The organism is Ravibacter arvi, assembly GCF_039540405.1.
In the GTDB taxonomy this organism is placed as follows: Bacteria; Bacteroidota; Bacteroidia; order Cytophagales; family Spirosomataceae; genus Ravibacter; species Ravibacter arvi.
On sequence record NZ_BAABEY010000018.1, the window covers coordinates 227,868 to 284,518 of the forward strand.

Annotated in this window: 55 protein-coding genes (2 of these 55 cut by a window edge); 18 read left to right on the forward strand and 37 right to left on the reverse strand. The window is 51.9% G+C overall.

The window, feature by feature from the left end:
* A protein-coding gene (locus ABD852_RS09450) for a biotin--[acetyl-CoA-carboxylase] ligase (RefSeq protein WP_345028141.1) crosses the window boundary here: on the forward strand, positions 1-533 show its 3' portion. 196 nt of this gene lie to the left of the window's left edge; the window shows 533 of its 729 coding nt (coding positions 197-729); its start codon lies beyond the left edge, outside the window; it ends in the stop codon at positions 531-533.
* 13 nt (positions 534-546) lie between these two features.
* Here ABD852_RS09450 and ABD852_RS09455 read toward each other — a convergent pair whose 3' ends face one another.
* The gene (locus ABD852_RS09455; protein ID WP_345028143.1) at positions 547-897 is read right to left on the reverse strand and encodes a transmembrane 220 family protein; all 351 of its coding nucleotides are present in this window, start codon (positions 895-897) and stop codon (positions 547-549) included.
* A gap of 27 nt (positions 898-924) precedes the next feature.
* Complete coding sequence (locus ABD852_RS09460; RefSeq protein ID WP_345028146.1) at positions 925-1,647, reverse strand: tetratricopeptide repeat protein; 723 nt, start codon at positions 1,645-1,647, stop codon at positions 925-927.
* Between the two features lie 271 nt (positions 1,648-1,918).
* On the opposite strand from ABD852_RS09460, the gene fsa reads away from it, so the two are divergent.
* Positions 1,919-2,575: a fructose-6-phosphate aldolase gene (gene fsa, locus ABD852_RS09465; RefSeq protein WP_345028148.1), complete on the forward strand. Its 657-nt coding sequence runs from the start codon at positions 1,919-1,921 to the stop codon at positions 2,573-2,575.
* A gap of 43 nt (positions 2,576-2,618) precedes the next feature.
* The gene (locus ABD852_RS09470; RefSeq protein ID WP_345028150.1) at positions 2,619-3,314 is read left to right on the forward strand and encodes a cell division ATP-binding protein FtsE; all 696 of its coding nucleotides are present in this window, start codon (positions 2,619-2,621) and stop codon (positions 3,312-3,314) included.
* A 139-nt stretch (positions 3,315-3,453) separates the two neighbouring features.
* Here ABD852_RS09470 and trxA read toward each other — a convergent pair whose 3' ends face one another.
* On the reverse strand, positions 3,454-3,774 hold the full coding sequence (gene trxA / locus ABD852_RS09475; RefSeq protein ID WP_345028151.1) for a thioredoxin: 321 nt from the start codon (positions 3,772-3,774) through the stop codon (positions 3,454-3,456).
* Between the two features lie 276 nt (positions 3,775-4,050).
* Here trxA and ABD852_RS09480 point away from each other — a divergent pair, with 276 nt between their 5' ends.
* Complete coding sequence (locus ABD852_RS09480) at positions 4,051-6,765, forward strand: M14 family metallopeptidase (RefSeq protein ID WP_345028152.1); 2,715 nt, start codon at positions 4,051-4,053, stop codon at positions 6,763-6,765.
* Positions 6,766-6,786: 21 nt separating this feature from the next.
* On the opposite strand, the gene ABD852_RS09485 is transcribed toward ABD852_RS09480, so the two are convergent.
* Together ABD852_RS09485 and ABD852_RS09490 are read right to left on the reverse strand one after the other, a co-directional pair.
* A complete protein-coding gene (locus tag ABD852_RS09485) occupies positions 6,787-7,752 on the reverse strand; it encodes an NAD(P)-dependent alcohol dehydrogenase (RefSeq protein ID WP_345028153.1) in 966 nt (321 codons plus the stop codon).
* A 117-nt stretch (positions 7,753-7,869) separates the two neighbouring features.
* The gene (locus ABD852_RS09490) at positions 7,870-8,943 is read right to left on the reverse strand and encodes an agmatine deiminase family protein (protein WP_345028155.1); all 1,074 of its coding nucleotides are present in this window, start codon (positions 8,941-8,943) and stop codon (positions 7,870-7,872) included.
* A gap of 229 nt (positions 8,944-9,172) precedes the next feature.
* Between ABD852_RS09490 and ABD852_RS09495 the strand changes: the two genes are divergently transcribed.
* Complete coding sequence (locus ABD852_RS09495; protein WP_345028156.1) at positions 9,173-10,075, forward strand: sterol desaturase family protein; 903 nt, start codon at positions 9,173-9,175, stop codon at positions 10,073-10,075.
* Positions 10,076-10,133: 58 nt separating this feature from the next.
* On the opposite strand, the gene ABD852_RS09500 is transcribed toward ABD852_RS09495, so the two are convergent.
* Positions 10,134-10,766 carry a YceI family protein gene (locus tag ABD852_RS09500; RefSeq protein ID WP_345028157.1) on the reverse strand — a complete coding sequence of 211 codons (633 nt, stop codon included), beginning with the start codon at positions 10,764-10,766 and terminating at the stop codon, positions 10,134-10,136.
* A gap of 138 nt (positions 10,767-10,904) precedes the next feature.
* Complete coding sequence (locus ABD852_RS09505; protein ID WP_345028158.1) at positions 10,905-11,729, reverse strand: mechanosensitive ion channel family protein; 825 nt, start codon at positions 11,727-11,729, stop codon at positions 10,905-10,907.
* A gap of 175 nt (positions 11,730-11,904) precedes the next feature.
* On the opposite strand from ABD852_RS09505, the gene ABD852_RS09510 reads away from it, so the two are divergent.
* Complete coding sequence (locus tag ABD852_RS09510; RefSeq protein WP_345028159.1) at positions 11,905-12,324, forward strand: secondary thiamine-phosphate synthase enzyme YjbQ; 420 nt, start codon at positions 11,905-11,907, stop codon at positions 12,322-12,324.
* Positions 12,325-12,358: 34 nt separating this feature from the next.
* Here ABD852_RS09510 and ABD852_RS09515 read toward each other — a convergent pair whose 3' ends face one another.
* Together ABD852_RS09515 and ABD852_RS09520 are read right to left on the reverse strand one after the other, a co-directional pair.
* A complete protein-coding gene (locus tag ABD852_RS09515) occupies positions 12,359-14,767 on the reverse strand; it encodes an endonuclease MutS2 (RefSeq protein WP_345028160.1) in 2,409 nt (802 codons plus the stop codon).
* A 26-nt stretch (positions 14,768-14,793) separates the two neighbouring features.
* Positions 14,794-15,312, reverse strand: a complete 519-nt coding sequence (locus tag ABD852_RS09520) for a DUF7935 family protein (protein WP_345028162.1) — start codon at positions 15,310-15,312, stop codon at positions 14,794-14,796.
* A gap of 6 nt (positions 15,313-15,318) precedes the next feature.
* On the opposite strand from ABD852_RS09520, the gene ABD852_RS09525 reads away from it, so the two are divergent.
* Positions 15,319-15,663, forward strand: a complete 345-nt coding sequence (locus ABD852_RS09525; RefSeq protein ID WP_345028163.1) for a HesB/IscA family protein — start codon at positions 15,319-15,321, stop codon at positions 15,661-15,663.
* Positions 15,664-15,688: 25 nt separating this feature from the next.
* Here the strand turns inward: ABD852_RS09525 and ABD852_RS09530 are convergent, their stop codons facing one another.
* The 4 genes from ABD852_RS09530 to prmC form a co-directional block, all read right to left on the reverse strand.
* The gene (locus ABD852_RS09530) at positions 15,689-16,258 is read right to left on the reverse strand and encodes an NUMOD4 domain-containing protein (protein ID WP_345028164.1); all 570 of its coding nucleotides are present in this window, start codon (positions 16,256-16,258) and stop codon (positions 15,689-15,691) included.
* 90 nt (positions 16,259-16,348) lie between these two features.
* Positions 16,349-17,176: a prolipoprotein diacylglyceryl transferase gene (gene lgt, locus ABD852_RS09535; RefSeq protein ID WP_345028165.1), complete on the reverse strand. Its 828-nt coding sequence runs from the start codon at positions 17,174-17,176 to the stop codon at positions 16,349-16,351.
* Positions 17,177-17,291: 115 nt separating this feature from the next.
* The gene (locus tag ABD852_RS09540; protein WP_345028166.1) at positions 17,292-18,245 is read right to left on the reverse strand and encodes an AAA family ATPase; all 954 of its coding nucleotides are present in this window, start codon (positions 18,243-18,245) and stop codon (positions 17,292-17,294) included.
* Between the two features lie 52 nt (positions 18,246-18,297).
* Positions 18,298-19,158 carry a peptide chain release factor N(5)-glutamine methyltransferase gene (gene prmC, locus ABD852_RS09545; RefSeq protein ID WP_345028168.1) on the reverse strand — a complete coding sequence of 287 codons (861 nt, stop codon included), beginning with the start codon at positions 19,156-19,158 and terminating at the stop codon, positions 18,298-18,300.
* Between the two features lie 60 nt (positions 19,159-19,218).
* On the opposite strand from prmC, the gene ribD reads away from it, so the two are divergent.
* Positions 19,219-20,343 carry a bifunctional diaminohydroxyphosphoribosylaminopyrimidine deaminase/5-amino-6-(5-phosphoribosylamino)uracil reductase RibD gene (gene ribD, locus ABD852_RS09550; protein ID WP_345028170.1) on the forward strand — a complete coding sequence of 375 codons (1,125 nt, stop codon included), beginning with the start codon at positions 19,219-19,221 and terminating at the stop codon, positions 20,341-20,343.
* Here the strand turns inward: ribD and ABD852_RS09555 are convergent.
* The 4 genes from ABD852_RS09555 to ABD852_RS09570 are packed head-to-tail and all read right to left on the reverse strand — an operon-like array spanning position 20,322 to position 25,739.
* A complete protein-coding gene (locus ABD852_RS09555; RefSeq protein ID WP_345028173.1) occupies positions 20,322-22,601 on the reverse strand; it encodes a DUF4838 domain-containing protein in 2,280 nt (759 codons plus the stop codon). The two genes, ribD and ABD852_RS09555, sit on opposite strands and share 22 nt — an antisense overlap.
* 31 nt (positions 22,602-22,632) lie before the next feature.
* Complete coding sequence (locus ABD852_RS09560) at positions 22,633-23,406, reverse strand: shikimate dehydrogenase family protein (protein WP_345028176.1); 774 nt, start codon at positions 23,404-23,406, stop codon at positions 22,633-22,635.
* A gap of 35 nt (positions 23,407-23,441) precedes the next feature.
* Complete coding sequence (locus ABD852_RS09565; RefSeq protein ID WP_345028179.1) at positions 23,442-24,512, reverse strand: GHMP family kinase ATP-binding protein; 1,071 nt, start codon at positions 24,510-24,512, stop codon at positions 23,442-23,444.
* Between the two features lie 3 nt (positions 24,513-24,515).
* Positions 24,516-25,739 carry a sugar MFS transporter gene (locus ABD852_RS09570; RefSeq protein ID WP_345028180.1) on the reverse strand — a complete coding sequence of 408 codons (1,224 nt, stop codon included), beginning with the start codon at positions 25,737-25,739 and terminating at the stop codon, positions 24,516-24,518.
* Between the two features lie 343 nt (positions 25,740-26,082).
* On the opposite strand from ABD852_RS09570, the gene ABD852_RS09575 reads away from it, so the two are divergent.
* Positions 26,083-26,499: a 6-pyruvoyl trahydropterin synthase family protein gene (locus tag ABD852_RS09575; protein ID WP_345028181.1), complete on the forward strand. Its 417-nt coding sequence runs from the start codon at positions 26,083-26,085 to the stop codon at positions 26,497-26,499.
* Positions 26,462-27,145: a GTP cyclohydrolase I FolE gene (gene folE / locus ABD852_RS09580; protein WP_345028182.1), complete on the forward strand. Its 684-nt coding sequence runs from the start codon at positions 26,462-26,464 to the stop codon at positions 27,143-27,145. Before ABD852_RS09575 ends, folE begins: the two co-directional genes overlap by 38 nt.
* A 2-nt stretch (positions 27,146-27,147) precedes the next feature.
* Here the strand turns inward: folE and ABD852_RS09585 are convergent, their stop codons facing one another.
* Together ABD852_RS09585 and ABD852_RS09590 are read right to left on the reverse strand one after the other, a co-directional pair.
* Positions 27,148-28,503, reverse strand: coding sequence for a leucine-rich repeat domain-containing protein (locus ABD852_RS09585; RefSeq protein ID WP_345028183.1), 1,356 nt, complete (start codon positions 28,501-28,503; stop codon positions 27,148-27,150).
* 99 nt (positions 28,504-28,602) lie between these two features.
* Complete coding sequence (locus tag ABD852_RS09590) at positions 28,603-29,634, reverse strand: LacI family DNA-binding transcriptional regulator (protein WP_345028184.1); 1,032 nt, start codon at positions 29,632-29,634, stop codon at positions 28,603-28,605.
* 205 nt (positions 29,635-29,839) lie between these two features.
* On the opposite strand from ABD852_RS09590, the gene ABD852_RS09595 reads away from it, so the two are divergent.
* Entirely contained in the window at positions 29,840-31,816 is a 1,977-nt protein-coding gene (locus tag ABD852_RS09595; protein WP_345028186.1) for a sialate O-acetylesterase, read from the forward strand.
* A 257-nt stretch (positions 31,817-32,073) separates the two neighbouring features.
* Positions 32,074-33,366, forward strand: coding sequence for a hypothetical protein (locus ABD852_RS09600; protein WP_345028189.1), 1,293 nt, complete (start codon positions 32,074-32,076; stop codon positions 33,364-33,366).
* Positions 33,367-33,461: 95 nt separating this feature from the next.
* Here the strand turns inward: ABD852_RS09600 and ABD852_RS09605 are convergent, their stop codons facing one another.
* The 7 genes from ABD852_RS09605 to uvrC form a co-directional block, all read right to left on the reverse strand.
* Entirely contained in the window at positions 33,462-33,596 is a 135-nt protein-coding gene (locus tag ABD852_RS09605) for a hypothetical protein (RefSeq protein ID WP_345028190.1), read from the reverse strand.
* A complete protein-coding gene (locus ABD852_RS09610; protein WP_345028192.1) occupies positions 33,590-33,736 on the reverse strand; it encodes a hypothetical protein in 147 nt (48 codons plus the stop codon). Before ABD852_RS09610 ends, ABD852_RS09605 begins: the two co-directional genes overlap by 7 nt.
* Entirely contained in the window at positions 33,717-33,977 is a 261-nt protein-coding gene (locus ABD852_RS09615; RefSeq protein WP_345028193.1) for a hypothetical protein, read from the reverse strand. The genes ABD852_RS09610 and ABD852_RS09615 overlap by 20 nt, the downstream gene beginning before the upstream one ends.
* Positions 33,978-34,063: 86 nt before the next feature.
* Entirely contained in the window at positions 34,064-35,647 is a 1,584-nt protein-coding gene (locus tag ABD852_RS09620) for a glycerophosphodiester phosphodiesterase family protein (protein WP_345028194.1), read from the reverse strand.
* Positions 35,647-36,996 carry an amidohydrolase gene (locus ABD852_RS09625; RefSeq protein WP_345028197.1) on the reverse strand — a complete coding sequence of 450 codons (1,350 nt, stop codon included), beginning with the start codon at positions 36,994-36,996 and terminating at the stop codon, positions 35,647-35,649. The genes ABD852_RS09620 and ABD852_RS09625 overlap by 1 nt, the downstream gene beginning before the upstream one ends.
* A 250-nt stretch (positions 36,997-37,246) precedes the next feature.
* Positions 37,247-39,148: an AAA domain-containing protein gene (locus ABD852_RS09630; RefSeq protein ID WP_345028198.1), complete on the reverse strand. Its 1,902-nt coding sequence runs from the start codon at positions 39,146-39,148 to the stop codon at positions 37,247-37,249.
* Between the two features lie 42 nt (positions 39,149-39,190).
* Positions 39,191-40,999: an excinuclease ABC subunit UvrC gene (uvrC, locus tag ABD852_RS09635; protein ID WP_345028199.1), complete on the reverse strand. Its 1,809-nt coding sequence runs from the start codon at positions 40,997-40,999 to the stop codon at positions 39,191-39,193.
* 350 nt (positions 41,000-41,349) lie between these two features.
* Here uvrC and ABD852_RS09640 point away from each other — a divergent pair, with 350 nt between their 5' ends.
* From ABD852_RS09640 to ABD852_RS09665, 6 genes are read left to right on the forward strand one after another with little or no spacing between them, the layout of a single operon-like run.
* Positions 41,350-41,940 (forward strand): MarC family protein, encoded by a 591-nt coding sequence (locus ABD852_RS09640; RefSeq protein ID WP_345028200.1) that lies wholly within the window; start codon positions 41,350-41,352, stop codon positions 41,938-41,940.
* 43 nt (positions 41,941-41,983) lie between these two features.
* Positions 41,984-42,451 (forward strand): pyrophosphohydrolase domain-containing protein, encoded by a 468-nt coding sequence (locus ABD852_RS09645; RefSeq protein WP_345028203.1) that lies wholly within the window; start codon positions 41,984-41,986, stop codon positions 42,449-42,451.
* Positions 42,452-42,495: 44 nt separating this feature from the next.
* Positions 42,496-43,740, forward strand: a complete 1,245-nt coding sequence (gene pepT, locus ABD852_RS09650) for a peptidase T (protein ID WP_345028205.1) — start codon at positions 42,496-42,498, stop codon at positions 43,738-43,740.
* Between the two features lie 27 nt (positions 43,741-43,767).
* A complete protein-coding gene (locus tag ABD852_RS09655; protein WP_425568797.1) occupies positions 43,768-44,499 on the forward strand; it encodes a tRNA1(Val) (adenine(37)-N6)-methyltransferase in 732 nt (243 codons plus the stop codon).
* A gap of 46 nt (positions 44,500-44,545) precedes the next feature.
* A complete protein-coding gene (locus tag ABD852_RS09660; protein ID WP_345028208.1) occupies positions 44,546-45,538 on the forward strand; it encodes a glycosyltransferase family 2 protein in 993 nt (330 codons plus the stop codon).
* A 35-nt stretch (positions 45,539-45,573) separates the two neighbouring features.
* The gene (locus ABD852_RS09665) at positions 45,574-46,185 is read left to right on the forward strand and encodes an inorganic pyrophosphatase (RefSeq protein ID WP_345028209.1); all 612 of its coding nucleotides are present in this window, start codon (positions 45,574-45,576) and stop codon (positions 46,183-46,185) included.
* Between the two features lie 262 nt (positions 46,186-46,447).
* On the opposite strand, the gene ABD852_RS09670 is transcribed toward ABD852_RS09665, so the two are convergent.
* From ABD852_RS09670 to dgoD, 11 genes are all read right to left on the reverse strand, one after another.
* On the reverse strand, positions 46,448-47,149 hold the full coding sequence (locus tag ABD852_RS09670) for a GNAT family N-acetyltransferase (protein ID WP_345028210.1): 702 nt from the start codon (positions 47,147-47,149) through the stop codon (positions 46,448-46,450).
* A 61-nt stretch (positions 47,150-47,210) separates the two neighbouring features.
* Positions 47,211-47,699: a GNAT family N-acetyltransferase gene (locus ABD852_RS09675; protein WP_345028212.1), complete on the reverse strand. Its 489-nt coding sequence runs from the start codon at positions 47,697-47,699 to the stop codon at positions 47,211-47,213.
* 26 nt (positions 47,700-47,725) lie between these two features.
* Positions 47,726-48,052 (reverse strand): DMT family transporter, encoded by a 327-nt coding sequence (locus ABD852_RS09680; protein WP_345028214.1) that lies wholly within the window; start codon positions 48,050-48,052, stop codon positions 47,726-47,728.
* Between the two features lie 87 nt (positions 48,053-48,139).
* The gene (locus tag ABD852_RS09685) at positions 48,140-48,709 is read right to left on the reverse strand and encodes a Crp/Fnr family transcriptional regulator (protein ID WP_345028217.1); all 570 of its coding nucleotides are present in this window, start codon (positions 48,707-48,709) and stop codon (positions 48,140-48,142) included.
* Positions 48,706-49,659 (reverse strand): homoserine O-acetyltransferase MetA, encoded by a 954-nt coding sequence (gene metA / locus ABD852_RS09690; protein WP_345028221.1) that lies wholly within the window; start codon positions 49,657-49,659, stop codon positions 48,706-48,708. Before metA ends, ABD852_RS09685 begins: the two co-directional genes overlap by 4 nt.
* A 66-nt stretch (positions 49,660-49,725) precedes the next feature.
* On the reverse strand, positions 49,726-50,364 hold the full coding sequence (locus ABD852_RS09695; protein WP_345028225.1) for an ankyrin repeat domain-containing protein: 639 nt from the start codon (positions 50,362-50,364) through the stop codon (positions 49,726-49,728).
* A gap of 30 nt (positions 50,365-50,394) precedes the next feature.
* Complete coding sequence (locus tag ABD852_RS09700; RefSeq protein ID WP_345028228.1) at positions 50,395-51,807, reverse strand: Gfo/Idh/MocA family protein; 1,413 nt, start codon at positions 51,805-51,807, stop codon at positions 50,395-50,397.
* A 77-nt stretch (positions 51,808-51,884) separates the two neighbouring features.
* Positions 51,885-53,456, reverse strand: a complete 1,572-nt coding sequence (locus tag ABD852_RS09705; protein WP_345028230.1) for an SLC5 family protein — start codon at positions 53,454-53,456, stop codon at positions 51,885-51,887.
* Positions 53,456-54,844: a neutral/alkaline non-lysosomal ceramidase N-terminal domain-containing protein gene (locus ABD852_RS09710; protein ID WP_345028231.1), complete on the reverse strand. Its 1,389-nt coding sequence runs from the start codon at positions 54,842-54,844 to the stop codon at positions 53,456-53,458. Before ABD852_RS09710 ends, ABD852_RS09705 begins: the two co-directional genes overlap by 1 nt.
* A gap of 97 nt (positions 54,845-54,941) precedes the next feature.
* Positions 54,942-55,724 carry an SDR family NAD(P)-dependent oxidoreductase gene (locus ABD852_RS09715; protein ID WP_345028232.1) on the reverse strand — a complete coding sequence of 261 codons (783 nt, stop codon included), beginning with the start codon at positions 55,722-55,724 and terminating at the stop codon, positions 54,942-54,944.
* An 87-nt stretch (positions 55,725-55,811) separates the two neighbouring features.
* Positions 55,812-56,651 carry the 3' portion of a galactonate dehydratase gene (dgoD, locus tag ABD852_RS09720; RefSeq protein ID WP_345028233.1) on the reverse strand. 339 nt of this gene lie beyond the right edge of the window, so the window shows 840 of its 1,179 coding nt (coding positions 340-1,179); its start codon lies beyond the right edge, outside the window; it ends in the stop codon at positions 55,812-55,814.

Genomic DNA, 56,651 nt, shown 5'->3' on the forward strand with positions numbered 1-56,651 from the left:
AAAACCTGCGTGTTGCCGATCAGTTCAGGCTTTCCCAATGTATTGCGTTGGGTGTCGCCGGTTTTGTCGCTTCTGTCGCCGGTCCGGGGGTGTCGGTGAAATGGCCGAATGACGTGTTGATCGGGAAGCAGAAGGTTGCCGGAATCCTGATTGAAAATACGATCCGGGGGCAGATGATCGCGTTTTCAGTGGTGGGGATCGGTTTGAACGTGAATGAAACAGCTTTCGATAATCCGCGCACAACTTCCCTGTCGGCTGTTACCGGCCGGGCTTTCGACCTGGAGGAGCAGATGGGGAGCCTGCTTTGCTTTCTTGAAGAAAGTCTCGCCATTCTTCCGGCGGGAGACTGGCAGGTACTGGATGACCGGTATCTCAACCAGCTTTTCGGGCTGAATGAAACCCGGGAGTTTATAGCCGACGGACAGGTTTTCAGCGGAGTACCCTCGGGCATTACGCCCGAAGGCAGGCTGATCATTTTTACAGGTTCCGGCACGCGCATCTTTGACATCAAGGAGGTTTCCTGGGTGCTTTGAAGGCAGTCGGCAGCTACTTTTTTTCGGTTCTACGGGTGCTGAGGCCCAGCACCAGCATGGCCACGGCTACGATGCCCATGCCAAAAGATTCCCTTGCCAGTTCAATATTGAGGCTGCGCATGGTTTTTACCTCACCGAAGAGAAAGCCTTCAAATTCCGGCGGCCACTGCAGGATGGCAATTGTCAGGTAAACAGCTGCCAGTACAAAGTATACAAGTGAGGGCAGTTTTTTCCGGAGGAAAATAAGAGAAGCAATTGCCGGTACGGAATAGAGCGCGATCCAGGTGAGAGGGTCAGGGTCGTTCAGCTGGACGAATGCGCTGAGTATGAAACAAAGCGCAAAGACAATAGCAAGGTAACGCATATCAGGGGTTGGTAAAACGATTCGGTACTAATTTGAGGGATGTGCGGAAGATGATTCTCCGCAATGCAGGGCGAGTGCCTGGGTGGCATCCTGCCAGCCAAGCCGCTGGGCCTCTTTAAGGGAAAGGCAGCCCACTTCTTTTTCTCCTTTCATATACTGGGCCATTCCCAGACCGTAATAGGCCTTGCCGAAACGGGGGTCAAGCTGGGTAGCGCGCTTGAAAGAGGAAATCGCACGTTCATAATTCTGCTGCCTGTAATGGGCGTTGCCGAGGTTGTACCAGGCCAGTACGTTGTTGTCCTGGAGCTTTACCGCCTTATCGAAATCCTTTGTCGCCGCCGGGATGCTGTCCATGAAGGAAAGCACCTGGCCCCGGTTGAGCAGGATATCCGAGGTATCCGGCGCAATATCAAGGGCCTTGTTGTAGTCGGTCAGTGCTTTGTCGAGCTGGTTCCTGGAGGTGTAGAGAAGCGCGCGGTTAAAATAGGGCCGGTAAGCCGTGGGTTCCAGCTCTATGGCGCGGTTGTAGTCGAGCAGCGCATTGTCGAATTCTTTCATTTCGAAATAAATCACGCCGCGCATATTAAATGCTTCTGAATTCTGGTCGTCCGAATTGATCGCCTTGTTGGTGAATTCCAGGGCTTCCTTGGTTTTTCCTTCCCGCATGAGTGCTTTTCCTTTCTCCAGGTAGGCGGTAGAGGAGCTGGTACAGGAAATAAGCATTGCGAGCGCAAAAACTAAGTGCTTCATCAGGAGTGAATTAGGTTTGTTCATGACTATTTATTCAAAAGAATTGCAAAAATACATAATTGCGAATAGAGATTTTCGTATTTTTGCAACGGCAAATCAGAACTACCAGCTCCTACTGAATCCCCCAGGTCCTGACCGAAGCAAGGGTAGGTAGTTGTAGCGGTGAGATTCTTGATTTGCCTTTTTTTGTTTCAGGACGTTACTTTCTCTACTTTTGTCTGGAGATCCTTAAGGATATTTTTTCTTCTACAACCAATTCATTTCAGAATCCATGAAATTTTTTATTGACACCGCCAACCTCAACGAAATCAGGGAAGCGCAGGCTTTGGGCGTTTTGGATGGGGTTACTACCAATCCGTCGTTAATGGCCAAGGAAGGTATTGCCGGGAAAAACAATATATTGGCTCACTACAAAACCATTTGTGAAATTGTAGGCGGCGATGTGAGTGCTGAGGTGATTTCAACTGATTACGAGGGTATTATCAAAGAGGGGGAAGAGTTGGCTGAGATAGATGAGCACATTGTGGTGAAAGTGCCGATGATTAAGGACGGGGTAAAAGCGCTGCGCTATTTCTCGAACAAGGGAATCCGGACCAACTGTACCCTGATTTTTTCTGCGGGCCAGGCGTTGCTGGCTGCCAAGGCGGGCGCCACTTACGTTTCTCCTTTTATCGGAAGGCTGGATGATATTTCTTTCAACGGTGTGGATCTGATCGAACAAATTGTCGCCATTTACCGGAACTACGATTTTGATACCCAGGTGCTGGCCGCATCGATCCGGAATCCTATTCATATCCTCCAATGCGCCGAGATCGGGGCTGACGTTATGACAGGTCCTTTGAGCGCTATCCTGGCGCTGCTGAAGCATCCGCTTACCGACTCGGGACTCGAGAAATTCCTCGCCGATTATAAGAAAGTAAACGGGTAAGCAGCTGACGCCTTTATAACGACACAAAGATTTAGCGGTTCCTATGAATATGTTACAAGATCCTGTTGTAGTTGTGGAGGGCGCGGATATCTACCAGGGCGACAAACCCGTTTTGAATGACGTGAACTTTAAGGTTTTCCCGGGGGAATGGGTCTTCCTGATCGGTCGTACCGGGAGCGGGAAAAGTTCACTGTTAAAAACGCTGTATGCCGATTTATGGCTTGAAACAGGCTCTGCGGTAGTATCCGGCTATGAACTGCACAAAATCAAACATGACGATATCCCGTTCCTGAGACGGAAGATCGGTATTGTTTTCCAGGATTTTCAATTGTTGACAGACAGAACCGTCGAAGAAAATCTCGCTTTTGTTCTGAAGGCTACAGGCTGGCGGGATCCCTTCGCGATAGCCGACCGGATTACGGAGGTGCTCAAGCTGGTTGGTCTGGGAATCGTGCATAAAAAGATGCCGCACCAGTTGTCGGGCGGCGAGCAGCAACGCGTGGTAATTGCCCGTGCCATGCTCAATGAACCCAAGATCCTGATGTGTGACGAGCCGACGGGAAACCTGGATCCGGCAGTAGGGGAGCAGATCATGCACGTTTTTAAGACGATCAACAGGAGCGGTACCGCCGTACTGATGGCAACGCATAACTATGACTTCCTCAAAAACTACCCGGCGCGCGTACTCAGGTGCGAGCACGGCGAAGTAAAAGACGGGAGCACGCTGGATATAATTTAGGAGGGGTGAGCTGTGAGGCGTAAGCCGCCACCGGGATCGCACCTCAAACCTCATCCCTCAAACCTCACAGCTGGCATATAATTAAAAAGGCCGGGCGCATCATTGATGCGCCCGGCCTTTTTAATTATATGCCAGTGAGCTACACGTGTGCATTCAGCTTGTCTTCCAGGACAGCTTTGGGTACTGCGCCCACTACTTTGTCTACTAATTCTCCGTTCTTGAAAATCATGAGGGTCGGAATACTCCTGATGCCGAACTGGGCAGGAATCTGGGCGTTCATGTCCACATCCATTTTCGCAACTACAGCTTTCCCCTCATATTCGTGAGCCAATTGTTCCACAACAGGTCCGATCATTTTACATGGTCCGCACCATTCTGCCCAAAAATCCACCAATACGGGCTTGTCGCCGCTTACCAGCTCACTGAAATTACTGTCGTTTACTTCTATTGCTTTTCCCATGATTTTTAATTCAATATAATGAAACATGAATGATGATACCCATCTACCTTCTAATCCGAGAAACCCTTAAAAAAGTTCCCGGCAGGCTGCTTACTCCAGGTAAAAATGCATGCCATAACCGAAAATAGCCAAATTGGCAGTTGGTGGTGATCTGGCGATATCCGGGTCCCTTTTTTGACGGGACCGATTTGTAAGCCATTGAAAAAATACTTAAATCGGGCTGAACCTGTAGCTTTGCGGCGCTGCCGGTAGGTACTCCGAATTAACCCCGTTTCGATGAAAAGACGATTTCCTGTTCTGATTTTATATTTTTTTGCCGGAATTCCGGCCCTTTTCGGGCAGGCGCTCCCGTCGCCCGGAGAACATTTTGGTTTTGAAATCGGCGACGACTATCAATTGGCCACCTATGCGCAGACGGAAGCTTACTTCAGGAAGCTGGCGGCCGTTTCAGACCGGGTGAAGCTGGTTAACATCGGCAAAACCGAGGAAGGCCGCGACCAGCCGATGCTGATTGTGACGTCTCCGGAAAATCATAAGAACCTGGAGCGCCTGCGCGAGATTTCAGTCCGCATGGCCAGGGCTGAAGACCTGACCGACGAGTTGGCCGAACAGCTTTCAAACGAGGGGAAAGCCGTGGTATGGATCGACGGCGGACTTCATGCTACCGAAACGGTCGGATCGCATCAGCTGATTGAAACCCTATGGCAGCTGGTAAGCAGGAAAGACAAGGAAACGCAACGCATATTGGACCAGGTCGTGACGCTCTTTGTACACGCGAATCCTGACGGGCACGAGCTGGTCACCAATTGGTACATGCGTCACGCAGATCCCCGGAAAAGATCGCTTTTGCATTTGCCGGTGCTGTACCAGAAATACGCCGGTCACGACAATAACCGGGACTTCTATATGTTCAACCTCAAAGAGTCGCAAAACATAGGCCGTCAGTTATTTGTCGACTGGATCCCGCAGATTATGTATAACCACCACCAGCGCGGGCCCGCCGGCACCGTTCTGGCCGGTCCGCCGTACCGGGATCCTTTCAATTACCTGTTTGATCCGATGGTTATTACCGGGATCGATGCTGTTGGAGCGGCTATGTACAACCGTTTGAATGCGGAAAACAAGCCCGGTTTTACGCGCCTGGGCGGATCGGTTTTCTCGACCTGGTACAATGGTGGCCTCAGGACGAGTACCTACTTCCATAACATGATCGGCCTTTTGACGGAGCTGGCCGGAGGGCCTACGCCCGAAAACATAGCCCTCGTACCGGATCGCCTTCTTCCCGACAACAATACGCCGAATCCGGTCGGGCCGCAAAAGTGGCATTTCAGGCAGAGTATAGACTATTCCGTTTCTCTGAATTATGCCGTACTCGATTTTGCAGCGCGGCACCGTGACGAGCTGCTTATGAATATTTACAGGATGGGCAAAAACTCCATTCAACGGGGCAGCGCCGATTTCTGGACACCTTATCCCAGGCGTATCAGTGAAGTAAAGGATGCACATGTAAAGACGCTGCCGAAAGGAGGAACACTAGCTTACAGAGCCCCGGTTCCGGATGCCCTGTATGATTCGGTCATGCGAAAAAAGGCCGAAAGGGACCCGCGAGGTTTTATCATCCCTTCGGCACAGGCCGATTTCCCTACCGCAGTGAAGTTTGTCAATACGTTGATCAGAAGTGGTATTCGCGTAGAAAAGGCCACTGCTGATTTCCAGGCCGGAGGAAAGAACTTTCCTGCCGGTTCCTTCATCGTGAAGACGAACCAGGCATTTCGCCCGCATGTATTGGATATGTTCGAACCGCAGAACTACCCGAATGATTTCGCCTTCCCCGGCGGCCCGCCGGTTGCGCCTTATGACGCTGCCGGCTGGACGCTCGCTTTCCAAATGGGGGTGAGGTTTGACCGGCTTACAGACGATTTCGAGGGACCTTTTGAGCGCATCCCTTACGGAGAGGTACAAAAGGCAGGCGCAGTAGCCGCCCCCGCGAAAGGCGGATACTTTTTGCCCGCCTCGGTCAACGACAGTTTCCTGGCAGTCAATTCATTGATCAAGCGGGGCATAACGGTGTACCGGGTTAAAAATGGTCCTGCGGGAGATGCAGTCGGTTCTTTTTATATCCCGGAGTCACGGGCGAGCCGTGCCGCTATTGATAGTATCCGGCAGGTATGGGGCGTGTCGCCGGAGCGTAAAGTGCTGGGCAGGAACGGGTATGAGCTGCAGGAGCTGAAGCAGCCGCTGCGGTTGGGCCTTCTCGATATTTATGGCGGATCTATGCCGTCGGGGTGGATTCGCTGGCTTCTCGAACAATTCCGGTTTGACTTTAACGTGGTCTATCCCAAAGAAATAGATGCCGGCAAGCTGATTGAACGTTATGATGTGCTCATTCTGCCGTCCCGTTCAATCCCGCCGGTCGGAGCAACCATTTCGCAGCGTATTAAGGAAGAAGATGTTCCGGAGGAAGATCGCTTCAGACTTGGCGCGGTAGGAGAGAAGCAGTCGATTCCCGGCATCAGGGAGTTTCTTGGAGCCGGAGGGCGGGTAGTAGCGCTAGGCACCGGCGCCAATCTCGCCTATCACCTGGGAGTGCCCGTCCAGAATATGCTGACCGAAGTTACCCCCGAAGGCGGCCGGCGGGAGCTGCCGGCTGAAAAATTTTATATTCCCGGGAGCATTCTGAAAGTTCGCGTCGACACCTCCCTGTCGGCCAATGCGGGCTTCGGTGCCTCCGCCGACGTTTATTTTGAGAAAAGCCCGGTTTTTGCCATTTCGACCGACGCTTTGGCAGGCGGGCAGGTGAGGCCCCTGGCATGGTACGAAACGGCTCCGCTGCGTAGCGGGTGGGCGTGGGGACAGGCGTACCTGGAAAACGGCGTGGCTGCTTTCGAAGCCAATGTGGGTAAAGGGAAATTGCTGGTGTTCGGCCCTGAAATTACTTTCAGGGCGCAATCGCATGGTACGTTCAGGTGGTTGTTCAACCAGTTGTATTAACGTTCACAACCCAACGGGCAGCTACTTTCCCGGCAAGAGCAGCACATTGCCTGTCTTCTGGCCGGTTTCTACGTAACGGTAGGCTTCAACTATTTCGCTGAGCGGGTACGTACGGTCTACCAGGGGTTTAAAAATACCCTTTCCGGCCAGCTCTCCCAGCCAGGCGATGTCCTCTTTTTTTACCTGGGGTATGGGGAACAATACGCGCTTTCCCGAAGAAAATTTATGTGCAATGGCGAGGAAAATATTCTCGCCGTTTTTACCGGGCTCGGTGGAGATATAGCGCCCTGTAGGCTTCAGAATTTTCCTGCATTCGCCGAAAGAGCTTTTGCCCACGGCATCAAAAATAAAATCATACCGCTTTTCCGTATCAGTGAAGTTGCCCGACAGGTAGTCTCTTACCTCTTCCGCACCAAGCGACCTGACCAGCGAGATACGATCAGGATGACAAACCGCCGTGACCTGCGTATTCAAATGCCTGAGCAACTGCACAGCCGCGGAACCGATTGCACCCGTTGCCCCGTAAACCATCACGGTTTGTCCCGGTTTTACCCCGGCGGCCCTGATGTTGCACAACGCGTAATGAGCGCCTTCGGTGAGTGGCGCCGCTTCCATGTACGACAGGTTGTCAGGGACGAGATCAAGGGCGTCGGTTTCCCTTGCGACGAGGTATTCCGCGTGCGCTCCGAAAGAGGTATCGTTGTATCCGAACACGCGGTCCCCGACGCGGTAAGCGCGGACTAAAGCGCCGGTTTCTACTATCTCGCCAGAGAATTCGTTGCCCAGAACCGGTATCCGGGGTTTTAAGAGACCGCTGAAAAGGCGGCTGACGACGTATTCTGCGCTCCTGAACCCGCAATCGGTACGGTTTACCGTAGCTACGTGGACTTTGACAAGGAATTCGTGTGGTTTTATTTTCGGAGTTTCAATTTCTTCTACATGTACAACCTCAGGCGGGCCATACGATTGATAGATTGCAGCTTTCATGGCATGATTGGGTTAGGTGCTTACCTTTCAGGTATGGCAAAACTAATCAATCCGACCGTTGAAGTGCGTTTTTATACAGCAGTGGATTTCCTGCCTTACAAATGGCCGGAACAGCAGTTAAATTTCCGGCTCCTGCTGCGAAAGGCAATGAAAGCTGCCCTGGCCCCATATGATTTCGTCTGCCGGAAGTGGTATTACTTTTCGATCGGGGAACGCCTGTTCGAGGATACCGATTGCGCGGTCGTCATTGGGGTTGTTGAAAACCGGTACAATCACTCCCGCGTTGCAAATCAGGAAATTGGCATAGGAACCGGGTGCTCTGAAGCCGTCAATATCAATTGCGGCGGGCATAGGAAGCTCGATGATATTGAGCTGCTTCCCGTTCAGCAGCCGCATATCGCGGAGTTGTTTCAGGTTGGTTTGCAGCACTTCGTAGTTATCGTCACCGGGTTCTTCTTCAATGCAGGCGACAACGGTATCTTCATTTACAAAGCGGGTAGTATCGTCGATATGTCCGTCGGTATCGTCGCCCGCAATGCCGGCTTCTACCCATAGTACCTGGTCCACACCGTAGAAATTCATAAGGTAGAGCTCAATTTCTTCCTGGCTGAGATGCGGGTTCCGGTTCTGGTTCAGCAGGCATGACCGGCTGGTGAGCAGGCTTCCCGCGCCATTGAACTCAACTGCACCGCCTTCCATCACGATGCCCGGCTTTACAGACAGCAAATCCAGGTATTGTGCAATTGCCTGCGGAGTCTGGTTGTCCTGGTCAAAGGGAGGGTACTTCCCGCCCCAGGCATTGTATTCCCAATCCACAATCATTTTTTTGCCGGTAGCCGGATTGATCAGGAAAGCAGGGCCATGGTCGCGGCACCAGGCGTCGTTGGTTGGTTTTATTACGAATTCAATCCGGGAGAGGTCAACGCCGATCCGGTCCAGCTCTTCACGTATATATTCCCGCAGGGAAATGTCATTTGTAAGAATGCCGACCTGTTCCCCCTGACTGATCGCCTTGATAAACTGAAGGTATTGCGGCCGCATCCTGTCAAGCTTCTCACCTTGCCAGGAGGCTTCGGAGTGCGGGAAAGTGAGCCAGGTCGCGCGGTGCTTGTGCCATTCGGCAGGGAAGAGAAACCCCAGTTGTTTGGGAGTAAGCGATTCGTATCGGTTGGAGGAAAGATTTCCGGTCATTGCGTAAGCTGTGTAACAATTCGGTATTGAAATACTAATTTCCGGTTTTTAGCCGGAATGATGATCAAATTCGTGGTTTATCTTATTTTTGTTATAGCAAAGGGAGGTAAAGTTAAACAGGTGTGAGCCGTGAGCCATAAGCCGTGAGCCCAATACCTCACCCCTCGCCCCTCACACCTCAAACCTCATACCTCATACCTCATACCTCTCACCTCATACCTCTCACCCCATGAAAGATATCGTGATCTATGCCATACCGGTGTTTATCCTTTCGCTGACGATGGAAGTGCTGTATTACCGAAAGATAGGCGGGCACCATGACCACTACGGTGCGAAAGACACTGCCGGGAGCCTTACCATGGGAATCGGGAATGTTATTACCGGCTTTTTCTCAAAGGCAATCGTGCTGGCCGCGTTGGTGGGTGCCTACCAGTTCCGGTTGTTTGAGCCTGACCGGTCTTCCTGGATTTACTGGGTGTCGATTTTCTTTGCCGACGATTTCAGCTACTATTGGTTTCATCGCTCCAGTCATAAAGTCCGGTATTTCTGGGCTTCGCACGTGGTGCATCATTCGTCGGTTTTTTACAACCTCGGTACGGCGCTGCGGCAAACCTGGACGGGGAATTTTACGGGCAGTTTCCTGTTTTACCTTTGGATGCCGCTGGTGGGTTTTCACCCGCTCGATGTCGTCCTGATGCAGTCCGTCAGTCTTTTGTACCAGTACTGGATCCATACGGAGGTGATCCGGAGGATGCCGGCATGGTTCGAGTTTATCTTTAATACGCCTTCCCACCACCGGGTACATCACGGTTCTGACGTCAAATACCTGGATAAAAATCATGGTGGGATCCTCATTATCTGGGACCGCATGTTCGGCACGTTTAAGAGCGAGGAGGAGCGGCCGAACTACGGACTGACCACCAACCTGGAAAGCTATAACCCGCTGGTGATTGCGTTTCATGAATGGCGGGAGATAGCCCGGGACGTGGCCAGGGCGCCCACGCTGAAAGCAGCTGCCGGTTACATATTCGGTCCGCCCGGATGGAGCCATGACGGCAGTCGTAAAACGGCGCGGCAATTGCAGGATGAAGCTGATCATAAAGCAGGTAGCGCCAGCGATCCGACGGTTTAACGGCGCAAAAAAAACCGGTACCACATTGATACCGGCTTTTCTTTCGAAACTGCTCTGCTTAGATAGCCGCAGCCTCAAGGTTTATTTTGAAGTTGATTTGCTTGCTGATCAAATCATCCGGTTTGCCCGCAAATGAAACATTCCAGTCTTCGCGCTCGATGTTGAAATCGGCGTTAGCTTTCACCGCGCTGTCGCTTGCTTCGGCAACGTTGGCATCGAAAGTAATATTTTTCGTGATTCCGCGAATGGTCAGGTTTGCAGAAACAACTGCAGTACCCGGAGTAGCGCCGTCTTTCACGTCAGTGATTTCCAATACAGCCTCAGGATGAGTGGCTACGTCGAAGAAATCGCCACTTTTCAGGTGCGTTTCCAATTTTCCTTTGTACTCGCCTTCGAGGTCTTTGACATTGATCGTGTTAAGGTCAAGGACGATCTTTCCGCCGACGATTTTACCGTCTTTTACTTTAATGCTACCGTCTTTGATCTGCACGTCACCGGTGTGTTCTCCTGTAACTTTTTTGCCGGTCCACGTTACGCTTGAAGTGGTAGGGCTAACGGTCAAATCAGCACCTTCCGACGCGGTGGCGGTTTCAACTGCTTCTGTAGTCTCTGCTTTGTTTCCATCCGGGTTGCTTACGCAGGCGGCAAATAGAAACGTGCTCATTCCGGCTAATACTAATACTCTTTTCATACAGTTTGGTTAAATTAATTGTAGTTACATATAACGGCTATAACACAATAATAATCAATCGTGTTCAATGTTCTTCGTAAAAAATTAAAAATTACTTAGAGACACCTGCATGACGCATTATTCCCGCCTGTGCGGTTGTTAGCTGCTTTTTTCACCAGGCGTAACAATATGGATTTCATTTTGAGGAGGAGGAGCCATCACGTTGTTTGCATTCAGATCGTCGCGGATAGCCTCCTGGTTTTCGTAAAACGCCATGGAATAATCGGCTTTGGCAGTCCAGTATTGCACCAGCAGGTTCACCGCTCCGGGTGTGAGTTCGCTGAGAAGCACCTGCGGCGCAGGTGTTTCCAGTACCCTGGAGTCGCGGTTAAGAAGGTTCAGTATAAGATTCCGAACGCGCTTGACGTCTTCCTTGCTTGAGATCGCAATTTTGTATTCTATTCTCCTGGATTGTATGTCGGAAAAATTGGTGATAATGGAGTTGGCCAGTGTGCCATTCGGTGAGAAAACTGCCACTCCGTCGGCAGTCCGCAGGGTGGTGTACAGGATGTCTATTTTTTCGACAACACCGTTGGCGCCGGCCGCCGTCTGAATGCTGTCGCCGACCCGGAAAGGCTTGAACAGTAAAATAAGCACGCCCCCGGCGAAGTTGGAGAGGCTTCCCTGTAAAGAAAGACCGATGGCCAGGCTGGCTGCGCTCAATACGGCCAAAAACGAAGTAGTCTTAAACCCCATGGTGCTGGCCACTGAAATAACCAGCATGGTGTAAAGAATAAACCGCAGCACGCTGGCTACAAATTCGCGTAGCGAGGGGTCGACATCCCGCTTTTCAAACCGGTTGTGCAGAATTTTGTTGATCAGCCGGATCAGGTAGATACCGACAAAAAGTATCAGAAACCCAAATATAACCGACGGTATACGCTCGGCAACTGCCTCAATTATCTTTTCAATACTGACATGCATATAGATTCTCGTTTTTCATTACAAACCTGGTCGGTTTGCTCATCCGTTAGTGGGCCAGGCCGTCTGGATGTGTGGGAAAAATATTCAAAAATAGACAAATATGAAGCCGGCGGGGTGTTTCTCCAGGTTTTTAATATTTTTGCCGGAGCAGCACTTCGAAAACCCGGCGTTGGCCATGTTTGTACAATCTCAACTGGATATTCCGGCCCTGCGGCGGGGATTTCACCTCATTACTCCCCTGGTAATTGAAAGGATACCCGGGATCATGTCCTGGAAAGCAGGAATGTGCCAGGTATTTATTCAACACACGTCGGCGTCACTAACTATTAACGAAAACGCCGATCCTACGGTACGGAAAGACTTCGAAACGTTTTTTAACAAAGCTGTGCCCGAAAACGATCCGGATTACCTGCACGACTACGAAGGTGCTGACGACATGCCGGCTCACCTCAAGTCTTCTTTGCTGGGTGCGTCGGTGCTGATCCCGATCCGGAACGGCCGCCTGGCGCTCGGAACCTGGCAGGGGATTTATCTTTGTGAGCACCGGGATGACGGTGGCCGCAGGTCGGTAGTGATCACGGCCTGGGGCGAATAGGGACCGGCGCTATCGGGCGGTTTTGTCCGGTGGGTCAGCTCAGCGCTACAATGGTTACGCCGGCACCGCCGCGGTCTGCATGCTCGTCTGTCATCCGGGATACTTCTTTATAGCCTTTCAGGTGGTTGCGCACCAGCGTCCGGAGAATACCGTCGCCTTTTCCGTGCACCACGCGCAGTTCGTTATAACCGAGCATAAGTGCATTGTTCATGAATTGATCCAGCTGCACCATGGCTTCTTCTCCGCGCATGCCCCTGATGTCGAGGTTGAAGCTGAATTGCATCATTTTCTCGTTCAGGTTCATGGTCTGGCGGTTGTTTTCAGTCAACGCTTCATTGGTTGCCGCCTTGTAAGCCTTTGCGGAAATTTTCTCCAGGCGATTCAGTTTAATCGTCGACTTGAGCGCCCCGATGCGTACCTCGGCTTCTTTGCCCTTCAGGGAAAGCACCTGCCCCATGGCGCTCTGGTCTTTCAGGCGTACATAACTGCCTTCGGTAATGGCTCCGGCTTCCAGCTCTATCACCACTTTCGGGTCGGGCTGTTCTATAACCTGTTCCGTTTTGAGCTGTTTGGCCGAGAATTTTTCAAGTTCTGCCCTGATCGCTTTGGTACTGGTTTTTTCGGCCTTTTTCTCCTTTATTTCCCGGATCGTTTTTTCAATCATCTGGTTGGCCGACGCGACCAGTGCCTGTGCTTCCTGCTTGGCCTGGTTCCGGATTTTTTTCTGATCGTTATCGAGCGAGGTTTTTAGTGCCGTATATTCGGCAAGCTGCTGTGCGAGCTTTCGTTCTTTTATACCCAGTTCCAGGTTCTTTTCTGAAAAAACCGATTTTTCAATATCGAGCTCTTTGATCAGCTTTTCGAAGTTTACCTGTTGCCTGCCCAGCTTTTGTTTGGCTTTTTCTACCACGGACCTGGGCAGCCCTATCTTGGATGCGATTTCGAAGGCAAACGAGCTGCCCGGTTTTCCCATTTCCAGCTCGTACAATGGCTGCATGTTTTGTCCGTCGAAGCGCATGGCGCCGTTGATGAGCCCCGGGGTTTTATTGGCAAAAAGCTTCAGGTTGGTATAATGCGTATTAATGACGCCGAATGCCCCGGTTCCGGTCAATTCTTCCAGGATGGATTCGGCGATGGCCCCGCCTAAACCGGGTTCGGTACCGGTACCAAATTCGTCGATGAGGAACAGCGTATGCTTGTTGGCCCGCGTCAGGAACACCTTCATATTGGTGAGGTGCGAGCTATAGGTACTAAGGTCGTTTTCAAGCGATTGTTCATCGCCGATGTCGATCAGTATATTTTTAAACAACCCGATGCTGGAGCCTTCCATCAGCGGGACCAGGAGCCCGCATTGGTACATGTACTGCACCAGTCCGACGGTCTTCAGGGCTACCGATTTACCGCCGGCATTCGGACCGGAAATAATGAGGATCCGGTTTTCCCGGGACAATGAGATCTGGAGCGGCGTTACTTTTTTTCCCTGTTTCTGGAATGAAAGGGTAAGAATGGGGTGCCGGGCCGAGCGCCAGTCCATAAGCTGGGCGTCTTCGAACTTCGGGTTGATGGCGTCTATGGATTGGGCAAAACGGGCTTTGGCACGCAGAAAATCCATTAGACCCAGGAAACGGCAGGCTCGCAGAAGATCGTCCACATGTGGGCGTACCACGTCGGTGAGCACTACCAGAATCCGGTTGATTTCCCGCCGTTCTTCGTATTCCAGCTCACGGATTTCGTTGTTTGATTCAAAAATTTCAGCAGGTTCAATAAAAACGGTCTGTCCGGTCGATGACGCGTCGTGGACAAACCCCTTCATTTTCCTTTTGTATTCTGCCGCGACGGGGATGACCATGCGCCCGTTGCGTATGGTGAGTGAAACGTCGTCACTCACCCAGCCGTTGGCTTTGGCCGTCCTGAAAATTGAATCCAGCCGTGATCTGACCGTAGCCTGTTCCGCCAGCAGCCGTTTCCTGATCCGGGCCAGCTCCGGCGATGCATGATCGCGGACGTGCCCGCGTTCATCTATGACCCGGTCGATTTCGCGTATTACTTTTGCGTCAATTGTAATGTTTTGCGCGAACTCTTTCAATAGCGGGAAGTCGTCGGATGATTCAGCGCGCAGGGTATCCAGGCAAAGCTGAATGGTAGACAGGCAGAGTTTGATGTCGAAGAAAACCTCGGCGGAAAGAAGCATGCCCTCTATCCTGGCTTTTTCGAGGTAGGGCGCGATGTCAATGTAATTCTGGGAAGGGAAGCCGGTGCCCTGCTCTAGAATTCGCTTCATCTCTTCTGTCTGCCTGACCAGCTTGTCGATCAGCGCGTAGCTTTCGGAGAATCTTATTTTATCGACGAACTCCCGTCCCAGGGAGCTGATACAGTGTTCACGGAGTACTTCCTTGATCCGGTCAAATCCTAATTTTTGTTCTATATTAGGCGGGTAAAGCATATTTTTTGTAAATGGGGGTAGTGCCGTCAGAACAACGTTTGCGCCTCCTTTTTGAGAAGATCAAGCGCTGTTAAAACGGCAAGGCGTTCTTCTTCTATGACGCGTTTCATAATCTGGCGCGCCAGGTCATTTGCAGGGGCTTCCTGCGGGATCTCGCGTGCGGAAAGATTGACGATCGTCACCACTTCTTCTTTGGCATTCCTGATAATTTCCCACGTGTCGGTTCCGATATAAATCTGCTGCGCCAGGTTATGGTTGAACTCTTCGCGGATGTCGCGAAGCAGCAGCTGGTGCAGTTCTGCTGCGGTAGTGGCAGAGCCTGAAACTCTGATAATCAGGTTGTTCGGGGAAACCCTCTCCAGGAAAAGGCACATCCGTTCATAGGCCTGCAACCGAAGCGGCGTGATCATCTGGTGGTGCGCCAGCCTCTGTTCCCAGGCCTTTTTATCGGTGAAGCTTTTCGTGAGCGCCGAGATGCTCATATAAGTGCCGGTGGTAACAATCAGTACACAGAGAATTACGGTCAGCAATGAATTTAATTCCATCTTTACGTGTTAAAAAACACAAATATCGCGATTCTTACGAATATGGACATAGTTGATCAGCCGGTATCTATTACAGACCGGGCCCGGGAGGAAATATTGGATACGCTATCGTCCAACAAGATTCCCGATAGCTACGGGGTGCGGGTCGGAATCAGGGGCGGCAGCTGCAGCGGCACTTTTGTCCTTGGTTTTGATACAATGGGGGAACATGATCGTGTGTACCAGGTAAACGCGATCAAAGTTTTTATAGACAAGAGGCATTTGTTATACGTACTGGGCACGGAAGTAGACTTCGATGCCGTGGAAGGAGGTTACACCATTCAGAAAACTTCCTCTGCACCGGGCTCCTGACCGGCTCGCCGACGTCGCCGGCAGATCAGTCGTCTATCGTAACGTGCTTCCAGTTTTCTCCCGACCTGATACGGTTCAATTGGGTGTGCGTGATTCCAAATTGCTTCGCGATCATCCTCAACCTGTTTTTGTCATTCTTAAGCAACTTTTTTATCATTTTTACCTTGGATTCGGTAAGCTTGTAGTTGCTTGTCCTTTTCGGAATCGTCCGGTTCAGCACCATAGGATTGCTGCGGTTGTGTTCCGTCATTTCATCCTTGGTAACCCACTTGAGGTTCTCGAAGTGGTTGTTCTGCTTTTCATAGTCAAGGTGGATTACGAACTTGTGCTCCAGGCTTTTGCGGGGAACAAAGTTATCTGCCACCAGTTTATGAACGTAATGGTTGATGGTTTTTCCACCACCTGCGCGAATGTTCAGGGAACGATAGCCCTGTATGACGGAACCTTTGATTACGGCGCCGTTTTTAGGATCGGTTTGAAAACTTTTTAGTCTTCCGAAGTTTGATACCTCGTAGTGAGGTGGATTTTCTACGTCGTCAAAATGAATTTTTACCCACTCCTCGTTCCAATTGTTTTTGTTTTTGGCGTCTGTCATTTCTGAAGCTTAGTTTTAGTGTGATCAATTTTTCAGGCTCACCTTTTAATACGCACCCCCCTCATCCGGGGGAGGGTTATTACTTATACGTTAAGAAATATACTTTTGTTGTCTGAGAGATCTTGAAATAAACCAAACTCCCAGAGCAATAGCGGGAAGGCTCAGGTACTGGCCCATATTCAGCGCGAGATTGTCTTCGAATGCGACTTGATTTTCTTTAAAAAATTCAATAATAAACCGGGCCGTAAACACCCAGACCATGAACAGTCCGACCAGCAGGCCCGACGGAGTTTTGGCCTTGAATCTGTTCCATATCCAGCACATCACGAAGAAAAGAATGAGATAGGCGAGTGCCTCGTAAATTCCGGTCGGGTGCCGCGGAACGTGCGAAAATTCGTTGTTTTGAACGAAAATGAAGCCCCAGGGCATGGACGTTTCCTTGCCGAAAATTTCGGAGTTCATCAGGTTGCCCAGCCGGATAAATACCCCGCCCAAAGCAACTGTAATCGCTATACGGTCTGCTACCCAAAAAAAGTTCTGCCCCGATTTTACCCGGCTTCGGGAATAAAGCCAGAGTCCCACCAGAATGCCGATGGCGGCACCATGGCTGGCAAGCCCTGCAAACGGCGGCGTGATGATTTCTAAGGGATTTTTAATCAGCACCGATGGTTCATAGAAGAGGAAATGCCCTATCCTCGCCCCGATTACGGTAGAAAACAACATGTAAAGTGTGAGCGTATCAATATCGGCCATGGGCTTTCCCTCTTCCCTGAAAATATGCATCATGATCCGCTGACCGATGACAAAACCGAGTGCGAAGAGGAGACCGTACCAACGCACGGGAATCGGGCCTATGCCCCCGATTTGGGGAATCGTAAAAATTTCCGGGGAGACATTCCAGGTGATAAATGAAAGCATATCAATTTTTTTTACCTTATGCTGTAGTTTTTTTGCTCAGGTCACCCGCTTATACGTTGCGATTGCTTTGCAAATTTACAATTTTTTTAAAAATACAACCGGGTGTTGTTTACGATCAGCCGATCGCAATTTTACTCAGGATGGAATCGATAATGTGGGAAGTCCTGATATCGTCGGCCTCGGCTTCGTAATTGAGTAAAATCCGGTGATTCATAATATCGGGAACTACTTCTTTTATGTCTTCCGGCAGCACGTAGTTCCTGCCTTCCATATAGGCCAGGGCTTTGGCGGCCAGGTTCAGGTGAATGGTCGCCCGCGGCGACACCCCGAACTGGATGTAGCGCGCCTCTTCTTTGAAGTTGTATTCCATGGGGCGCCTTGTGGCGAAAACCAGCTCAATGATATAGCGCTCGAGCGTTTCGGAAATATTTACTTTGTTGACTTCCTCCCGGATCTTGAAGATGTCCTCTTTGGATAATAACGGCTGCGGCACGTATTTGAAATTGAGGTCGGCCATGCGGCGCATCACCTCCAGTTCTTCGGCCCGGTTAAGGTAGTCGAGGTGAACCTTCATCATAAAGCGGTCGAGCTGGGCCTCCGGAAGCGGGTAGGTACCTTCCTGTTCTACGGGGTTCTGGGTGGCCAGTACCAGGAAGGGTTTGTCGAGCTTATAAGTAGTATCGCCGATAGTTACCTGCTTTTCCTGCATCGCCTCCAGAAGCGCCGATTGTACTTTGGCGGGAGAGCGGTTTACTTCGTCAGCCAGGATAATGTTGGCAAAAATAGGCCCTTTCTTTACCTCGTAGTCGCCGACCTTGGGTTTGTAGATCATGGTACCGATCAAATCTGACGGCAACAGGTCGGAAGTAAATTGTATCCGCCGGAAATCCAGCTGAAGAACCTGGGATATGGTGTTGATAGATAGTGTCTTAGCGAGACCAGGCACGCCCTCCAGCAGGATATGACCGCCTGTGAAAAGCCCGATCAGGATCCGGTTGATCAAACTCTCCTGTCCGACCACCACTTTACCGATTTCCGCTAAAACTTCCTTTATTTTTTGTTGGTACATGAAACTTGGATTGACTGAAAAAATCTGACGGGATTTTTAAATCTTCGTCAGTCTAACTGATACTGGCGCGAACAAACCTGTTTTTCCCGTGAATATCCTTCAGAAGGGAGACCTGCCCGTACCCGTGCTTCACAAAAACTTCGGTGGTTTCGGGGCCGAAATGTTCATTGATTTCCACATAGCACCGCCCCCCCGGCTTCAGCGTCTTTTTCCCGAATAAGGCAATGGCCAGGTAAAAGAGTAGCGGGCTCTGATCTTCCACGAACAGGGCTTCGTGCGGTTCGAAGCGCAAAACGTTGGGGTTCATATGCTCTGCCTCCGAATAAGTCACATAGGGCGGGTTGCTTACGATGCAATCGAAGTATCCGGCCGGAACGGCATCATTCGTGCCCGGATCAAGAATGTCTTTCTTGTCGAAAGTAACATTGGCCATCAGCCTGAAGGCATTTTCCTGTGCTACTTTCAAGGCATTTTCCGAAACGTCCCACCCGTGGACTTCTGCGTTCGGCAGGAAGCGGGAAAGTACAATGGCAATACAGCCGCTGCCCGTTCCTATGTCGAGAATAGTGACTTTCTCTTCGGCTTCCGCGTAGTCCCTGGTGATTAACCTCACCAGCTCTTCGGTTTCCGGCCGCGGAATCAGAACCGACGGCGAAACGGTAAATTTCAAACCGCAAAATTCTTCGGACCCGATGATGTGCTGAACCGGCTCGTTCCGGTTAAGCCGCTCGATTACGTCTTCCCAGTCGGGTTGCAGGTTGTCTGCCGCGATCGGCCGGTCGACGAGGACATCCACGTTGCTGATTCTTAAAAAGTGATTCAACAGCATGTGCACGATGGCCTGCTTTTCCTTCAACGGGTAATTGGTAATGCGAGTTGTAAGGTAATCAAACAGTTGCCGGGCAGATGTCATCGGTTACTTCTTTTGTGAACTGGAAAGTTAAAAAAAAATACTTAGGTTGGCATTAGATTAGTGTCAAGAAACCAAAAAGGGGGACCGATCTCCCAGTTTCAATTGGAAGTACAGGAACAATATATGCAACGGGCCCTCCAGCTCGCCGGTTTGGGGAGGGGAACGGTGAGTCCCAATCCCATGGTGGGGTGCGTCATAGTAGCCAATAACCGGATAATAGGTGAAGGCTGGCACCGCAATTACGGCAAAGCCCATGCTGAAGTGGAGGCCGTCCGGAATGCGATGGCGAGGGGGTATTCGGAAGAGCTTGCCGGGGCCACGGCTTATGTGACGCTCGAACCCTGCAGCCACTACGGGAAAACGCCTCCCTGTGCAGATTTACTTATTTCGAAGCGTGTGGGCGCCGTGGTAGTGGCAAATGAAGATCCGAACCCGCTGGTAAGCGGACGCGGAATGGCCCGGCTTCGCGACGCCGGGATCGAAGTGGTGTCGGGCGTAAGGGCGGAAGAGGGAGCTTTACTGAACCGCCGGTTCTTTTCCGGCATCGAAAGAGCGCGCCCCTATGTTATTCTGAAATGGGCGCAAACCCGGGATGGCTATCTGGCCCTGCCCGGGGAAAGGACGAAAATCAGTAATCCGTCGGTAGATGTGATCGTTCATAAATGGCGCGCGGAAGAAGATGCCATCCTGGTAGGCCGGCAAACCGTGCAGACAGACAACCCCAGGCTGAACCTGCGTCATTGGGCCGGGGTGAACCCGGTACGGATTGTGCTGGACACAAACCTGACGACGGCCCGACCGGGCTGTTTTGTGTTTGACGGCTCGCAACCGACTTTTTTTGTGAACCGGGGGCGTGAGTCACTCCCTGAAGGCGTATTCAACCGTTACGCTGAACGCCCCGAAACAGGATTCCCGGTTTTTTATCTTTCCTGCGCAGACGGCACCAGGAGCCTTGCCGATGTGCTGGGCAAATTTTATCACCTGGGTGTTGCTTCCATACTTGTCGAGGGCGGGGGCGGGGTGCTGGCATCGTTCCTGGAAGAAGGGTTGTGGGACGAAATCAGGATGATCCAGTGCGATAAAATACTGGGCCGCGGCGTTAAAGCACCGCTGCCGGAAGGCACCATGACCCACTATGAACAGGTGCAGGACAATACAATTTTTTACTTCATTTCGCCGAAATAAAAGCCCCAGCCTCTTTCAAGCTGGTCCACTTTTACGAGGATATGGTTGTCGCCCCCGTTTAAAGTCACGGTGAAAACGTCCTGGTTGGGCTCCGCTTTGCGTGAAACCGGGCGGTCCAGCATGAGCCGGCCGTTTATCCAAACCCTGACGCCGTCATTGCTGCCGACACCGAATGTGGCTTTTCGCGACTCGGAAGAGCGGTAATTGTGGTAGGCATAGGCAACCGAGAAATCAGGGTTACTGAACAGCTTCGTAAAATCAACGTAAGCCGAGGTTTGCCCGCTGTAGGGCTGCCACTTTACAGAAGAGCCGGTCTTGTCTTTGAAAAGCTGTTCAGCAGACATAGCCGAGGTTTCAGGGGCGAAGACACGGGCCAGGCCCTTTTTATCGGTGTTGTCAAAAGGCCCGGTTACCTGCCAGTCGCTTACAAAAGCCGGTGTTGTCCTGACCCGCTGAAGAAATGCCCCGATGTTGCCGTAGGTTTCGGGGATGTCGCCCATAGCACTGATACCATGTTTTTTGATGACGCTTTCAAACCTGGCAAGGACCGCCGGCATCCGCTCGGGTTTCAGGTAGGCATTTCCGCCAATTGCGTAAAAATAAAGTTGCGTGTAGTCAATGGGCAGTGCAGCCAGCTTTATTCTCTCCTGCAACGCGCTGTCTCCGGAGGCGGCATTAAGCGCCAGCCTGAAAAGACTGTCGGCCTTGTTAATCATCTCCGGCCTCAGGTAGTTCAGCTCTATCGGCTGTGCCCAGATACTGAAATGTGCGCTGTCTGCCTGTACATCGGCGTGCATCATATCGATATAGCGCTGAACATAGGGAGCGGCGTCTCCGTAAACGTTGGTAACAAACTCCCGGATCAGGGCGTCGCCGTTTTGATTGGGGTTCCACATCAATTGCGCGAATACCCAGGAACGCAGTGCGGAAAATTCGCCGCCTCCATTTTTCGGAACGTTGTTTCCCTGGGCGAAAAGCCCTACTGCACCCTTTTCCGCATACCATTTCACATTGCGCGTAACCGATGCAAAGTTAGGGTAGGGCATCAGGTACTGGGCAAAATCGGTGAAGTAATCCCAGACAGAAATCCGGCGCGCGATTTTTTTCCAGGCCTCATAACGCTCCCTGAAAGGTTTGCTGTGCTCACATTGGTCTATCCCGTGTGCGGAACAATACCCGTACCTGCACAAACGGATGGTGACATTGGGGTTGGGTTTCAGGTGTTTGGGGGGCGCTTCGGTATAGGCGTAGGCAAAGGTCTGAATTTTCAGGTCGGGATAAACTTTGCCGACCGTATCCGACACGTAGTTGACGAAGTCTATGAGTGACCCGCTCGGACCGCCTTCTCTTTCGTCTATCGCTTTGCAGTCAGGGCATTCGCAAAAACCGTAGCCGTCATTCTGATCGACGGAAAAAACATTTACTTCCGGACGTTCTTTGATCCAGCCGAAGACGGTCTGAACGGCTTCTTTCCGCATCGCCCGGTTGGTGAGACAGAGTTGTGCGTGCTCGCGTTGCCGTTTCCCGTTCACCATTGCGAAATACTCCGAGTGGCTTGAGAAATGTTTTTCGGGTGGAACCAGGCTATAAAACGTATGTGCAAACGGGTAGGTAATATAGCTTCCGCCCAATGAGTCGGGTATGGGTACAATGCTCGGATTGAGTCGATTGAATAAGGCCCAGCGGGTGTCGTACGCCTCCTGGTACCAGGCTTCCCGGTATTCGAAAGCGGGTTGCTGCTGCTCGTCGAACTCGTTCAGCGCGATGGTGGTCAGGTTCGGGATTTTATGAACGTCTCTTGTGTACCAACGGCAGCCGATGTGATCGGCGAGATAACCGATAACTCCGTACATCGTGCCGCGGCTTCCGCCTCCGGCGATCAGCAGCGAGGTGCCGTCGGAGCGAAGTACATAGCGTTCGTTGGGAAATGATTCGGGCGAAAGGCCGGCTGTCAGCGAAGCAGGTGCGCCCCGGAACCCGACGTAAATAGTTTGCGGGTGGGGCTCGTGCGTGACAGGGAGCAGGGCGCCGCTTACCTTCAGTAAATGCTGCTGCAGCTCGTGTGCCGCCTGCTTTTCCGGTTCCGGCGCGTCTTCCGCTATAAAAATCCTGTAGTTGCTCGTTCCGTCCTGGACCAGGTAGGTTTCAGACCGGCATGACCACTGCAGTTGCGCAAGCACAAGGAGTATTGAAAACCTGATGCAAAACAGGAAAAGGCCCGGTGAGCAAAACGGACCGGACTGATAGGAGACTTTCATGGGTTCAGGATAAAGGAGTGAGCGGTAGGGGTTACATCATGAGCATTTCGTCGTTCCAGATGCTCCAGGATTTTTCTGCCTGCAGGTACAACATTTTGAGGCCGTTGAGGGTGGCAGCACCCTGTTCCTCGCCTTTTTTCAGGAAAAGCGTTTTCTCCGGGTTGTAAACCAGGTCATACAGATAATGACGTGAGGTCAGCGCGTCATAGGGAAGGGCTGGGGCCGAGTCAATATTGGGGCTCATGCCCAGCGGCGTGGTATTGACGATCAGCAGGTGTTCGGCCAGTACCTCGGCGGTGACCTCTTCGTAAGAGATGGCATGATCGCCGGACTGCCTGGAGACCAGTTGGTAAGGCGTTTGGAGGTCATCGAGCGCCGTCATCACCGCTTTGGATGCGCCGCCGTTTCCGAGGACGAGCGCTTTCAGATCAGCCGGATTGTCGCCACGGTGGTCCATCCACTCTTCGAGCGAATACCGGAAGCCGTAGTAATCGGTATTAAAACCTTTGGTTGAGCCGTCCGGATATACGGATATGGTATTGACCGCCCCGATCCGGCCGGCGGTCCTTTCGTCCAGCTCGTCCAGGAAGGGAATTACTTCCACTTTATAGGGAATCGTGACATTAAGCCCGATGAGCCCCTTGGTTTTCAGCAGATCTTTGACCTGCCCGATCTTTTCCAGCGGGAAGAGGTCATAGGAGCAATCTGAAATCTGCTCCCGGATAAACTTATCGCCGAAGTATTTCTTCGAAAACGAATGCGTCAAAGGGTATCCGATCAGGCCGTATTTTTTATGAGATGTCATGGGAAGATCCTTTTTTGGGAAAGTCGTCCGGTCTCCTATTGCCATTCTATGCCATTGGCGACCTGGATGATATGGCTTTTTCCGCCTGCTTTTTCTATTGCCTCGGCTACCGTTTCAGCATTTTCAGGCGCATACACAAACATGCACCCGCCGCCACCCGAGCCGTTTATTTTACCGCCGAGCGCCCCGACCGAGAGGGCGGCATCCATCATTCTCTCTATTTTCGGGGTTGAGGTTTGCTTGAAATCCCGGAGGTTCCGGTGGTGTTTGTAAAGCAGTGACCCTAATTCGCGGTCCAAGCCGGCGGAATCCGTTGCGGATTGCAGCAGTGCTTTGCCCTTTTTTAACAATTCCCGGTCTTCCAGGTTGGCACGGAGCAAGGCAAGCTCGTCGGTGCTGAGTAATGACCGGTAGTCGTCGACGGCGGATTCCTCAGTAGTAAAAATGCTGAAGGCAGGATCCTTTTCAGTCACTTTCTTAACAATGGCTTCCATTCCATAGCGGCAGCGGGCCAGGATGCCGATGGTGTCTTTGGGCTCGAGGGAGTCGCCCAGAACAAAGCTGCCCAGCTGCGGCGTGAGCGCTTCCACCTGTATTGCCGGAACGGATTCCAGGTAAATGACATTCCCGATAGCGGTTGAATAGTGATCCATCATACCGCCGGGTTCGCCAAATTCGGGAACTTCGGCCAGGTAGGCGATTTCCCCGATTTCCTTAGGGGAATATCCCACAGGCTGGTCGCTCATCCGGTCGAGGAACCCCGCCCATGAGACAATCAGCGCCGAAGAGCTGGATGTGCCTGAATTAATGGGGATATTTCCGCGTACCACACAGTCAAATCCCCTCGAAAAGCCGGCGCCTTTTCGCCGGAGCACGTTGATGGTGCTTTTGTAATAATCCCGTTCCTGCGTGTAGGGAAAAGTATGATCAATAGAAAACTCAATTTTCTGATTGAGGTCCGGGAGATCAATAACTACTTTTTTGTCGTCCCGGTAGGTCCCGGATACCTGGATTCTCCTGGAAATTGCGGCGGCCACCACCGGCAGGCCAAGGTAATCCTGGTGCTCTCCAAACAGGCAGATTCTGCCCGGCGTACTAACCAACATAAACTACCAGGATCTTTTTTTGTGTCCAACCAAAGCATAAAACAGGATGTACCCGTATAGCGGCAGTAGCAGCCAGTAGGCCTGTTGCGTGCTGCCGATGCTGTCAGCAATAGCGCCGTAAACCATAGGCAGTACGGCACCACCGGAGATCCCCATAATCAGGAGCGCCGAGGCTGTCTTTGTGAATTTTCCGAGCCCGTCGAGTGCGAGCGGCCAAAGTGCCGGCCACACCAGCGCATGGGCAAAGCCCAGCAGGGCAATACAGTAAACCGAGGTAATACCGGCAGTGAAAATAGCGAACAATGAAAACGCGATTCCCATAAAGCCCGAGGCAATGAGGTAGGTGGTCTGCGAAATGAATTTCGGGATCAGAACTACCCCTAACAGATAACCGATGGTCATTCCCCAAAGTGTAAAGAGACCGAATTTGCTGGCCTGTTCTTCCGGGAAACCGAGGGAAATACCATAGCTGATAACCGTGTCGGCAGCGATTACTTCAACGCCTACGTAACAGAAAATAGCCACGATGCCGAGGATCAGGTTGGGAAATTGCCAGATGCTGTTTTTTTGCACGGACGATTTGGAATCGGCAACTGTCTCTTCTTCGGCTTCCAGTTCCGGAAGTCCTTTCGTCGTGCGCACCACCAGGGCGAGAAGCACAAGAACGCCCGTAAGGATCATGTAGGGAACTTCCACCTTTTTCAGCTCTTCCTGTGCGGAAACGGCTACCGCCCCACCGCCGAGAAGGATGCCGGCGAAGATCATCTGGCTGAAGACCCCGGCCATTTTGTTGGCGATCCCCATGAAGCTGATACGTTGTGCGGCGCTTTCCTTAGGACCAAGAATGGTTACGTAGGGATTTGATGCGGTTTGCAGCAGGGTTAAACCGATACCGATGGTGAATAAGCCGGCGAGGAACATGGGGTAGGAGGCGATTTGAGCCGCCGGGATGAAAATAAGGGTACCCACAGCCATAACGAGCAGGCCGAGTGCCATCCCGTTTTTGAACCCGATCTTGTTGATTACCATCGACGAAGGCAGGGCCATGATGGTGTATGAGATAAAGAAAGCGAAGGTTACCAGGTAGGAACCCGCGTTATCCAGATTGAATGCTTTTTTAAAGAAGGAAATCAGGGTTGCGTTGACCCAGGTGACAAAACCGAACACAAAGAACAGAACGCCAATGATGATCAGAGGGCCTAAGTATTTATTTTTTTGGGTACTCATCAGTTATGTGATTGGGTAAGTTATAGATTCTCTTGCTTCGGTTGCGAACTTTTATAGATGCGGGCTTGTTGTACCCTCGGATGGGTTCGGCACCGCGAATGTACTAAAGAAAGTGTTTTCCGTGCTAATTGTGGGTCAAACTAGTTAAAAATAGGGACCGATTGCCCGGGGTGTCGTTATTTTTGCGACCTTCGACGCTGCTGAACCGAAGTTTGATTTTCGTTTTTTGACGAAAATGCCAGTTGAAAAGTCTTTGGAATGCTTCGCCTCGTTCCGAACCTTGGAATGTGTTGTACACAAACTTTGTAACGACATTGTAAGGAATTATTTATAGTCAGTAAATATGTCCGAAAAGATAGTTTCTGTTTTTCGAAAGGAAGGCTTTAACGCTGCGCATCGCCTGCATAACCCTGCCTGGTCGGATGCGAAGAACCAGGCCGTGTTCGGGAAATGTAATAACCCCAATTTTCACGGGCATAACTACGATGTCATTGTACAGGTGACGGGGCCGGTTGATCCGGAAACCGGCTATGTAATGGACATGAAACTGCTCAGCGACCTGATGCAGGTTCATGTGGTAGAGAAATTTGACCACCGTAACCTGAATATTGAGGTAGCGGAATTTCAGACTGTGATGCCCTCGGCAGAGAATATAGCCATCGTGATACACGATTTGCTCCGGCCGCACATTGACCCGAATTTGAATTTGAAAATCAGATTGTATGAAACAGAACGGAACTTCGTCGAGTATCCTGCTTGATGACCAGGTCGAAGAAAAAGGCGACCAGCATCATTTTGCATCTTTGGAAACACCGATGCGGGAAGACGCTTTTCGTTTGGACGACGAGCTTAAAATTGAGCTGATCGGCGAGCATTTCAAGAGTATTATGGAGATTCTGGGGCTTGATCTGAATGACGACAGCCTGAAGGGAACTCCGGCGCGGGTGGCAAAAATGTACGTGAAAGAAGTGTTCAGCGGGTTAAACCCGGTGAATAAACCCGCAGTCACCCTGTTCGATAATAAATACAGGTATAACCAGATGCTGGTGGAGAAAGACATTACCGTTTTTTCAAACTGCGAGCATCATTTTGTTCCCATTTTTGGCAGGGCGCACGTCGCCTATATTTCCAGCGGGAAGGTGATCGGACTTTCCAAGCTCAACCGGATTGTACAGTATTTCTCCAAGCGGCCGCAGGTGCAGGAGCGCCTGACGGTTCAGATCGCCAACGAGCTCAGGCAGGTGCTTGATACCGAAGATATAGCAGTACTTATTGATGCCAGGCACATGTGCGTATGTATGCGCGGTGTGGAAGATCATGCGAGCACTACCATTACCTCCTATTATGGCGGGAAGTTTCAGAAAGAAGAAACCCGTAGTGAATTTCTCAGGTACCTGAACCTGTAGCTTCAGTAGAAGATTTCCCCGTTGCGTTGTTCGACAGTTTCAATCTGTCGGTTAAACTGTACGTCTCTTTCTTTTTGCAGGAAAGGGTTGCCGCGCAAAAAGATCCTGTCCAGGTTCATGAGCTCGGTCAGCGCCGGGGGAAAGGCCGGTAGCTTGTTGCCCGAAAGATCGAGCTCTTTCAGGTTTTTTAAATGGTTTACGGGTAGGGGATAGCTGTAAAACCAGTTGTAGCCTATGTCCAGTACGCCCAGGCTGTCGAGTGCGCCTATACTCTCAGGCAGTTTGCTCAGCCGGTTGTGGTGCAGGTACAGGTACTGCAGCTTTTTTAAGTTGCCCATGTTTTCCGGCAGTTTCTCCAGCCGGTTGTTGGCCGCTGCCAGGTGGGTGAGCCGGCTGAGCCGGGTAATGGCCGCCGGCAATGCTTCCAGTTCGTTGTAGTAAAGGTCCAGTACCTGCAGGTTTTTTGCCAGTCTGATATGGGGCGAAAGCGATTTGAGCTTGCAGGCGTACAGGTTGAGATCTTCGATGCGACGGAGGCGCCGGAAATCCTTTTTGCGTAAATCCAGCTGGGGATTGAAACCCAGCCACACCGATTCCAGTTGACGTAGTTTTTTCAGCGCTGCCGGTGAATGCTTCAGTTTTACCGTTTGCAGGTTGATCCGTTTGAGACGGGACTTACCTTTCAGCTTCAGTTGCGTCAAAGGGTTGGAGTGAAGCATAAGCGTCTCCAGGCGCGGAAATTTGTCGAGCCGGAACCGGGCGCTTGTCAGTTGATTGGCCTCCAGGGAAAGAACTTTGAGATTTGGAAATCTATAGATTTCTTCAGGCACCTGCCTGAGATCAAGCCCGCCGAGATTGATGGTGGTAATTTTTTCGGGTAAGGGATACGCCCGTAATTCTTCCAGGGTGGTCAGGGTAGTGCTGTCGGATTTTGGCCTTAACCGTGTGGGTTGCCTCACACCCTTTGTCCCGAAAAAGAAGTTGAAGAGGTACTTCCTGTCAACGCCGGTCATTTGCCAGCTCGAAAAAGCCGGGCCCAGCTCATGCTGCATTATGCGGACAAGAACCTCCTTTTTTATGTCATCTCCGTGGACTTCGTATACCAGGTAGTCGATTTTCCCTTTGTCGCCGACAAAAACCCTCAGCATTACCCTTTGCGAATTGGCCGAATACCTGGGAAAGGCGGCGTCCAGTATTTCCTGGAAGCTTGCGGCCAGTTCTTTTCCAAGCTGGACCGGACCGGCCTGGTAATCTTTCATCCAGCCCTGATCCTGAGCGGAGAGCTCATCTTCCGACACGATCGTCTGCCCCATACAAGGGTACGACAGTATAAACAATACCAGCAGTTTTTTCAGCATGTCAACTAATAAATTAATTAAATAACTATTTATTTAGTTTTCAAATATATAATTTTTGCTTACTTCTTTAAAATTTACGGTAAATAATTTGGGGTAGTCCTACTTCTTCGTCGAATCCCTGACAAACAACTCGCCGGACAACACGGCGGTTTCGCCGGGAAAGTTTTCCTTCTTTATATGTTTCAGAAGCAATTCGCAGCTTTTTCTACCGATTTCGTAGGCAGGTTCAGCTACGGAGGACAGAGTGGGGGTGACAATTTCTGCTACGGGGTCATTGGTAAAGCCGATAACGCCCATTTCCGCTCCGACCACGATGTCGTTTGTCCGGCAAGCGAGCATGGCGCCTATAGCTTTTGGGTCGTTTACAGCAAATATAGCGTCGGGACGTTCGCTCATTGCGGAGAGCAGCAGAGTATCCTCAAAGCCGTGTTGCCTGGAGAAACCGGAATGAATCACCCAATCCGGATTAAGCTGGATCTGTGCGTCCCGGAGTGCAGCGACAAAACCTGCCAGCCGGTCTTCAGTAAGCTGCAGCCCGGAGGGGCCTGTGATGTGGGCCAGCCGTCGGTAGCCTTGCCGGACCAGGTGAGTGGTGGCACGGTAAGCACCGTTAAAATCGTCCTGCACGACCTTGGAGGTATTGATTTCGGACGGTACCCGGTCAAAAAAGACAATGGGAAGGCCATCTTCCATCAGCTCCGCAAATAATTCGTAATCAGTTGTTTCCGAGGAAAGGCAAATAAGGAGACCGTCTACGCTGTGGACCGAGAGGTTACGGAGAATGTCGGCTTCTGAGCTGCTGCTGTCATCCGATATATATAAGACCAGTTGGAAGTCATTTTCCCTGGCTACGTCCTTCATGCCGGTAATGACAGTGGAGAAGTAGTAATTGGTGATGGCTGGAATAACGACGCCGATTTTCTTGGTACTGCTTTTTACCAGGCCGGTGGCATTGAGGTTGGGCCTGTATTTCAGCTGTGCAGCCATTTCCAGGACCTTTGACCGCGTTTCCTGGCCCACATCATAAGTATCTCGTATCGCTCTCGACACGGTAGAGACAGAAATATTCAATGCTTTCGCAATGTCTTTGATTGTGGTCGGCCTTTTTCTGTTTTTTCCCTGTCGTAGCATGAGCGTATGAATTTTCACCGTGTGTACCCAACAATAGAGAAATCCGGCATTTTAGGTAAAGATACCCGTATCCGTTCAAACTAGTAGAAACGAATTGGTAAAAGCCTGCATTTCCAAAAAGGTAGCCTTTTGGCAATCTCCCGTTTTTTTTACATTTTCACGACGTTTTATTTTACATCGTTTTGCTTTCTTATATCAAGCCGGTATGTCGAGGATATCCCTTTCAATTTCACTTTTATTAGTCCTGGTTCAATTTTCGCTCCAAGCGGAAGTGCGTCTGCCGCACCTTTTTGGTGACCATATGGTGCTTCAGCGAAACAAACCAATCCCGGTTTGGGGTTGGGCGGATCCCGGTGAAAAGGTGTCGGTCTCGCTTGTAAAGACGGGAGCAAATGAAAAGTCACTGACCGTAAAGGCCGATAAAGACGGTAAATGGCGTATTGATCTGCCTGCAAAAGAAGCCGGCGGACCTTATGACCTGGTGGTAAAAGGAAAAAGGAATTCGCTGACCGTTGGCGATGTGTTCATCGGTGAAGTCTGGATTTGCTCCGGGCAGTCGAACATGGCCTGGACGGTAAATGCAGTAACCAACGCGGAGCAGGAAAAACAGTCGGCTGATTTTCCTATGATTCGTCATATTACGATCCCGAGGGTAATTTCCCTGAAAGAGGAGGAAGATATCAAAGAAACCCCGTGGGTAGTGGCAGGACCGGCAACGGTGGGAGACTTTTCGGCCGTGGGCTTCTTTTTTGCCCGCGAGCTTTTTAAAGACCTGGAAGTACCCATCGGGCTGGTGAATACGTCGTGGGGCGGTACGCAGATTGAATCCTGGATCAGTCGTGAAGGAGTGGACAGTTTCGATGAGTTTGCCGGGATTACCGCTAAGCTGCCGGCCAGCGTGGAAGAGTTGAACGAGCGGCGGAAAAAACTCCTGTTGGACAAGATTTCAGCTGAGCAGGGGGCGCTTCCCGATGCTTCGGAGGCCCGGCGCTTCTCTGAAGCGGCCTTCGATGACAGCGGCTGGAAATCGTTAACGCTTCCTGTAGTGTTTGACCTCCAGTTGTTGCCCTATTTCGACGGTACGATCTGGGTGCGTAAAACGATTGATGTGCCTGCGTTTGAAAGCAACGGCCCCGCGCTGCTTAGCCTGGGAGTGATGGCCGATGCGGATGAGACCTATATAAATGGTGTGAAAATAGGGGAGACCCCCCTTAAAAATAAAATGCCTAGGTTTTACCACATCCCGGCCAACGTGCTGAAATCCGGTAAAAATACGATTGCCATCAGAATTCGGGATACAGAAGGAAGCGGCGGGTTTTCAGGCAGAGCCGACCAGATGCTGCTGGTGCAGGGGCAAACCCAGGTCGCTTTGGACGGGGACTGGAAGTACCGGGTGGCCGAGGTGATCGATAATAAGCAATTTACCGGGCCCAACCATGCTGCGACACTGCTTTTTAATTCTATGGTTGCGCCGCTGGTGCCCTACGCCCTCCAGGGAGTCATCTGGTACCAGGGAGAATCCAATGCCGGAAGGGCCGTACAGTACCGTAAATCCTTCCCGCTCATGATTTCGGATTGGCGAAGGAAATGGAAGGAGGAATTCCCGTTCCTGTTTGTACAGCTTGCAAGCTTCAAGGCCGCCGGTGGAAACAGTGAGACGGGAAGCACCTGGGCGGAACTGAGGGAAGCGCAGACACAAACGTTGGCTTTGCCCAAAACGGGTATGGCCGTGATCAATGACATTGGCGAACGTGACGACATACACCCGAGGAACAAACAGGATGTGGGCAAGCGACTGGCGTTGAACGCGTTTAAAGTTGCTTACGGCAAAGATGTTCTTTTCAGCGGCCCGACGTTCAGGGAAATGAAGAAGGAGGGAAATGCGATTTCCGTTGCTTTCGATCATACCGGGAAAGGCCTGGTTGCGGGCACCGATAAATACGGTTACCTGAAAGGGTTTGAAGTGGCGGGCGAGGACCAGAAATTTCATTGGGCGAAGGCCGAGATTTCAGGCGATAAAGTAGTGGTGTGGGCTGACAACGTTCCGAACCCGGTTGCGGTAAGGTACGGATGGGCCGATGACAACCTGGAGGCCAACCTGTTTAACGCGGAGGGATTGCCGGCGCAACCGTTCCGGACTGACGACTGGAAAGCAGTTACCGCCGAAAATAAATTTAAGTGATTAGGAGTGAGCGGTGAGGTGCAAGCCTGCATCCGCAATAAGACACCCGACGACACAACCCTCAACTCTCATAACCCGCCTGCAGCGGCCTTCAGCATCAAAGTCCGGGTACTGCCAAATATTCCTTGCAGTACCCGGACTTTTTTATAGTCATTTTGACCCGCAATGCCGTATATAGGTGTGAGCTGTGAGGCGTAAGCTATTACCCTTCCTACATACCTCAAACCTCATACCTCACCCCTCAAACCTCACCCCTCATGAAAAAAACAGATACTTTTCCCGCAATATTGTTAACCGGCCTGGCATTGGGAACTGCGTGGGCTGTAAGAGGCCAGTTTGGTCACGAGCACGGTGCGACATGGGCGGGAGGAATAGGTTGCCTTACCCTGCTCTTACTTTCCAAGCGGAAGGACTGGATCGCATCAGCACTACCGGTCACCCTGGCGGGGGCCTTAGGCTGGGGGATAGGAGGGGTGGCAAGCTATGGCAAGGTAGTGGGTTACGCAAGAAGCACTGACTTTGGTAATGTGTATTATGGGTTGCTGATGCTGCTGATTATAGGCGGATTGTTCGGTTTCCTGGGCGGCGGATTGTTTGGAATCGCTTTGAGTACCCCTAAAAACAGGAAAGGGATTCCGTGGCACAAGCTGATCACGGAGATGGTGATCGGGGCAATCGTGACTTACTTTTTTGTAGTAGAGCAATTTGGCTGGCGGATGACACCTCCGCGGTCTGAGCTTTGGGCCGGATGTCTGGGCATGGCGTTTGCTGCCGCCTGGTACATGGTCCGGCAGGAAATGTACGCAGCCCTGAGGGTGGCGTTGTTCACTTCGTTCGGAGCGGGCTTCGGTTTTGCCTTCGGGAATTTTCTCCAGGTGCTCGGGAGTGTATCGGAACTGAAGTTCAATTTCTGGAATGTCATGGAGTACAGCATCGGTTTTTTTGGCGGTACTTCGATGGCCTATTCGGTTCTTACGTCGAAGTGGGAAGAAAAAGATCAGGGAGCCGGAAAGGTTGTCCACCAGTTGCCGCTCATTATCCTGATGGCCGTAGTTCCCTTTATCATGTGGCAGCAAAACGTGGGGACCGAAAAGCTGCACGCGCGTTTTTCCGGGTTGCACGAAGGGTTTCCCTATTGGGTGTCCGGTCTGGTGAACTGGGGGCCTTACTTTCTTTTTTTCGGGTTGACTTACCTGATGTCCCGCAAAGGCAGCTCGTTACGTTCCTTTGAAGGGATGTTTAGCTTTTACAAGGTCTACTTCGGGCTGTACATCCTTTTGAGCATCCTGGTGACGGGGGCTTTCTTCTCCCTGTACCGGGTAGAGCAGTACCTGTACCTGCTGAATTTCATCCCGATCATTTACCTGGTGCCAAGAATAGCACCTGGTTGGAAAAACGACCTTCCGGCCCCGGTAAATTACAAGCTGAATTTAATCTGGCTACTGATTTTTCTCGCCATTCTGGCGGTGTTGGCGGCCAATAGCCATCCGAATGACCTCGGCGGCGCAAATTATCGTTTCGGCCCGAAGGCCAACCTGGAAGCTGAGTGATTCGTCGTGCCATTCTCACCGAACGGGCTATTCTGACTGGACGGGTATTCAGACCGGAGGGTCACTCTGACCGGAGGGTCACTCTGACCGGAGGGTCATCCCGACCGCAGCGGAGGGATCTCCCTTTCCCTGCACCCAATCCCTTTCAGAGGGCTTTTTTCTACCAACAGGAGATCCTTCAGTTCCACTGCGTTCCATTCAGGATGACCATCCGGCAGAAGCGCTACCATTGACAACAACAGGTTTGGTGGCGCTCTAACCGGAGGGTCATCCCGACCGCAGCGGAGGGATCTCCCTTTCCCTGCACCCAATCCCTTTCAGAGGGCTTTTTTCTACCAACAGGAGATCCTTCAGTTCCATTGCGTTCCATTCAGGATGACCATCCGGCAGATGCGCTGCCATTGACAACAACAGGTTTGGCGCCGCACCATCCGGAGGGTCATCCCGACCGCAGCGGAGGGATCTCCCGCTCCCTGCACCAAATCCATTTCAACGGGCTTTTTAGTACCAACAGGAGATCCTTCGACTCCGCTGCGCTCCGCTTCAGGATGACCGTCCGGGTGGTAGCCTCCGGCTACCATTGACTTCCATTGACAACATCTATTTGTCATCTCCGCTACAAGGTGTTTTCGCAAAAAACTTCTTTCTCAGAATGACCGTCCGGGTGACGACCTAAAAACGTTTTCCCGGCGGCAGGTTACTTTCCTTTCACCGCTTGCTTCAGGCGATCTGTCTGTATGACGTCTACCCCTATTTCTGCGGCTTTCCGGTAATTTTTGCGCTTGTCATGGAACACGAGCAGGTCGGTGAATACCCGGATGCCATAGGCATGAACGGCTTCAACTAACCCTTTATCGAGTTGTTTCCAGTCAATGTCAAAAGCATAAGGCCTTAAGCGGGCTGCTTTTGCGTCCAATTCAGCTGCAGACCGGAGTGCAGGCATGAGTCTCGCCGCCGGCTCAACTTCACGGAGTCGGGAAAGAAAATCATCCGAACCGTAAAATACCGAGTGCCGGACTAGATCCGACGCCTTGAGTATTTCTATAAGCTGCCCGGGGTCGACATTTTTGCAGTCCACATACAAGCAGGCCGGAACAGTACTTGTGCGGTTCCACTCCGATACGGTTTCGGCCACCTCTTGAAGCGTGGGGACACGTTGTTTCCCCGACCGTTTCACATAGGCCTGCTTGATCTCCCGGAGTGTAAAATCCCTTACGGCGCCTTTCAGATTGGTGGTTCGCTTCAATGTCCCGTCGTGCATGATTACAATTTCGTTGTCTTTTGTTGTGCGCACGTCCACTTCCAGGTAATTGGCTCCCCGGCTAAGTGCTTCCCGCATGCCGGCAATTGTGCTTTCAGGAGCCCGGCGCCGCCATTTGGAACGGTGGGCCGTATAAAGCATTTTCTTTTCAGCGCTTCCGGTAAGATTGCCGGCGAAATCGGGGCGCTTTCCCATTTGGTGCAGCAGCCCTTTCAGCAGTTGAGGCTCATCGGTCTGAACTATATTGGCGCCGTGCGCCAGCAGCGGCTCAAGTGCCGAACGGCCGAGCCCGGCGGCTATTGCCCGGTCGGTTTCACCCAGGGCATTGATCCAGATGCGCGCTTTTTTTGACTTGATCAGGCTGGCGGTTTCAGCGGTGTTGAAAGTGGGGTCAATGTGCAGCACAACAGGGAAAAAGGTATTCAGCATTTCACGGGCGGATGCCAGATCGTCGCCACGCGGCATTACCATCAGCTTGCTGATTTTCCGGACCCGCTTCAGGACTTCGGGGTCGCCGTCGAAGACAAAAACTATTTCCTGGGTACCCGTTTTATTGATTACTTCCACGACAGCCTCCACGTCATCCGTTTTCATATCCAGGTCTACAAGGATTTTTCCCTTTGCTTCCCGTAAGGCTTCTTCCAGCGTCGGAATCCGCTCCTCCGTAGGCTGCCCGTTATGGAGCAGAAAAAGGCTTCTGAGTGCTTGCCAGCTCATTTTTTCGGGATCTCCTTTCCCGGTGGTGGTCCGGTTAATGGTCCGGTCGTGCATAAGGAAAGGAACGCCGTCTGCACTGGTTTTTACGTCAATTTCGATAATGTCGACGCCGGTTTGAATGGCGTGACGGATTGCCGGGATGGAGTTTTCGGGGAAGTCCCGGTGGGAAGCCCGGTGTGCCGCGACCAGCACGGTTTCGGATTCCGGGTTCAACAGCAGTTTTCGCAATTGGGCAGAATGATCCTGGGCCGGAATCGGAAGGGTAATAAGGGCAAGAAGGGCGCCCAGCAAAAGGGTACGCATTAGGGTGAAATCAATTTGTGTTTACTTTGAAGAAAATCTACCGCCAGGGTGGCCAGGCTTTTTACGCCCAGGACAAAGCTGGCTTCGTCTATATAAAAATCGGGAGTGTGATGGGGCGGAGCCTCTTCTAAGGGAATCCCGGGTTTCTTGGCGCCGAGGAAAAAGAAAAGGCCCGGTACTTTTTTCTGGTAATAGCTGAAGTCTTCAGCGCCGGTTTGCAGCGGGAAGATCTGTACCTTGTCGGCGCCGGCTACTTTTTCAAGGGTAGGCACCATAACCTCCGTAAGCTTAGGGTCATTGTAGGTGACCGGGTACATTTTGTCAATCCGGACGTCGGACTTGGCGCCCGCGCTTTGCGCTACATGCGTGGCGATTTCTCCGATGCGCTTGTGGATAAGTTTCTGATGATCGTCGCTGAAAGTACGGATCGTGCCCAGCATCTCTACCGATTCGGGAATAATGTTGTAACGGATACCGCCATGAATAGCGCCTATGGTAACCACCGCTGGAGAACTGGAAATATCCAGGTTGCGGCTGACGATCGTTTGAAGGGAGCTGACAATTTGCGCCGAGGTGACGACCGGGTCCACACTCGTCCAGGGGCGGGCGCCGTGGCTCTGTTTACCGTGAACGGCAATGCGGAATTCGTCGACAGAAGCCATAGTGGCGCCGGGCCGGTACCGGATATGGCCGGACTCTACTACCGAGCTGATATGAAGCCCGAAAATGGCAGTTACCGCCGGGTTTTCCAACACTCCTTCCTCAACCATTTGCTTGGCGCCGTAGGTATCAAGCCCGCTGATGCCTTCTTCCGCAGGTTGGAAAATAAACTTGATGGTGCCGGGAATTTCGTTTTTCCTTTTCGCGAGTATTTCGGCTACGCCCATAAGCATAGCCACGTGCGCATCGTGGCCACAGGCGTGCATGACGCCTGTTTTCTGGTCATTGAAAGTAGTGGTGACGGTCGATTTGAACGGCAGATCTACCCGTTCCGTCACGGGTAAGGCGTCCATATCGGCTCTCAGCGCCACTACCGGCCCTGGTTTTCCGCCTTTCAGCAAGCCTACCACGCCGGTTACGGCAACGCCCTCCTTTACTTCCAATCCGAGGCTTTTGAGATGTGCAGCTACTATCCCCGCTGTCCGGACCTCCTGGTTACCCAGCTCCGGGTGCTGATGAAAATCACGGCGCCAGGCAATCACCTTGGATTCAATTGCCGCGGCATCCCGGCTGATTTCCTGTTTCAGGGCGGATTGACTATAGAGACTTGAAATCGAGCCAATAAAAAAGCCGGTAGCCCAAAGCAGGCCGTTCCGGTGTGGTTTTCGGGACGCAGTAAGATTTTTCATACAGGAAACACGATGACCGCCAATTATAATACGCGGAATGGAACAATCGGACTAGCGGAATAATCATAAAGGTACAGGGCACAAGCCGCAAACAAGCGACCCGCTGGTGCTCATACCTTCTACTTTCGATAAAAATCAAAATCAACGGCCGGTATCAGCGACCAAAGCCTGCGCGGTCCGACCTGCGCGGCCCAACCAACTTCCGATTCCCGACTTCCGATTTCCGACTTCCAACCTAAATTACAAATTCTCAGGAATCCATATACTCCCAGGCGCTGCGATAGAATTCATTTTCCTGTGCATAGGTAATAAACCTCTCGTAAAATGGCTGCGCGCCCAGGGTGCTGCTGTCACCGATTACCACTAACTTTTTCCGGGCACGGGTCATGGCTACATTCATCCTTCGTGTTTCATTGAGGAATCCGGTTTTCCCCTCGGAGTTGCTCCTGACCATCCCTATCACCATTATGTCGCGCTCCTGGCCCTGGAAGCCGTCAATTGTATTAACCGTAAGCTGAGACGACCAGTTGGCATAGTCGGGGTGGGCGGTGACCATAGACTTTAAGCGTTCCACCTGTTGCTTATAAGGCGAAAGCACTCCCACGGTAATTTCGTCGGACCGCGTGTTTTCCAGCTTCAGGCCCCGCAGGTAGTCAAACAATACAGTCACGAGCAATTGCCCTTCTTCGGGATTGACAAAACTTGTGGAAACGGGCTGTTCCTCGAAACCGCAGCCGGCCGTATCTATGAATTCGAGCGGGAGGTCATGGTCAAACAAAGTTTGGGTTCGTACTGATTCATGCGCCTGCAGACGTGACCCGTAGAAGGTTTCGGAGGGGTAGTACATGATTTTCTCATGCATGCGGTACTGTTCATTGAGCAGAACCGTCGCTTCCGGATGATACCCGGCGCATTTTTCCATCAGAGTAAGGGTCAGTCCCTTCCGGGCAGCCTCTTCCGATTTGACAGTGGGCGGGAGCTGCAGGTGATCGCCGGCCAGGATAACCTTTTTTACTTTTAATATCGGTATCCAGCAGGCGGCTTCCAGGGCCTGGCCCGCTTCGTCGATAAGGGCGGTGTCAAAAGAGAGGTCGCGGATGGCATAGTGGTAAGCGCCTACCGGCGTGGCGGCAATAACCTGGGCGCGGTGGAGCTCGTCTTCCGTGATAAAATCTTCCAGGTGGGCAACTTCATGGCTGATGCGCCCGGCTTCTGCAAAAAGTGCCTTGCGTTGCTGCCTTTCCTCCGGGCCGAAATTGCGCTTGTATTTGTGGGCCATGTTCCGGAATTCGGAAGCTCTTTTCTTCAGCTCCCTGATGCGTTTGAAATCTGGGTGAACCGAAATCCGGTGGTCCAGTGTTAACTCCTGGAGTTCGTCGCTCACACGTACCGGGTTCCCGATCCGGACTACCCGGACGCCCTTTTGTGCCAGACGTTCGCACAAAAGGTCAATTGCCGTATTGCTGGGGGCAATGGCAAGCAGCGGTTTGGACGTTTTTTTCAGAAGCTCCAGTGTGGCGGCCACCAGTGTGGTAGTTTTCCCGGTACCGGGAGGCCCGTGCACGATGGCGAGGTCGTTGGCAGAAAGGACTTTATTTACCGCCTCGTTCTGCGACGGGTTCAGATAAGGGAGTATGACAGGCGGAAGTGAGTCATCAAAAGTAGGAACCGCCTTCCCGGTTAATATTCTTGTCAGCCTGTTTTGATCGTAGGTATTCCCGGCCGTAGTAAGGGCCAGTTCCATAGCGTCGTAGCTATCGTCGTCAAAGAGTGCGCGGATTCCCAATTTGCCATGACGGGTCCAGTCGGGGAGCTCATCTACAAAAAGCGTGATGCGCAGCCGATCGCCGCCCACATGCTGAATAATGCCTTTCGCACCAGCTTCATCCGGGTTGTAATTGGAAAACAGCTCGGCCTTTCTGCCGCTCTGAAGGGTGTGGATCAGGTGCTGGTGGGTGGTTCTTTCTACTTCAAGCGAAACATAGCCGCCCCGGCCGGTATCCTGTCCCCGTATGGCGATGGGGTACCAGACAAAGCCGTTTTCGCGCTGCTGCTGAACCCCGGTGTTCCTGATATTCTGTTCATAGGTCTCCTCGTCGACCCGCCGTTCCAATTTCAGCAGGTCCAGTTGTTCTTTGAAATATTCATTCATAAGAACAAAGATACGGAGGTTCGTGCCAGGCCAGGTAGTGCGTTACAACAATGTCCGCTCAAAATGTGCCTTTAGTTTCCCGGCTTTGTCTTTCCCCACCACTTCGGCAATTTCCTCCAGGGAATGTTCCCGGAGCGCTTTCACCGATTTGAAATGTTTCAGAAGTTTGGTTGCAGTAAGCTTGCCGATACCTTCCACACCTTCCAGTTCGCTCACCAGGCTGGTTTTACTGCGGCGGTCGCGGTGGAAAGTAATGGCAAAGCGGTGTGCCTCATCCCGGATCTGCTGGATGAGTTTCAGCGACTCCGAACGTTTGTCGATGTATACCGGCACACTGTCTTCAGGGAAATAAATCTCTTCCAGTCGCTTGGCGATGCCGACGATCGGAACTTTGCCGTAAATCCCCAGGGCTTTCAGTGCGTCGCATGCCGCGCTGAGTTGTCCCTTTCCGCCGTCTACAATAATCAGGTCGGGGAGCGGTTCATTTTCATTGAGGATACGCGTGTAGCGGCGGGTAACAATCTCATGCATCGACGCGAAGTCGTTGGGCCCCTCCACGGTCTTGATCATGAAATGGCGGTAATCTTTCTTGGAAGGCCGGGCGTTTTTAAAGCATACCATGGAGGCGACCGGGTTGGTGCCCTGGATATTGGAGTTGTCAAAACACTCAATATGCCGCGGAAGCGATTTTAGCTGAAGGTCGGCTTTCAGCTTGATCAGTACACGGTCTTTCCGGGAAGTAGTTGCAGTAGTTTCGGCCGCACGCTGCTCAGCTTTTTCGCGGCGATAGAACAGGACGTTTTTAAGGGACAGTTCCACGACTTTGCGCTTGTCGCCGATTTTGGGGACCGAAACGGGTTTATTCAGCTCTCCCTCCGGCATGAGGTTCGACAGTACTTCACGGGCTTCGTCGCCGTAGCGCTGCTGCATTTCCACCAATACCATGGCCAGTAGCTCGGCGTCGCTCTCGTCCATTTTTTTGCGCACCTCCATCGCTTCCGTGGCAATGATATGCCCGTTGGCGACTTTCATGAAATTAAAATAAGCCGATTCTTCATCCGATACTACGGTGAGCACATCCACATCGCCGATTTTTGCGTTGGTAACGGTTGTTTTGTTCTGGTAGTCACCGAGGAGGTCGTACCGGATTTTCCAACGGTGCGCCTCTTCGAATTCCATCCTGGCGGCAGCGTCAGCCATTTTCTGTTTCAGGTAATTTTCTGCGGGAGCAAGGTTCCCTTTAAGAATCTGCCTGATCTGCTCGACCTCAGCCAGGTATTCGGCTTCGGAGACCAGACCTTCGCATGGCCCTTTGCAGTTATTGATGTGGTATTCCAGGCAAACCTTGAACTTGCCGGCCTCTACATTCTCCGGGGAGAGCACCAACTGACAGGACCGTATATTGTACAGGGCGCGAAACATGTCAAACAGCGAGTGCATGGTCCGGACCGACGCGAAAGGGCCGAAGTATTCACCGGTTGAACGGTCTACCTTACGGGTGCTGATAATGCGGGGGAAACGTTCACGCGTAATGCAGATATAGGGATACGTTTTGTCGTCCCGGAGCAGGATGTTAAATCGCGGCTGATAATTCTTGATGAGCTGATTTTCCAGCAAAAGCGCTTCCCATTCGGTGTAGACGATGGTGAACTCAATACGCCGGATCTGGAAAACCAGTTGCCGGGTTTTCCTGCTGTGCTGATTCGAATTGACAAAATAGCTGCTTACCCGGTTGCGGAGATCTTTTGCTTTCCCCACATAAATAATTTCGTCCCGGTCATTGAAATACCTGTAAACGCCCGGTTGATGGGGGATTTGATTAAGTACCGGTTTCGGGTCGAATTTATCCATATAATACGATGCAGTTGGCCCGGCATTTTGTGCAGACAGGCTAAAACGCTACAAAGATACGGCGAAGCAGGGATATACGTTTTTTTGTATCCGGATCCACCATCCGCGCGGCACAACCGAAGGCCGGAGACTGAAATGCCCGGTGAAGCACATTCCTTCGCTAATTTTTTTCAAATTTGTGAAATCAACAAACGAAGAGAACGGCAGGGGGCGGAAATCGGGGACCGGAAATCGGAAATCGGAGATCAGAAATCGGAAATCAGAAATCTGTTTTGCAGCGGCCCGACCTACGCACGATCTGCGGGGCAGGCCCCACACCTCACAGCCCACACCTCAAACCTATCAAACGCATGAACTATTTTAACTTCAAGGAAATTATTTCGGTTACCCTCATTTTGTTTTCAGTGATTGATATTGTAGGCAGTGTGCCGGTGATTGTGAACCTGCGCAAAAAAACCGGTCATGTACAGTCGGAGAAGGCGACGCTGGTGGCGGGCGGGATCATGTTTGCATTTTTGTTTGTGGGCAATCGTATCCTCGGCCTTTTCGGAGTGGATGTCTCGTCGTTTGCCGTTGCCGGGGGACTGATTATTTTTCTTATCGGGATGGAAATGGTGCTCGGCCGTAATATTTTCCATCACGAAGACTTGGAAGCGTCCTCCGCTTCCATCGTTCCGATCGCCTTTCCGCTGATTGCGGGCGCCGGCACTATGACTACGCTGATTTCGCTCCGGGCCGCTTACGAAATACAAAATATCGTTGTGGGGGTGGTGCTTAACCTTATTTTTATATACCTGGTGCTCAAGTCGTCGGGATATATCGAACAAAAGCTGGGAAAGGGCGGATTGGAAGTGATGCGGAAAGTTTTCGGGATTATCCTCCTGGCCATTGCCATAAAACTGATCAAGGACAATTTCTTCCTGGTTCATCAACTGTCTTGAATCCGACTGGCTATATTTGCGGATTCTAAAAATAAGCATTGTAATGAAGTCACCAGATAGTCTCAACCAGGTTGCCGAGTTTCATCAGACCTTTAAACATCCCATTCTTTCGGATCCCGCGATTCCGTCGAAGGAACGTTGCCGCCTTCGCGTGTCGCTCCTGGCGGAGGAGTTGAAGGAACTGGAAGAAGCGATTGAAGATAAAAATATAGTGGAAGTGGCAGACGCGCTTTGCGATCTCCAATATGTATTATCGGGGGCGATCCTTGAGTTTGGTTTGGGCGGGAAATTTAAGGCGCTTTTTGACGAAGTGCAGCGGTCCAATATGTCGAAGGCCTGCCACACGGTGGAGGAAGCCGAGGCTACCGTCAAGCACTATGAAGCGAAGGGAACAGAATGCTACTACAAAGAGGACAACGGGATGTATCTCGTGTACCGAAAAGGGGACGACAAAACCCTGAAAAATATTTACTATTCGCCGGCAGATCTTGCCGGGATCGTGGGCCAATAATGGGTCGTAACTGAGTTGAGCCGGCTGAAAAACTGGTATGTGCTATGACAAAAAATGACACGGTCCTGGAGCGCTTTCTCCGGTACGTACAGATCGATACGCAGTCGGACCCCGCTTCGGATACTTTTCCGAGTACCGAAAAACAGAAAGACCTTGCCCGGGTGCTTGCGGCGGAATTGCTTGAGCTGGGGCTGGAGGATGCCCACATGGATGCGTTCGGATATGTGTACGCCACGCTGCCCGGCAATACGACGAGGACCAACATTCCTGTAATTTGTTTTTGCGCCCATATGGATACTTCGCCTGATGTGACGGGCGCCAATGTCCGTCCGGTTGTTCACAGGAATTACCAGGGTGGGGAAATTGTGTTGCCGGATGATCCCGCCCAGGTTATACGACCGGAAGATCATCCGGATCTTTTTGCCCAGATCGGGAATGACATTGTAACGGCCGGCGGTACTACTCTTCTGGGTGCCGATAACAAGGCGGGAGTGGCGGCCATTATGACAGCGGTATCCTGGCTGCAGGCAGACCCCTCGCGGAAGCATGGTACGATAAAAATACTCTTTACCCCGGACGAGGAGGTGGGGCGGGGAACGGAGCACGTGAACCTTGAGAAACTGGGTGCGGATTATGCCTACACGGTCGACGGTGAAACCCTGGGCAGCCTGGAAGACGAAACTTTTTCGGCCGACAGCGTGCTCCTGGAAGTGTTTGGCGTGAGCACCCACCCGGGTTTTGCATTTGGAAAAATGGAAAATGCAATAAAAATAGCTTCCGACATTGTAAACGCTTTACCGAAAAACCGCCTTTCACCCGAAACTACACAGGACCGGGAGGGGTTTCTTCACCCGGTCAGGTTGGAGGCGCAGCAGGAACACGCGGTACTGGAGCTGATTGTGCGCGATTTTGCCGAAGAGGGGTTGAAGGAAAAGGAAGCGTTTTTGGGAGGACTGGTAGAGGACATTATGGCGCGTTACACCGGTTCTTCCTATAAAATGAAGGTGAAGGCGCAATACCGCAATATGGGAGAAATACTCGCGCAGCATCCTCAGGTCGTGGGGTATGCTCTGAAAGCGATGGAAAAAGCCGGCCTGACGCCGATACGCCGAAGCATCAGGGGCGGTACCGACGGTTCAAGACTGTCCTTTATGGGTTTGCCCTGCCCGAATATTTTTGCCGGCGAACACGCTTTTCACAGCAGGCAGGAATGGGTTTCGGTCCAGGATATGGAAAAGGCAGCACAGGTACTGGTCGAGCTTGCCGGAGTCTGGGAATCAGAAGTATAGGGAGGGGGCTTAAATTACCGAACATCTTTGCCAAGGAATCATTTTTTTAGTTTCAAATCGTTTACGGTTCATCAAAACCTCAGCGCCATGAAGGTGTGTACCGACGCCTGCGTCTTCGGGGCGTGGGCCGATGTGGAGAAAGCCATGCGCATCCTGGACATAGGTACGGGTACAGGCCTGCTTTCGCTTATGGTGGCGCAAAGGAACGAAGAGGCGGGAATTGAGGGTGTCGAGATTGAAGAAGGCGCTTTCCGGCAAACCCAATATAATTTTTCGGAGAGTCCGTTTGCCGGTCGGCTTACCGTTCATCGTTCGGCCGTTCAGGATTTTTTACCACCGGCGCCGTTCGATTGCATTGTCACGAATCCACCCTTTTATCAGAACAGCCTCAAATCGCCGGATGCAAAGGCGAACCTGGCGCACCATTCCGATTCCCTGAGCTTTGCGGACCTTCTGGCCGCCTCAGACCGGTTGCTGGAAACGGGAGGCCGGTGCAGCGTATTATTGCCCTTCGAAGAAAGCCTGGTTTTCGAGAAACTGCACGTACCGTCATATTGGTATTTAACCCGTGAGCTGGTGCTGGCACACCGGCCAGGCCTGTCGCCTTTTCGTCGCATGATGACCTTCAGGAAAGGCATTCCTCCCGTCACGGCTGTCGGGGAGGTAAACCGGGAGCTGTTGTATATTTATGAAGAAAACGGTAAGAATTATGATTCTGCCTTTAAAGCATATCTAAAAGCGTATTATCTGGGGTTTTAAGGGATTAAATTCCGACATTTGCCCCAAACCACAGCAAGGAGCCCTTATGGCCGATCCGAAGATCCAGATTTCAGTCGTAGTACCCCTGTTCAACGAGGACGAATCGTTGCGGGAACTGCACGACTGGGTGAAACGGGTGATGGCCGAGAATAATTTTACCTACGAGCTTTTGCTGGTCGACGACGGGAGCACCGACAACTCCTGGGGGGTAGTGGAGGAGCTTGCCGGGGAAAATGACAGGGTACGCGGTTTTCGTTTTGTAAGAAATTACGGAAAGACGGCTGCACTCCAAACCGGGTTTGAGGCCAGCCGGGGAGAAGTGGTGATTACCATGGACGCCGACTTACAGGATAGTCCGGATGAAATTCCGGAGTTGTACGAGATGATTCACAGCGGCCGGTATGACATCGTGTCCGGGTGGAAGAAAAAACGGTACGACCCGCTCACCAAAACCATTCCTACCAAATTGTACAATGCCGTGACCAGGGCAATTTCCGGCATCAAGCTTCACGATTTTAATTGCGGTCTCAAGGCCTATCGCCAGAAGGTCGTAAAGAGCATTACCATTTATGGGGAAATGCACCGGTACATCCCTGTAATCGCGAAATGGAATGGTTATGGCAGGATCGGCGAGAAAGTCGTTGAACACCGTGCAAGGAAATACGGGCATACCAAATTTGGCCTGGAGCGTTTTCTCTTCGGGTTCCTGGACCTGCTTTCCATCGCTTTCGTCAACAAGTTCGGCCGGCGACCCATGCATTTTTTCGGGAGTATCGGTACCCTCATGTTCGTGCTGGGAAGCTTTATGACCCTGTGGGTGATCGGCGAAAAACTGTATAACCTGTACGTGGGATTGAAATTCAGGAACGCTACAGACAATCCTTTGTTCTTTCTGGCGTTGGTTTTTATTATTGTCGGCGCCCAGATGTTCCTGGCCGGTTTTCTAGGCGAGCTTTTTATCAAACAGTTCGTGTCAAAGACCAGTGAGTATAGTATCGCCGAAAAAACAGATAACACAATCGAACCAAAACATAGCTGACTTTACCAAGTAACTATTAATTTTTGAGTAATTACATGAACGCAAACGTACACAAGGCTCACCCGTGGCATGGTGTCCCGATAGGGGAACAAGCACCGAATATCGTAACAGCCTTTATTGAAATTGTTCCCACCGATACGGTTAAATACGAGATAGAAAAGAATACCGGTTATCTGAAAATCGACCGGCCTCAGAAATATTCGAATATCGTTCCGGCATTGTATGGCTTTATCCCAAAAACCTACTGCGCTGAAGGAATTGCACAGCTTGCCCGTGAAAAATCCGGCAGGGAAATTACCTGCGGCGACGGTGACCCCCTCGATATCCTGGTATTGTGCGAAAAAATCATCCCCCACGGAGATCTCCTCTGCGATGCCCGTCCTATCGGCGGAATCCGGTTGATTGACGGCGGGGAGGCCGATGATAAAATCATTGCCGTTCTGAAAGGAGACGTAGTGTTTGGCGTGTATACCGACCTTGAGGAAGTACCGGGGGATGTAATCGAGCGGTTGAAGCACTACTTCCTGACCTACAAAAACCTTCCGGGAGAGGAAGCCAAAATACAGATCACTAACGTTTATGGCCGGGAAGAGGCAATAGAAGTAATCAAGACTGCTGTAGAGGACTACAAGCAGAATTTTTATTGACTGATGGAGCAATTCAGGTCAGGCAAGCATTGAAATGACGCCGCTGGCAGGTTTTCAGGCCGGTTGAGGGTTTACCTTAACCGGCTTTTGTTTTGGGTTCGATATTTGTTTGGAGAATAAATTATGCTGTTTGCAGCATTTTAATATAATAAATAGATGTTGTATATAGCATTTTTTTAATGTTGAGGATGTCGTAACCTGGTTAATGGGGCGAAACCAGGACTAAATACATCCGGGCTTTGCGGGAAGCGGATGCCCGCAACTATTCCTTGCTCGAAAAGTTCGTCCGGTTATAAGTCACTTTCCAGAAACTCATTTTTCTCCTGAAACGGAACCCGAGCTTCTTGTAAAGACCTATTGCCGATTCGTTATTACTTGTCACGTGCAAAAACGGAGTTTTGCCTTCTCCGTAAATTTTGTCGGCGCAGTGCGCGACGAGCTGTTTGGCAAACCCTCTTCCCGTAAATTCCGGGTGTGTGACGACGGCGCTGATTTCAGTAAATGAGGCAAGTTTCATGCGTTCACCGGCAGCAGCTACCAACTTTCCTTCGACGAAAATTCCGGAATAGGCGCCCATTTCAGGTGTCCTGGGACAAAAATAACCCGGTTGCACCAGGTTGACGAGCGCATACAAATCGTCTTCGTAGCCGCCGTTCAGCGCCTGTATAGGGTAGTTTATGGTAGCCTTTATCGGATCATGAAGCACCATTTGATCGCAGACCACTTCTTCTAATTGGCCTTGGAGGGCGGTGACGCTGGGATTTTCCCCGACGAGAAAAAAAGGCGCTCCCGATTGCGCGGCATACCGATTTATACTATCCGTTAGGTCAGCCGGGGCTGAGAAAGCGCCAAACCGGCAATAATCGGGGTGATAGAAACGGACATTGTCCTGCAGCTCCAGCCGGAAAGGGGCGTGGGCTTCCCCGAGCGCGTGCCAAACGGGGTTATTTAATGGCGTGAACATGGTGGATGGGTGCTTTTCCTGTAGAGACTCATTTCCGGGAAGCCCGGCAGCCGACCCTCGGTTATGTGAGGGCGAGTGAGAAATACTTCGCATTGCCCTGCGGGTTGAAGTAGTAGGGCCGAATTTCCCGGAAGCCGCAGGACCGATACAGTTCCATTGCCGGTTTCATGTCTGTAGTGGTATCCAGTTTAATGGCCTTGTAGCCGAGGTTTTCTGCATGGGTTACACAAGCATCTATCAGCTTTCTGCCCAGGCCAAGCCCGCGGTTGCCCGGCTTTACATACATGCGTTTGAGCTCGCACTCGGTGTCGTTCAGCCGCCTGATCCCAGCCACGCCTACATTGACCCCGTCTACCACGGCCAGGAACATCCCGCCAACAGGCGGTCCGTACATGGTCGGGAGTGAAGCGATCTCGGCATCGAAATTCTGAAACGAAATATCAAATCCGAGACTGTCGACGTAGGCCAGGACCAGTTTTTTTACCTCTTCGAAATCATTATCGTCTGCCGCTATCCTGACGGAGACCGACTCGTTCCTCTGTTCACTCATTTTTCAAGGGCTGAAGGACGTATTTTCTAACCGGATACCGCCTTCAGGCCGATTATGGATCCGATCAGGGTTATAATAAAGAATATTCTCCAGAAGCTGGCCGGGTCCTTGAAAACGAGAATACCCACCAGGACGGTTCCGACTGCCCCTATTCCGGTCCAAACCGCGTAGGCGGTACCGATGGGCAGGGTTTGTGTGGCTTTGATCAGCAAAAGCATACTGACGGTCAGACAAATAAAAAAGCTTCCGTACCACCAAAAGGCTTCCGTTCCGGTGACCGTTTTCGCCTTTCCCAGGGAAGAAGCAAATCCGACTTCGAACAAACCGGCGAGAATCAAGAATATCCAGCTCATGTTTTTTTGTGTTAATAGTGTCAAAAAATGGTTTGACAAAATTCGGCACGGAGGCTGAAATACTATTTTACAAATGATAAAAAAACTTCAGCGTACCTCGGCCCTGATTCTGCTGAGGCTGACTTGCGTAATGCCGAGGTAAGAAGCGATGTTGCCCAGGGAAACCCGGCGCAATAGTTCCGGGTTCTGCTGCATCAGTTCGGTATAACGTTCCCTGGCGGTTTTAAACTCGCGGGAAATCTGTCTTTCTTCAGCCCTGATCAATTCTTTTTCCGCCAGGCGTCGCCCCCAGTTGGCAATATGGATATCTTTCAGATAGAGTTCCCGGAGGTCTTTTACACTGATCTGGAAAAGCACGCAGTCTTCCAGGAGTTCAACCGACTCGTACGCATTCCGGTTCTCCACATAATTTTTCATGGAGATGACCGGGTCACCCTCCTTGCCAAACCAAAAGGTGATCTCATGGCCATCTGCTTGGGCATATGCCCGCACGATCCCCTTTTTGATCAGGAAAAGATTTTGAGCCAGCCTGTTGTTTTGAATGATCAGATGGCCTTTTGCAAAATGTTTTTCCTCACAAATTTCCCGGATCTGCTCCAACGATGTCTGGGGGAGCGGATAAGTAAACTGCAGGATCTCCGCCAGGCTATCACTCATCGGTCACCGTTCGCTCCGCCAATCTCCCCGAGTTCCTTTACTTTCCGTATGTCAAACGGTGTTTCCTGGTAAACGAAATAGTTGAGCCAGTTGTTGAACAGTAAATTTGCGTGACCGGCCCAACGGACCACCGGCGGATTAGCAGGATCATTCCCGGCGTAATAGTGTTCCGGCACGTCAATTTTCAGCCCTTTTTCTACGTCCCGCGTGTACTCTTCATGCAGGGTCAACGGTGCGTATTCGGAGTGGCCGGTAAGGTAAAATTCCCGCCCGCCTCTCGAGGACATGATCGCAAGCCCGGCACCGTCAGATTCGGACAGGATGGAAATTTCGGGCTTCGTCTCGACGTCTTCCTTACGGATGGTGGTATGACGGCTGTGCGGTATGAAAAATTCATCGTCAAATCCCCGGAAAAGCGGGTGTTTGCTGATGCTGGCCGTATGCCTGAATACCCCGAAGAGCTTTTGACTAAGGGGAATCTTATCAATCCCGTAGAAATGGTAAAGCGCAGCCTGCGACGCCCAGCAAATATAAAGCGATGAGGTCACGTGGATCCTGGCCCAATCGAAAATCTGCGTCAGCTCGTGCCAGTAGGTGACGTCGGTAAAGTCGAGCATCTCTACGGGCGCGCCCGTTATGATCATCCCGTCGTAGAAATTGTCTTTAATTTCCCTGAAACCTTTGTAAAACATTTCCAGGTGTTGTTGCGAGGTGTTTTTCGAGGTATGGGTATCCAACCTCAGAAATTCAATTTCCACCTGGAGCGGGTTGTTGGAAAGCAATCGCACAAAGTCGGTTTCCGTGGAAATCTTGATCGGCATCAGGTTCAGGATTAACACACGAAGTGGTCGTATGTCCTGGACGTCGGCGATCAGGTCGCTCATTACGAATATGTTCTCCTTTTTTAGCAGCTCGATGGCCGGTAAATTGTCGGGTATTTTGACTGGCATAAACGAATAGACTCCTCCTTTTTATTCGGCTGCAAAGTTAGGAATAAACTGGGGGAATCGGAAAGCTCAAAGTGATAGCTCGCCGGGGTCGATTGAAGTCAGCAATTCAGAGAAGGTTTTGCCTTCGCCATCGGGAATCGCGGTGTCCGCTCCCGCCCGGATCAGCAGGCGCAGGCAGCTCAAATGCCCGGTCCGGCCGTTTTTTTCGGCACGTCCGAGCCCGTTTATAGCCCAATGGAGTGGTGTAGCCTTAAATTGGGTGCACCGGGCGTTAAGGAATGCACCGGCTTTGACTAGTCTTTCAACAACGACCGGCCGGCCGCACCATGATGCCCAATGCAGGGCGGTACCGCCATAACATCCCTTGTGGTGGATATCGGCCCCCTTTTCGATGTAAAAAAGGGCCATTTCGTCGGCATGCAGGCTCGCCGCTGCGGTCAGCGGCGAGTCTTGCCCTTCTTCTCCTACATTTCCATTGATATCGGCGCCGTGATTTACCAGGATCATGGCCATTCTGAGTGCTTCGACCTCGGTATAAGCGCCGGAAAATACGCGGTCACACAGGCGGTGCAGCGGGTGTGCAAGGGTGGTGTTGACATTGTCAAATGGAATACCCTGGTTGGCCAATCCCGGATTTTCGCCGAGGTATTGGTCTAATCCCTGGAAGTCTTTCTCATCCAGAAGTGCACATATCCTGGCCTGCATAACCGGATTTTTCGTTTTAGGGGATTCCTGCTACTCTTTTACCTGCGTGGTTGCTCCTGTTTTAAGCGACAAATCTACCGGTGCGTTGGTTTTCCAATTGCCCCTTGTGAAATCCGGTACATCCACCGAATTGGAACGATTGGCTACGGAGGCAATACTCAGCGGTGTAATAGAGCTCCAGAGCGCCGCATCGTACACATCCTGGTCCATGGCCAACCCGTTGCGAATGCAATCAATATTCCGCCAGTCCATCAGGAAGTCCATGCCGCCATGACCGCCTACTTTCTTTGCAATTTCGCCTATTTTTTTGATTATCGGCGGAGTAAATTTTTCTTCCAGCTCCTGGTACTCCTTTTCGCTGAGCCACTCGTGGCTATTGGCAATCCGGGCCGGCAACGGGAATTTCTGGGCGGCCCCCTTTGTACCGCTTACCAGGTGAATCCGCGAATAAGGGCGTACGGACGATACATCGTATTGAACTACCATTGTTTTCCCTTTCAGGGTCCTGATGGTGGTGGTATTCATATTGCCGTTAAAAGCCTTGCCGACGAAAGGCTTAAGGCTATTGTCATTTTCTGCTTTTTCTTTTACCAGGGGCGCCATGGTGAAGTCATTGGTGGAAGTCGACACCAGGTATTCCATCCGATCTCCCCGGTTGATGTTCATCACCTGGCAGATAGGGCCCAGGCCATGGGTAGGATAAAGGTTCCCCATTTTGCCTACTGCCTGCTGCAATTCCCATTTCTGGTAGAAGCGGTCGCCCAGGAAAAGCTCGGCGAGGTCGTGAATGTACGCTCCTTCTGCGTGAATAATCTCCCCGAAATAACCCTGTTGGGCCATGTTGAGGACCATCATTTCGGTGAAGTCATAACAGCAGTTCTCCACCTGGATGCAATGTTTTTTTGTTTTTTCGGAAGTGTTCACCAGTGCCCAGCATTCCTCGAGCGTGGTCGCAGCCGGTACTTCCACGAAAACATGTTTGCCGTGATTCATCGAGAAAACCGCCTGTGGTGTATGCAGGTTCCAGGGGGTTAATATGTAGACCAGGTCAAGGTCTTTCCGCTCACACATTTTTTTCCATGCATCGGGTTCTGTGTGGTAGGCGGTAGGTTTCTGTCCTGCCTTTGCCGCATATTCGCGACCTTTTGCCACCTGGCTTTCGCGCAGGTCGCATAGCGCAACAATTTCTACTCCCTCAATCCTGAGCATCCGCTGGAGTGCGGCCATGCCCCGGTTGCCGAGACCGATAATTCCCAGCCGGATCTTCTCCAGCTTCGGCGCAGCATAGCCGCTCATGTTGAAAGCGGGTTTTTCCGCCATTTTGCCAATCGCCGGATCAGCTATTAACGGAGAGGCCAGGGCCGAAGCCGGGCCCAAGCCGACGGTGGCCAGACCAATTGATTTGATAAAAGTCCTTCTCGGATGCTGAAATGTATTTTTCATGTGTTTTGAGGTTTGAGGGGTGAGGTATGAGGTGTGAGGGGAGCTTGTACCTCACACCTCATACCTCACCCCTCTTTTCAAGGGAATCTCAGATAAAAGAACAGCACCATTGCTGTGATAATGGCCCACCAGATGACCGGGTTGCGCCAACCCTGCTGCTGTTCTTTTTCTTCAGGCCTGAGCGTAAGGCTTTCTTTGCTCCAGATCAGTCCTTCCAGCTCGGTTTCCGGTTTGGGTTTAGTCAACAGGCTGACGGCGACACAGGTAGCCATGCAAATCCAGAAAACGATGCCTGTACGGTTAAAGAAGGGCATTTCCGGGAAGAAATACTCCAGTGCCATCGAAAGCGGGATGGTCAGGATACCGGCGGCCAGCGCACCCGGCTCGGTAGTACGCTTCCACAGGATTCCCAGGAGGAACATGGTGGCAATACCCGGCGTGAACAACCCGTAGGCGTTCATCAGGTAAATAAAAATGGGTTTGTGCGAATATTGCATGAGCAGCAGCGTACACAGAATGCCGAGCAATATAATAACCGTTCCTGCGAGGCGGCCGAACCGGACCGCCTGTTGCTCCGTGGCGTCCTTTTTAAAAAAGGCCAGGTAGACGTCTACTGTCAGGATGGTGGTACACGAATTGATAGCGCCGGAGAGGTGAGACATTACCGCTGCGATCAGCCCGGCCATTACAAGGCCCACCAAACCGGAAGGTAAGAGTAGTTTTACAAGCGTAGGGAATAACAGGTCCGGCTTTTCCAGGTTTGGTACGATCTTGTAGGCAACCAGCGCGGGAAGCGTGATAATGAGTGGTACCAGGAATTTCAGGTAGTCACCGAAAATGACGCCCATACGGGCATGCCATTCATTTTTCGCCGCCAGAACGCGCTGTACTATGAACTGGTTGGTAGCGCAGTAAAACGTGCTGATACACAGGACGCCGCCCAGGTACATGGTCCAGGGAAAGTCGGGGTCATCTGCCGGGAGAAACAAATGCCAATCCCGGGTGGTAGCGAGCAGGGTGTCGATTCCACCTGCGGCATTCATGGTCGCTACGGTAAGAATGGCCCCGCCTATAACCAGAATGACGAGCTGCATCATTTCGGTCCAGATTACGGCGCGCAACCCGCCCAGGATGGTGTAGACACCGGTGAGCGCCGCAAGGGCCAGGATGCTGGTGAAAACCGGGATGTCCAGCAAGGCATGCAGTGCAAGCGCGCCGAGGTAAAGTACTGCGCTGATTTCCACGAAAACATAGGTCAGCAGAATCAGGAAGGCATAGGTAGACCGCGTGGCTGCGCCGAATCTGCGCTGCAGGAATTCCGGTACAGTGTAGAACCCATTCCGGATATAAAACGGCAGGAATATCCAGAGCAGCGCATTGAAACCGACCAGGATAGCGCCCCACTCCATGGCGATCACGACAAAGCCGCGGTCGTAGGCGGCGCCCATTGCGCCCACCAGATGGTGGCTGCTGATATTGGCAGCGATGATACTGCCGCCGATCATCCACCAGGGCAGCTTGTCGCCTGCCAGGAAGTAATCGCGTTTGGTCTGTTTTCCTTTTTGTGAGGCATACAGTCCCAGGGCCAGTACCGCCAGGATGTAGACGCCGAAAATGACAAGATCAAGGGTCGAAAGGTTAATATCCATCAGTTTGCAAGAAGTTGGCCGACGGTGTCAGAAGTGGTCTTCATGAGCAGATCGAGTGAACCGGCCGCGAATGGCGTCTGCCAGACCGGGTAGGTGTTAAGTTGATAAAGCGGGCGGGGGGGCAGGTAACCGATAGAACCGTTCACAAGGTTCATGACGACAACCGCGCGCGTTGAAAATTCTTCACGGACCGACTGCTGGAACCCGGAATAGGCTTCGTTGGGTTGTCCGACCAGGATCGAATCACCGACCTGCCAGATCCAGAGCGATACTTTGGCCGTATCGCCGTCGCCTATCGCCTTCCGGATGCACAATTTGCGCCATAGCCGCTCTTTTAGTACATTGTCGGTACACTCAGACCATTCTGCTTCGAGCTCGGCCGACAGAGGAAAATCTTTGATCGGGTAGGCGACCGATACCAGGGTGGCTTTCAGGTCGCCGGACACCTGTACCGGTTCCGGTTCCCACATGCCGAGCGATGCGCCTGACTCTACAACGCCTTTGTAAGCAAGACGCGCTCCCGGAGACTCCATGGAAGCGAGCGTAGACAATACTGCATAGCCGATTTGCCGGCCATACCGGTCTGCAAGCGCCGTTTCGCCAACAAATTGCTGCGGCGGAGATAATTCACCGGAAGCGCCCTGCATGAAAAAACAGGGTGCATGGGTGGCAGATTCTACGGTTTCGCGCATCGCGCCTACGTAATCCGGTGAGATCAGGCGGTTCTGCCACGCCAGGGTGGTCGGGTGGCACGCATAGTTTACCAGCGTGCCGAGTATTTCGCCGTTCTCCCGGGCAATTCTTCCTACCAGCAGCGTATTGTCTGCCGGCTGGCCCGGGTAATATCCGGTAAGGATACGGTCAGCGGCCGGGTCCGGCAATTCCCGGTTGACGGCCAGGTTGCACGCTCCGTACTGCCAGGTGAGAATCGCCTGGCCAGCGTTTTGCAGTGCTCTACGGGCGGCGTCAACGGAGGCGGTGATGAGACGGTCGAAATAAGGCCGGATGAGCTCTCCGCCGGGCTTGTTGGCGTCATCCAGGCAAATCCCCGGACCGGCATGGGTGTGCGACAGGCAAAACATGAGATTTTGTTCCGGCAGCGACAACTGCGAGAGGATCGCGTGCCGCAGGATTACTTCATGCTCCGAATTCTTCCACCACCCCAGATCGGCGCCGAGTAGCACCAGCGGCTGATCGCTGCTGTGCTGTTGAAAGGTTATACAGGTGAGCGTAAGCGGCCGGTGAATTCCCTCCGCGACGTCGTGCGTCGCTGCCCCCCAGTTTCGGGCATAAATGCCGACAGGAGGCGTTATATCGTTCTGACAGACGCCGATGAGTCCAGCGAATCCGCTGGGAGAAGGCACTGTCGGTATTGGTTTCTGGTTCAATGGACTCAAAGGTTTTAGAAGTTAATTTTGAGGGGTGAGCCGTGAGCCTTGAGGTGTGAGCTGTAAGCTGTGAGGCTCATACCTCATACCTCATACCTCACGCCTCCCCTAAAGACAGGCCACCATCCATCAGCAGGGTTGTCCCGGTGATGTGCCTGTTTTCGCGGCGGCAGAGGTGTACTACCTCGGCCGCCACTTCGTCGGGTGAAATGAGTCGCCGGACGGGAACTTTTGAAGCGGCCTGTTCCCGGAGCTCGGGATTGGTTGCCCAGATTTTGGCGCTGAGCCCGGCGTCTACATAGCCCGGGGCAATTTCGTTGACCAGGATGCCATGCGGGGCCAGCTCCAGGGCCAGGCATTGTGCCAGCATGCGCAGGCCAGCTTTGGAGACGCTGTAAGCCGGTATATGCGCATGAACTACATGGGCCGCCCAGCTTCCGATCACTACCATATGCCCCTGGCGTTTGCCGGCAACCAATTTCCCGGCAGCGATTTTACCAAGGTAAAACGGCCCGTTCAGGTTGACGCGTAATTCTGCGTCCCACTGTTCCACGGTCAGTTCCTGCAGGGTGGCCAGTGTGACCGTTGCGGCATTGGCAATAATAATGTCGGGAGCACCGATTCTTTTTTCACAGTCGTCTATCCAATTGCGTACCTGGTCCGCTTTCGATGCGTCAACGGTGTAATAGATGGCATTTACACCGCACATCTGCAGGCTTTGCAGGAATTCGGTTGCTTCCGATTCCGGTTGCAGGTCGCCGAGCGAAACAGAAGCCCCCCGTTCGGCCAGTGCCCTGGCAATGGCGCGTCCGATGTCACCTAAACCGCCGCTGATTACCGCTGTTCTCCCGCTAAATGGTTTCTCAATAGAACTAGCCATCCTGTTGTCTCAAAGTTTAACAAAGATCTGAACGGTCTGCCGCCGTTGCACATTGCACGGCGGCAGACCGTTTGAGGTAATACCGGTCTACCAATCGCCCACGCTGCCATCCTGGTAGAAGGAGCGCTGGAGTACTTCCTGCTGGAAAGGATGCTTCCGGATTTCGTCTTCATTGATCTCGATACCGAGGCCGGGCCTGGTATTGGGCTTGACGATTCTTCCTTTCTTTTCAACTGTAAACCCCTCTTCAACGATGTCCTGGCGCCAGGGGACGTCACTGTGAACACTTTCACAAATGATATAGGAAGGCGCCGAGAATCCGAATTCAATGGATGCCGCCGTGCTCACCGGTCCCTGCGGGTTGTGGGGCGCCACCGAAACCCGGTAGGCTTCGGCCATAGCGGCAATCCGGCGGACCTCGCTCAGGCCCCCGCAATGGGTAATGTCAGGTTGAATAACGCTCGCAGCTCTTTTTTCAAACAGTTCGCGGAAGGCGTGGATACCGATAAGGCGCTCGCCGGTCGCGATCGGCGTATTGACCGACCGCTGGATCAGCGCAATGTCTTCCATGGTTTCGGGCCAGCAGGGTTCCTCGAAAAAGTAAAGTCCGAAAGGTTCCAGCGCCTTGGCAAACATCATCCCCATCCGGGGCGAAGGTCTTGCATGGCAGTCTACCATGATGTCGATGTCGTCGCCCACAGCCTCGCGCATAGCGCCTACACAGGCTTCCGCGTAACGAATTGGGCGAAGCCCTTCCAAAGGCATGGTTTCGGGTACAGCCATCGATTTGAATGCGGTGAAGCCGTCTTCCACTGCTTCCTGCGCCAGTTCGCCGAAACGTTTGGCATCGTTACGCCCGGTTTCATAGAAGTCTTCCATTTTTCCGCCGCCCAGGTGGCAATACAGGCGGATATAGTCCCGGACCCG

Excerpts from the sequence above, each read along its gene's own strand:
- ABD852_RS09675 (WP_345028212.1), bottom strand. The coding sequence starts at position 47,699 with ATGAGTGAACAGAGGAACGAGTCGGTCTCCGTCAGGATAGCGGCAGAC.
- ABD852_RS09485 (WP_345028153.1), bottom strand. The coding sequence starts at position 7,752 with ATGAAAGCTGCAATCTATCAATCGTATGGCCCGCCTGAGGTTGTACAT.
- uvrC (WP_345028199.1), bottom strand. The coding sequence starts at position 40,999 with ATGGATAAATTCGACCCGAAACCGGTACTTAATCAAATCCCCCATCAA.
- ABD852_RS09470 (WP_345028150.1), top strand. The coding sequence starts at position 2,619 with ATGAATATGTTACAAGATCCTGTTGTAGTTGTGGAGGGCGCGGATATC.
- ABD852_RS09595 (WP_345028186.1), top strand. The coding sequence starts at position 29,840 with ATGTCGAGGATATCCCTTTCAATTTCACTTTTATTAGTCCTGGTTCAA.
- ABD852_RS09505 (WP_345028158.1), bottom strand. The coding sequence starts at position 11,729 with ATGCATGTCAGTATTGAAAAGATAATTGAGGCAGTTGCCGAGCGTATA.
- ABD852_RS09695 (WP_345028225.1), bottom strand. The coding sequence starts at position 50,364 with ATGCAGGCCAGGATATGTGCACTTCTGGATGAGAAAGACTTCCAGGGA.
- ABD852_RS09685 (WP_345028217.1), bottom strand. The coding sequence starts at position 48,709 with ATGAGTGATAGCCTGGCGGAGATCCTGCAGTTTACTTATCCGCTCCCC.
- ABD852_RS09700 (WP_345028228.1), bottom strand. The coding sequence starts at position 51,807 with ATGAAAAATACATTTCAGCATCCGAGAAGGACTTTTATCAAATCAATT.
- fsa (WP_345028148.1), top strand. The coding sequence starts at position 1,919 with ATGAAATTTTTTATTGACACCGCCAACCTCAACGAAATCAGGGAAGCG.
- ABD852_RS09605 (WP_345028190.1), bottom strand. The coding sequence starts at position 33,596 with ATGGTAGCGCTTCTGCCGGATGGTCATCCTGAATGGAACGCAGTGGAA.
- folE (WP_345028182.1), top strand. The coding sequence starts at position 26,462 with ATGAAACAGAACGGAACTTCGTCGAGTATCCTGCTTGATGACCAGGTC.
- trxA (WP_345028151.1), bottom strand. The coding sequence starts at position 3,774 with ATGGGAAAAGCAATAGAAGTAAACGACAGTAATTTCAGTGAGCTGGTA.
- ABD852_RS09530 (WP_345028164.1), bottom strand. The coding sequence starts at position 16,258 with ATGACAGACGCCAAAAACAAAAACAATTGGAACGAGGAGTGGGTAAAA.
- metA (WP_345028221.1), bottom strand. The coding sequence starts at position 49,659 with ATGCCAGTCAAAATACCCGACAATTTACCGGCCATCGAGCTGCTAAAA.
- ABD852_RS09455 (WP_345028143.1), bottom strand. The coding sequence starts at position 897 with ATGCGTTACCTTGCTATTGTCTTTGCGCTTTGTTTCATACTCAGCGCA.
- ABD852_RS09600 (WP_345028189.1), top strand. The coding sequence starts at position 32,074 with ATGAAAAAAACAGATACTTTTCCCGCAATATTGTTAACCGGCCTGGCA.
- ABD852_RS09495 (WP_345028156.1), top strand. The coding sequence starts at position 9,173 with ATGAAAGATATCGTGATCTATGCCATACCGGTGTTTATCCTTTCGCTG.
- ABD852_RS09480 (WP_345028152.1), top strand. The coding sequence starts at position 4,051 with ATGAAAAGACGATTTCCTGTTCTGATTTTATATTTTTTTGCCGGAATT.
- ABD852_RS09660 (WP_345028208.1), top strand. The coding sequence starts at position 44,546 with ATGGCCGATCCGAAGATCCAGATTTCAGTCGTAGTACCCCTGTTCAAC.
- ABD852_RS09460 (WP_345028146.1), bottom strand. The coding sequence starts at position 1,647 with ATGAAGCACTTAGTTTTTGCGCTCGCAATGCTTATTTCCTGTACCAGC.
- ABD852_RS09565 (WP_345028179.1), bottom strand. The coding sequence starts at position 24,512 with ATGTTGGTTAGTACGCCGGGCAGAATCTGCCTGTTTGGAGAGCACCAG.
- ABD852_RS09500 (WP_345028157.1), bottom strand. The coding sequence starts at position 10,766 with ATGAAAAGAGTATTAGTATTAGCCGGAATGAGCACGTTTCTATTTGCC.
- ABD852_RS09670 (WP_345028210.1), bottom strand. The coding sequence starts at position 47,149 with ATGTTCACGCCATTAAATAACCCCGTTTGGCACGCGCTCGGGGAAGCC.
- ABD852_RS09560 (WP_345028176.1), bottom strand. The coding sequence starts at position 23,406 with ATGACATCTCATAAAAAATACGGCCTGATCGGATACCCTTTGACGCAT.
- ABD852_RS09575 (WP_345028181.1), top strand. The coding sequence starts at position 26,083 with ATGTCCGAAAAGATAGTTTCTGTTTTTCGAAAGGAAGGCTTTAACGCT.
- prmC (WP_345028168.1), bottom strand. The coding sequence starts at position 19,158 with ATGACATCTGCCCGGCAACTGTTTGATTACCTTACAACTCGCATTACC.
- ABD852_RS09715 (WP_345028232.1), bottom strand. The coding sequence starts at position 55,724 with ATGGCTAGTTCTATTGAGAAACCATTTAGCGGGAGAACAGCGGTAATC.
- ABD852_RS09620 (WP_345028194.1), bottom strand. The coding sequence starts at position 35,647 with ATGCGTACCCTTTTGCTGGGCGCCCTTCTTGCCCTTATTACCCTTCCG.
- ABD852_RS09645 (WP_345028203.1), top strand. The coding sequence starts at position 41,984 with ATGAAGTCACCAGATAGTCTCAACCAGGTTGCCGAGTTTCATCAGACC.
- ABD852_RS09630 (WP_345028198.1), bottom strand. The coding sequence starts at position 39,148 with ATGAATGAATATTTCAAAGAACAACTGGACCTGCTGAAATTGGAACGG.
- ABD852_RS09665 (WP_345028209.1), top strand. The coding sequence starts at position 45,574 with ATGAACGCAAACGTACACAAGGCTCACCCGTGGCATGGTGTCCCGATA.
- pepT (WP_345028205.1), top strand. The coding sequence starts at position 42,496 with ATGACAAAAAATGACACGGTCCTGGAGCGCTTTCTCCGGTACGTACAG.
- ABD852_RS09705 (WP_345028230.1), bottom strand. The coding sequence starts at position 53,456 with ATGGATATTAACCTTTCGACCCTTGATCTTGTCATTTTCGGCGTCTAC.
- ABD852_RS09520 (WP_345028162.1), bottom strand. The coding sequence starts at position 15,312 with ATGGAATTAAATTCATTGCTGACCGTAATTCTCTGTGTACTGATTGTT.
- ABD852_RS09490 (WP_345028155.1), bottom strand. The coding sequence starts at position 8,943 with ATGACCGGAAATCTTTCCTCCAACCGATACGAATCGCTTACTCCCAAA.
- ABD852_RS09615 (WP_345028193.1), bottom strand. The coding sequence starts at position 33,977 with ATGACAAATAGATGTTGTCAATGGAAGTCAATGGTAGCCGGAGGCTAC.
- ABD852_RS09555 (WP_345028173.1), bottom strand. The coding sequence starts at position 22,601 with ATGAAAGTCTCCTATCAGTCCGGTCCGTTTTGCTCACCGGGCCTTTTC.
- ABD852_RS09625 (WP_345028197.1), bottom strand. The coding sequence starts at position 36,996 with ATGAAAAATCTTACTGCGTCCCGAAAACCACACCGGAACGGCCTGCTT.
- ABD852_RS09585 (WP_345028183.1), bottom strand. The coding sequence starts at position 28,503 with ATGCTGAAAAAACTGCTGGTATTGTTTATACTGTCGTACCCTTGTATG.
- ABD852_RS09540 (WP_345028166.1), bottom strand. The coding sequence starts at position 18,245 with ATGTACCAACAAAAAATAAAGGAAGTTTTAGCGGAAATCGGTAAAGTG.
- ABD852_RS09610 (WP_345028192.1), bottom strand. The coding sequence starts at position 33,736 with ATGGAACGCAATGGAACTGAAGGATCTCCTGTTGGTAGAAAAAAGCCC.
- ABD852_RS09510 (WP_345028159.1), top strand. The coding sequence starts at position 11,905 with ATGTTTGTACAATCTCAACTGGATATTCCGGCCCTGCGGCGGGGATTT.
- ABD852_RS09590 (WP_345028184.1), bottom strand. The coding sequence starts at position 29,634 with ATGCTACGACAGGGAAAAAACAGAAAAAGGCCGACCACAATCAAAGAC.
- ABD852_RS09570 (WP_345028180.1), bottom strand. The coding sequence starts at position 25,739 with ATGAGTACCCAAAAAAATAAATACTTAGGCCCTCTGATCATCATTGGC.
- ABD852_RS09680 (WP_345028214.1), bottom strand. The coding sequence starts at position 48,052 with ATGAGCTGGATATTCTTGATTCTCGCCGGTTTGTTCGAAGTCGGATTT.
- ABD852_RS09515 (WP_345028160.1), bottom strand. The coding sequence starts at position 14,767 with ATGCTTTACCCGCCTAATATAGAACAAAAATTAGGATTTGACCGGATC.
- lgt (WP_345028165.1), bottom strand. The coding sequence starts at position 17,176 with ATGCTTTCATTTATCACCTGGAATGTCTCCCCGGAAATTTTTACGATT.
- ABD852_RS09640 (WP_345028200.1), top strand. The coding sequence starts at position 41,350 with ATGAACTATTTTAACTTCAAGGAAATTATTTCGGTTACCCTCATTTTG.